At 66.0% G+C, this 56,292-nt stretch carries 51 protein-coding genes, 3 tRNA genes and 1 pseudogene (2 of these 55 only partly in view); 16 read left to right on the plus strand and 39 right to left on the minus strand.

Features of this window, described 5'->3' with window-relative positions; all coding sequences use genetic code 11:
• Positions 1-232, plus strand: partial view of an enoyl-ACP reductase FabI gene (fabI, locus tag PI990_RS21845; protein WP_043243326.1) — the 3' portion only. It extends 563 nt beyond the left edge of the window; only the last 232 of its 795 coding nucleotides appear in the window; the start codon falls outside the window, past its left edge; its stop codon occupies positions 230-232.
• A gap of 208 nt (positions 233-440) precedes the next feature.
• Here fabI and PI990_RS21850 read toward each other — a convergent pair whose 3' ends face one another.
• From PI990_RS21850 to tig, 6 genes are all read right to left on the minus strand, one after another.
• Positions 441-2,315, minus strand: a complete 1,875-nt coding sequence (locus PI990_RS21850; RefSeq protein WP_271658457.1) for a SurA N-terminal domain-containing protein — start codon at positions 2,313-2,315, stop codon at positions 441-443.
• A 214-nt stretch (positions 2,316-2,529) separates the two neighbouring features.
• Complete coding sequence (gene hupB / locus PI990_RS21855; RefSeq protein ID WP_003087931.1) at positions 2,530-2,802, minus strand: nucleoid-associated protein HU-beta; 273 nt, start codon at positions 2,800-2,802, stop codon at positions 2,530-2,532.
• A gap of 136 nt (positions 2,803-2,938) precedes the next feature.
• A complete protein-coding gene (gene lon / locus PI990_RS21860) occupies positions 2,939-5,335 on the minus strand; it encodes an endopeptidase La (protein WP_043243329.1) in 2,397 nt (798 codons plus the stop codon).
• 132 nt (positions 5,336-5,467) lie between these two features.
• On the minus strand, positions 5,468-6,748 hold the full coding sequence (gene clpX / locus PI990_RS21865) for an ATP-dependent Clp protease ATP-binding subunit ClpX (RefSeq protein WP_271658458.1): 1,281 nt from the start codon (positions 6,746-6,748) through the stop codon (positions 5,468-5,470).
• Between the two features lie 110 nt (positions 6,749-6,858).
• Positions 6,859-7,503 (minus strand): ATP-dependent Clp endopeptidase proteolytic subunit ClpP, encoded by a 645-nt coding sequence (gene clpP / locus PI990_RS21870; protein ID WP_031288134.1) that lies wholly within the window; start codon positions 7,501-7,503, stop codon positions 6,859-6,861.
• Between the two features lie 94 nt (positions 7,504-7,597).
• Positions 7,598-8,908 (minus strand): trigger factor, encoded by a 1,311-nt coding sequence (tig, locus tag PI990_RS21875; RefSeq protein WP_031288132.1) that lies wholly within the window; start codon positions 8,906-8,908, stop codon positions 7,598-7,600.
• Between the two features lie 271 nt (positions 8,909-9,179).
• Here tig and PI990_RS21880 point away from each other — a divergent pair, with 271 nt between their 5' ends.
• The 4 genes from PI990_RS21880 to PI990_RS21895 all read left to right on the plus strand — a co-directional run bounded on the left by PI990_RS21880 (position 9,180) and on the right by PI990_RS21895 (position 13,879).
• The gene (locus PI990_RS21880; RefSeq protein WP_021220501.1) at positions 9,180-9,887 is read left to right on the plus strand and encodes a response regulator; all 708 of its coding nucleotides are present in this window, start codon (positions 9,180-9,182) and stop codon (positions 9,885-9,887) included.
• A 3-nt stretch (positions 9,888-9,890) separates the two neighbouring features.
• Entirely contained in the window at positions 9,891-11,177 is a 1,287-nt protein-coding gene (locus tag PI990_RS21885) for an ATP-binding protein (protein WP_271658459.1), read from the plus strand.
• A 101-nt stretch (positions 11,178-11,278) separates the two neighbouring features.
• Positions 11,279-13,072 carry a serine hydrolase domain-containing protein gene (locus PI990_RS21890; protein WP_271658460.1) on the plus strand — a complete coding sequence of 598 codons (1,794 nt, stop codon included), beginning with the start codon at positions 11,279-11,281 and terminating at the stop codon, positions 13,070-13,072.
• Between the two features lie 24 nt (positions 13,073-13,096).
• Positions 13,097-13,879 (plus strand): MipA/OmpV family protein, encoded by a 783-nt coding sequence (locus PI990_RS21895; protein ID WP_271658461.1) that lies wholly within the window; start codon positions 13,097-13,099, stop codon positions 13,877-13,879.
• A gap of 285 nt (positions 13,880-14,164) precedes the next feature.
• Here PI990_RS21895 and PI990_RS21900 read toward each other — a convergent pair.
• From PI990_RS21900 to PI990_RS21910, 3 genes are all read right to left on the minus strand, one after another.
• Positions 14,165-14,249, minus strand: a tRNA-Leu gene (locus tag PI990_RS21900).
• 54 nt (positions 14,250-14,303) lie between these two features.
• Positions 14,304-14,379 (minus strand) — tRNA-His (locus PI990_RS21905).
• Positions 14,380-14,414: 35 nt separating this feature from the next.
• Positions 14,415-14,491: transfer RNA gene (locus PI990_RS21910), tRNA-Arg, on the minus strand.
• 270 nt (positions 14,492-14,761) lie between these two features.
• Between PI990_RS21910 and folD the strand changes: the two genes are divergently transcribed.
• Positions 14,762-15,616: a bifunctional methylenetetrahydrofolate dehydrogenase/methenyltetrahydrofolate cyclohydrolase FolD gene (gene folD, locus PI990_RS21915; RefSeq protein ID WP_021220497.1), complete on the plus strand. Its 855-nt coding sequence runs from the start codon at positions 14,762-14,764 to the stop codon at positions 15,614-15,616.
• Positions 15,617-15,705: 89 nt separating this feature from the next.
• Here folD and PI990_RS21920 read toward each other — a convergent pair whose 3' ends face one another.
• The 6 genes from PI990_RS21920 to PI990_RS21945 are packed head-to-tail and all read right to left on the minus strand — an operon-like array spanning position 15,706 to position 21,622.
• Positions 15,706-17,442 (minus strand): ABC transporter substrate-binding protein, encoded by a 1,737-nt coding sequence (locus PI990_RS21920; protein ID WP_271658462.1) that lies wholly within the window; start codon positions 17,440-17,442, stop codon positions 15,706-15,708.
• Positions 17,443-17,475: 33 nt separating this feature from the next.
• Complete coding sequence (locus PI990_RS21925) at positions 17,476-17,748, minus strand: DUF2160 domain-containing protein (protein WP_021220495.1); 273 nt, start codon at positions 17,746-17,748, stop codon at positions 17,476-17,478.
• 8 nt (positions 17,749-17,756) lie between these two features.
• The gene (locus PI990_RS21930) at positions 17,757-18,557 is read right to left on the minus strand and encodes a carbohydrate ABC transporter permease (RefSeq protein ID WP_043243335.1); all 801 of its coding nucleotides are present in this window, start codon (positions 18,555-18,557) and stop codon (positions 17,757-17,759) included.
• A gap of 8 nt (positions 18,558-18,565) precedes the next feature.
• Positions 18,566-19,435 (minus strand): carbohydrate ABC transporter permease, encoded by an 870-nt coding sequence (locus PI990_RS21935; RefSeq protein WP_021220493.1) that lies wholly within the window; start codon positions 19,433-19,435, stop codon positions 18,566-18,568.
• Positions 19,432-20,529 carry an ABC transporter ATP-binding protein gene (locus tag PI990_RS21940; protein ID WP_021220492.1) on the minus strand — a complete coding sequence of 366 codons (1,098 nt, stop codon included), beginning with the start codon at positions 20,527-20,529 and terminating at the stop codon, positions 19,432-19,434. Before PI990_RS21940 ends, PI990_RS21935 begins: the two co-directional genes overlap by 4 nt.
• A 10-nt stretch (positions 20,530-20,539) precedes the next feature.
• Positions 20,540-21,622, minus strand: coding sequence for an ABC transporter ATP-binding protein (locus tag PI990_RS21945; RefSeq protein WP_021220491.1), 1,083 nt, complete (start codon positions 21,620-21,622; stop codon positions 20,540-20,542).
• A 279-nt stretch (positions 21,623-21,901) separates the two neighbouring features.
• Between PI990_RS21945 and PI990_RS21950 the strand changes: the two genes are divergently transcribed.
• Positions 21,902-23,770, plus strand: a complete 1,869-nt coding sequence (locus PI990_RS21950; RefSeq protein WP_271658463.1) for a sigma-54-dependent Fis family transcriptional regulator — start codon at positions 21,902-21,904, stop codon at positions 23,768-23,770.
• Between the two features lie 24 nt (positions 23,771-23,794).
• Here PI990_RS21950 and PI990_RS21955 read toward each other — a convergent pair whose 3' ends face one another.
• From PI990_RS21955 to PI990_RS21975, 5 genes and pseudogenes are all read right to left on the minus strand, one after another.
• The gene (locus PI990_RS21955; protein ID WP_021220489.1) at positions 23,795-24,523 is read right to left on the minus strand and encodes an alanyl-tRNA editing protein; all 729 of its coding nucleotides are present in this window, start codon (positions 24,521-24,523) and stop codon (positions 23,795-23,797) included.
• Position 24,524: 1 nt separating this feature from the next.
• Positions 24,525-25,511 (minus strand): serine O-acetyltransferase, encoded by a 987-nt coding sequence (locus PI990_RS21960; RefSeq protein ID WP_184487997.1) that lies wholly within the window; start codon positions 25,509-25,511, stop codon positions 24,525-24,527.
• A 22-nt stretch (positions 25,512-25,533) separates the two neighbouring features.
• On the minus strand, positions 25,534-26,448 hold the full coding sequence (locus PI990_RS21965; protein ID WP_043246101.1) for a PLP-dependent cysteine synthase family protein: 915 nt from the start codon (positions 26,446-26,448) through the stop codon (positions 25,534-25,536).
• An 11-nt stretch (positions 26,449-26,459) separates the two neighbouring features.
• A pseudogene (gene moeB, locus PI990_RS21970) lies at positions 26,460-28,343 on the minus strand (molybdopterin-synthase adenylyltransferase MoeB).
• Between the two features lie 13 nt (positions 28,344-28,356).
• Positions 28,357-29,295 carry a DMT family transporter gene (locus PI990_RS21975; protein WP_021220484.1) on the minus strand — a complete coding sequence of 313 codons (939 nt, stop codon included), beginning with the start codon at positions 29,293-29,295 and terminating at the stop codon, positions 28,357-28,359.
• A 98-nt stretch (positions 29,296-29,393) separates the two neighbouring features.
• Here PI990_RS21975 and PI990_RS21980 point away from each other — a divergent pair, with 98 nt between their 5' ends.
• Positions 29,394-30,818 carry an aminotransferase-like domain-containing protein gene (locus tag PI990_RS21980; RefSeq protein ID WP_031288127.1) on the plus strand — a complete coding sequence of 475 codons (1,425 nt, stop codon included), beginning with the start codon at positions 29,394-29,396 and terminating at the stop codon, positions 30,816-30,818.
• A gap of 44 nt (positions 30,819-30,862) precedes the next feature.
• Here PI990_RS21980 and PI990_RS21985 read toward each other — a convergent pair whose 3' ends face one another.
• The 4 genes from PI990_RS21985 to PI990_RS22000 are packed head-to-tail and all read right to left on the minus strand — an operon-like array spanning position 30,863 to position 33,157.
• On the minus strand, positions 30,863-31,384 hold the full coding sequence (locus PI990_RS21985; RefSeq protein WP_271658464.1) for a DUF2937 family protein: 522 nt from the start codon (positions 31,382-31,384) through the stop codon (positions 30,863-30,865).
• Positions 31,385-31,403: 19 nt separating this feature from the next.
• On the minus strand, positions 31,404-32,177 hold the full coding sequence (locus PI990_RS21990; protein WP_021220481.1) for a class II glutamine amidotransferase: 774 nt from the start codon (positions 32,175-32,177) through the stop codon (positions 31,404-31,406).
• A gap of 3 nt (positions 32,178-32,180) precedes the next feature.
• Positions 32,181-32,627 (minus strand): HIT family protein, encoded by a 447-nt coding sequence (locus PI990_RS21995; protein ID WP_271658465.1) that lies wholly within the window; start codon positions 32,625-32,627, stop codon positions 32,181-32,183.
• A 38-nt stretch (positions 32,628-32,665) separates the two neighbouring features.
• On the minus strand, positions 32,666-33,157 hold the full coding sequence (locus tag PI990_RS22000; protein ID WP_184487993.1) for an MFS transporter: 492 nt from the start codon (positions 33,155-33,157) through the stop codon (positions 32,666-32,668).
• A 107-nt stretch (positions 33,158-33,264) separates the two neighbouring features.
• Between PI990_RS22000 and PI990_RS22005 the strand changes: the two genes are divergently transcribed.
• Positions 33,265-35,295: a S9 family peptidase gene (locus PI990_RS22005; RefSeq protein WP_271658466.1), complete on the plus strand. Its 2,031-nt coding sequence runs from the start codon at positions 33,265-33,267 to the stop codon at positions 35,293-35,295.
• Positions 35,296-35,300: 5 nt separating this feature from the next.
• Positions 35,301-35,624: a low molecular weight protein tyrosine phosphatase family protein gene (locus tag PI990_RS22010; RefSeq protein ID WP_271661337.1), complete on the plus strand. Its 324-nt coding sequence runs from the start codon at positions 35,301-35,303 to the stop codon at positions 35,622-35,624.
• On the opposite strand, the gene PI990_RS22015 is transcribed toward PI990_RS22010, so the two are convergent.
• Positions 35,621-35,941, minus strand: a complete 321-nt coding sequence (locus tag PI990_RS22015) for a hypothetical protein (protein WP_271658467.1) — start codon at positions 35,939-35,941, stop codon at positions 35,621-35,623. The genes PI990_RS22010 and PI990_RS22015 overlap by 4 nt on opposite strands.
• 82 nt (positions 35,942-36,023) lie before the next feature.
• Between PI990_RS22015 and PI990_RS22020 the strand changes: the two genes are divergently transcribed.
• Together PI990_RS22020 and PI990_RS22025 are read left to right on the plus strand one after the other, a co-directional pair.
• Positions 36,024-36,494 carry a DUF1456 family protein gene (locus tag PI990_RS22020; protein WP_021220475.1) on the plus strand — a complete coding sequence of 157 codons (471 nt, stop codon included), beginning with the start codon at positions 36,024-36,026 and terminating at the stop codon, positions 36,492-36,494.
• Positions 36,495-36,593: 99 nt separating this feature from the next.
• Positions 36,594-37,274, plus strand: a complete 681-nt coding sequence (locus PI990_RS22025; RefSeq protein WP_263400767.1) for a type 1 glutamine amidotransferase domain-containing protein — start codon at positions 36,594-36,596, stop codon at positions 37,272-37,274.
• 251 nt (positions 37,275-37,525) lie between these two features.
• Here the strand turns inward: PI990_RS22025 and PI990_RS22030 are convergent, their stop codons facing one another.
• The 12 genes from PI990_RS22030 to dapA all read right to left on the minus strand — a co-directional run bounded on the left by PI990_RS22030 (position 37,526) and on the right by dapA (position 50,577).
• Positions 37,526-40,012: a TonB-dependent receptor gene (locus tag PI990_RS22030; protein WP_271658468.1), complete on the minus strand. Its 2,487-nt coding sequence runs from the start codon at positions 40,010-40,012 to the stop codon at positions 37,526-37,528.
• Positions 40,013-40,163: 151 nt separating this feature from the next.
• A complete protein-coding gene (locus PI990_RS22035; protein WP_271658469.1) occupies positions 40,164-41,120 on the minus strand; it encodes a FecR family protein in 957 nt (318 codons plus the stop codon).
• A 14-nt stretch (positions 41,121-41,134) separates the two neighbouring features.
• Positions 41,135-41,668 carry a sigma-70 family RNA polymerase sigma factor gene (locus tag PI990_RS22040; protein WP_021220471.1) on the minus strand — a complete coding sequence of 178 codons (534 nt, stop codon included), beginning with the start codon at positions 41,666-41,668 and terminating at the stop codon, positions 41,135-41,137.
• Between the two features lie 187 nt (positions 41,669-41,855).
• Positions 41,856-42,950: an extracellular solute-binding protein gene (locus PI990_RS22045; RefSeq protein ID WP_442969289.1), complete on the minus strand. Its 1,095-nt coding sequence runs from the start codon at positions 42,948-42,950 to the stop codon at positions 41,856-41,858.
• 10 nt (positions 42,951-42,960) lie between these two features.
• Positions 42,961-44,073, minus strand: a complete 1,113-nt coding sequence (aguA, locus tag PI990_RS22050; protein WP_184487986.1) for an agmatine deiminase — start codon at positions 44,071-44,073, stop codon at positions 42,961-42,963.
• Between the two features lie 95 nt (positions 44,074-44,168).
• Positions 44,169-45,056: a LysR substrate-binding domain-containing protein gene (locus PI990_RS22055; RefSeq protein WP_271658470.1), complete on the minus strand. Its 888-nt coding sequence runs from the start codon at positions 45,054-45,056 to the stop codon at positions 44,169-44,171.
• Positions 45,057-45,154: 98 nt separating this feature from the next.
• Entirely contained in the window at positions 45,155-46,393 is a 1,239-nt protein-coding gene (locus PI990_RS22060; protein ID WP_271658471.1) for a hypothetical protein, read from the minus strand.
• Positions 46,394-46,449: 56 nt separating this feature from the next.
• A complete protein-coding gene (locus tag PI990_RS22065) occupies positions 46,450-46,899 on the minus strand; it encodes a YcgN family cysteine cluster protein (protein ID WP_271658472.1) in 450 nt (149 codons plus the stop codon).
• Positions 46,900-47,284: 385 nt separating this feature from the next.
• A complete protein-coding gene (locus tag PI990_RS22070) occupies positions 47,285-48,217 on the minus strand; it encodes a D-2-hydroxyacid dehydrogenase (protein ID WP_271658473.1) in 933 nt (310 codons plus the stop codon).
• Positions 48,217-48,510 carry a YcgL domain-containing protein gene (locus PI990_RS22075; RefSeq protein ID WP_043246215.1) on the minus strand — a complete coding sequence of 98 codons (294 nt, stop codon included), beginning with the start codon at positions 48,508-48,510 and terminating at the stop codon, positions 48,217-48,219. The genes PI990_RS22070 and PI990_RS22075 overlap by 1 nt, the downstream gene beginning before the upstream one ends.
• Complete coding sequence (gene rnd / locus PI990_RS22080) at positions 48,507-49,637, minus strand: ribonuclease D (RefSeq protein WP_271658474.1); 1,131 nt, start codon at positions 49,635-49,637, stop codon at positions 48,507-48,509. The genes PI990_RS22075 and rnd overlap by 4 nt, the downstream gene beginning before the upstream one ends.
• Positions 49,638-49,722: 85 nt before the next feature.
• Positions 49,723-50,577 (minus strand): 4-hydroxy-tetrahydrodipicolinate synthase, encoded by an 855-nt coding sequence (gene dapA / locus PI990_RS22085; RefSeq protein ID WP_271658475.1) that lies wholly within the window; start codon positions 50,575-50,577, stop codon positions 49,723-49,725.
• Positions 50,578-50,994: 417 nt separating this feature from the next.
• Here dapA and PI990_RS22090 point away from each other — a divergent pair, with 417 nt between their 5' ends.
• On the plus strand, positions 50,995-52,056 hold the full coding sequence (locus tag PI990_RS22090; RefSeq protein WP_271658476.1) for an SMP-30/gluconolactonase/LRE family protein: 1,062 nt from the start codon (positions 50,995-50,997) through the stop codon (positions 52,054-52,056).
• 84 nt (positions 52,057-52,140) lie between these two features.
• Here the strand turns inward: PI990_RS22090 and PI990_RS22095 are convergent, their stop codons facing one another.
• Complete coding sequence (locus PI990_RS22095) at positions 52,141-52,932, minus strand: lysophospholipid acyltransferase family protein (protein WP_271658477.1); 792 nt, start codon at positions 52,930-52,932, stop codon at positions 52,141-52,143.
• 85 nt (positions 52,933-53,017) lie between these two features.
• Between PI990_RS22095 and PI990_RS22100 the strand changes: the two genes are divergently transcribed.
• The 3 genes from PI990_RS22100 (at position 53,018) to PI990_RS22110 (ending at position 56,071) form a co-directional block, all read left to right on the plus strand.
• The gene (locus PI990_RS22100; RefSeq protein ID WP_271658478.1) at positions 53,018-53,872 is read left to right on the plus strand and encodes a sulfurtransferase; all 855 of its coding nucleotides are present in this window, start codon (positions 53,018-53,020) and stop codon (positions 53,870-53,872) included.
• Positions 53,873-54,124: 252 nt separating this feature from the next.
• Positions 54,125-54,604, plus strand: coding sequence for a hypothetical protein (locus tag PI990_RS22105; protein WP_021222718.1), 480 nt, complete (start codon positions 54,125-54,127; stop codon positions 54,602-54,604).
• 192 nt (positions 54,605-54,796) lie between these two features.
• Complete coding sequence (locus tag PI990_RS22110; RefSeq protein WP_021222717.1) at positions 54,797-56,071, plus strand: OmpP1/FadL family transporter; 1,275 nt, start codon at positions 54,797-54,799, stop codon at positions 56,069-56,071.
• Positions 56,072-56,247: 176 nt separating this feature from the next.
• Here the strand turns inward: PI990_RS22110 and PI990_RS22115 are convergent, their stop codons facing one another.
• On the minus strand, positions 56,248-56,292 hold the 3' portion of the coding sequence (locus tag PI990_RS22115) for a DUF2167 domain-containing protein (RefSeq protein WP_021222716.1). 1,014 nt of this gene lie beyond the right edge of the window; 45 of the gene's 1,059 nt are visible here — the last part of the coding sequence; the start codon falls outside the window, past its right edge — the gene reads right to left on this strand; the stop codon is at positions 56,248-56,250.

Genomic DNA, 56,292 nt, shown 5'->3' on the forward strand with positions numbered 1-56,292 from the left:
CGCCATCTCCGCCGGCCCAATCCGCACCCTGGCTGCCTCCGGCATCAAGAGCTTCCGCAAGATGCTCGCCGCCAACGAGAAGCAGACCCCGCTGCGCCGCAACGTCACCATCGAGGAAGTCGGCAACGCCGGCGCCTTCATCTGCTCCGACCTGGCGTCGGGCATCAGCGGTGAAATCCTCTACGTCGACGGTGGCTTCAACACCACCGCCATGGGCGCGATCGAAGACTGATCTCCCCGGACATGAAAAAGCCCGCCTGATGGCGGGCTTTTTCATGGGCGCTCGAAACGCACCGGTGCTCAACCTGTCGTCCGGACGTAGCCCGGGCTTTAGCCCAGGGGATCGAGACACAGAAGACACAGAAACTCCACCCTCCCCTTTTCTCCGGGCATGAAAAAGGCCGCTTCGCAGCGGCCTTCTCCAAATCACGCCAGGGCGATCAGAAACGCTCGACCTTGGCTTCGGCTTCCAGCTGGCGGCGGTAGGCAGCGAAATCCTGCTGACCGCTGCGCGAGGCGAGGAAACGGGCGTACATGGCCTTGTCCTGCTCGGACAGGGCGTCTTCAGGCTGGCTCACACCGTTCAGGCGGATCACCACGTAGTCGCCGTTGCTCAGCTTCAGGGAGGAGAAGGTCGGCTTGTCGGCCGACTCCGGCTTGCCCATGCGGAACAGCGTCTGCAGCAGGGCCGGGTCTACACCCTCCTGGCTGCGAGTGGCGGCTTCGACCACGTTCCAGGTCTGGCCTTGCGGCGCCTGGGTGGCCGGAGTCTTGCCTTCACGCAGGCTGGCGAGCAGCTCGTCGGCCTTGGCCTTGACGGCTTCGCTGGCCTTTTCCTGGGTCAGGTGCTGGCGGATGCTGTCGCTGACGGACGCCAGTTCCAACTGCTGTGGCTTGCGGTGTTCCTTGGCACGCAGGACGACCACGGTGTCCGGGTCCAGCTCGATGGCGCCGCTGTTACCGCCGTCTTCCAGCACTTCAGGGCTGAAGGCAGCCTGCAGCACCTGGCGGTTGGCGGCCAGGCCTTCGCCGCCTTCACGACCGAAGGGGGCGCTGGTCTGGACCTTGAGGTTCAGCTCCTGGGCGGGTTGGGCCAGGTCGGAAGCTTCGAACGCGGAGTCTTCCAGTTCCTTGGTGGCCTCGACGAAGCGCTGTTCGACCTGCTGGGTCTTCAGCTCGCGGACCATCTTCTCCTTGAGGCTGTCGAAGCTCGGCACTTCAGGTGCCTGGATCGCCAGCAGCTTGATCAGGTGCAGGCCATAGGGCGTGGTCACCGGAGCGGAGACTTCGTCCTTCTTCAGGGCGTAGAGCGCGTCCTCGAAGGCCGGTTCGTAAACACCACGACCGGCGAAGCCGAGGTCACCCCCATTGGCGGCGGAACCGGGGTCCTGGGACAGTTCCTTGGCCAAAGCGGCGAAGTCTTCGCCTTTGTCCAGGCGCTGCTTGATCTCGTCGATCTTCGCCTTGGCCTGCTCGGCGGTCTGCTGATCGTTCACTTCGATCAGGATGTGGGCCGCATCGCGCTGCTCGGAGAGGTTGCCGATCTCCTTGTCGTACTGGGCCTTGAGGTCGTCTTCGCTGACCTCGACCTGACCGAAGAAGGCTTCCTTCTTCAGCTCGACGTATTCGAGCACGACCTGCTCGGGGCTCATGAACTGGCCCTTGTGCTCGTCGTAGTAAGCCTGGATTTCTTCGTCGCTCACCTGGACGGCCTTGGGATCGGCCTTGAATGTCAGGGTGGCGAAATCACGGGTCTGCTTCTCCAGACGGGCAAAGGCGCGTACTTCTTCGTCGGTGACGAAGCCGCTACCAGCCAGGCCGGCGCGGAGCTGGCCGACGAGCATTTCCTGCTCGAGCATCTGGCGGAACTGCAGGCGGGTGTAGTTCATCTGGCGAATCACCTGATCGAAGCGATCAGAGTTGAATTTGCCATCGACCTGGAATTCGGGAGTTTGCAGGATCAGTTGATCCAGAGCGGGTTGCGAGAAGGCGAAGCCGGATGACTTGGCGCCTTGCAGCAGCAGCTTGCGCTCGATCAGGCCCTTGAGGGCGGCTTCACGCAGCAGCTTGTCGTCGAGCTGGGAGGCGTCGAAGTCCTTGCCCAGTTGCTGCATCAGCTGGCGGCGCTGCATGTCTGCGGCCTGGCTCAGTTGGTCGAGGGTGATTTCCTCGCCGTTGACCTTGGCAGCGTCCTGGCGGTTGCTGGTGGCATTGAAGATGGCATCGAAGCCCGTCAGCGCGAGCAACGCGATGATGACGCCGATAATGGTCTTGGCAATCCATCCCTGTGAATTGTCCCTGATGTTCTGCAGCATGCGTCCCCCAGAAACGGCTGTACCAAAAAACCAGCCGCGCAGCGCGGGTAGAGTCCATATATAAGAAAGGCGCATCCGAGGATGCGCCTTCTCTCTTAACTGGCGGAGCGGTCGGAAGCTAAGGCTTCCAGGACGCGAGGTATTCCTCGTGGTCTACCGCTCCGCTGCCAGCCGGGACAAAGCCCCTGCTGGAAGGGCAAAGCCCGAAAGACGCTTAGTTGACGGCGTCTTTCAGAGCTTTACCAGCTTTGAAGCCAGGGATCTTGGCAGCAGCGATCTTGATCGGCTTGCCAGTCTGCGGGTTACGGCCAGTGCGAGCAGCGCGCTCTTTCACAGCGAAAGTACCGAAACCTACCAGCACCACGGAATCACCAGCCTTCAGAGCGCCAGTGACGGATTCGATAACTGCGTCCAGCGCACGGCCAGCGACAGCTTTCGGGATATCAGCAGATGCGGCGATGGCATCGATCAGTTCCGACTTGTTCACTCTTAAGTCCCCTTATTTCTGTTGAGTTTGTTTCTTAGTTGTTTGGTGTAAGCAAAGCGGGTGCTGGATGGCCTGCTGACACACGAGAGCCGCTTTATAACAAGGGCTCGAAAAATGTGTCAAGAAAGCCCCCCGGCTAATGCGTGCTGATTCGCTCCTTGGAATCAGACTCGCGCTTGTCATCCTTTGCAACCATCTCGGGAGCCGCATCGGGCAAGGGCTCCGGGGCGTATTGCAGCGCAATTTGCAGGACCTCGTCAATCCATTTAACAGGTTTAATGGCCAGGTCTTGCTTGATATTTTCGGGAATCTCTTTCAGATCACGAACATTCTCTTCGGGAATGATCACGGTCTTGATCCCACCCCGGTGAGCAGCCAGCAATTTCTCTTTCAACCCACCGATTGCGAGTACCTGACCACGCAGGGTGATCTCACCGGTCATGGCCACATCGGCCCGCACGGGAATCTGCGTCATCGCCGAAACCAGCGCGGTGCACATGCCGATGCCGGCGCTCGGGCCGTCCTTCGGCGTCGCCCCTTCGGGCATGTGGATGTGAATGTCGCGCTTCTCGTGGAAGTCCGCAGGGATACCGAGGCTTTTCGCACGACTGCGCACAACCGTCAGCGCGGCAGTGATCGACTCCACCATCACGTCACCCAGGGAGCCGGTCTTGGTCAGCTGCCCCTTGCCCGGGACCACAGCGGCCTCGATGGTCAGCAGTTCGCCACCGACCTGGGTCCAGGCGAGCCCGGTGACTTGGCCGATCTGGTCCTGCAGCTCGGCAAGGCCGTAGCGGAACTTGCGAACGCCGAGGAAGTGCTCGAGGGACTCGGCGGTGACCAGCACCTTGAAGCGCTTCTCGCGGGCATGCTCCTTGACCGCCTTGCGGCAGACCTTGGCCAGTTGCCGCTCGAGGCTGCGCACCCCGGCCTCGCGGGTGTAGTAGCGGATGATGTCGCGGATGGCCGCTTCGTCGAACTCCAGCTCGCCCTTCTTCAGGCCGTTGGCCTGGGTCTGCTTGGGTGCGAGGTACTTGGTGGCGATGTTGACCTTCTCGTCCTCGGTGTAACCGGGCAGACGGATCACTTCCATGCGGTCCAGCAGCGGTGCCGGAATGTTCATGGAGTTGGCGGTGCACAAGAACATCACGTCGGAAAGGTCGTAGTCGACTTCCAGGTAATGGTCGTTGAAGTTGTGGTTCTGCTCGGGGTCGAGCACCTCCAGCAGCGCCGAGGCGGGGTCGCCGCGCATGTCGCTGCCCATCTTGTCGATTTCGTCCAGCAGGAACAGCGGGTTGCGCACCCCGACCTTGGTCATCTTCTGGATCAGGCGACCCGGCATGGAGCCGATGTAGGTACGACGGTGACCGCGAATTTCAGCTTCGTCACGCACGCCGCCCAGGGCCATGCGTATGAATTTGCGGTTGGTGGCACGGGCGATGGACTCGGCCAGCGAGGTCTTGCCTACGCCAGGCGGGCCGACCAGGCAGAGCACCGGGCCCTTGACCTTCTTCACGCGCTTCTGCACGGCGAGGTATTCGAGGATGCGGTCCTTGACCTCTTCGAGGCCGTAGTGGTCAGCGTCGAGAATGTCTTCGGCCTTGGCCAGATCGAGACGCACCTTGCTCTCGGCCTTCCACGGCACATTGACCAGCCAATCGATATAGGAGCGTACGACAGTGGCTTCAGCGGACATCGGCGACATCTGCTTCAGCTTGTTCAGCTCGGCATTGGCCTTGGTCAACGCCTCCTTGGTCAAGCCAGCGTTATCGATGCGCTTCTTCAGCTCCTCGATCTCGTTGTGCCCTTCGTCGATGTCGCCCAACTCCTTCTGAATGGCCTTCATCTGCTCATTCAGGTAGTACTCGCGTTGGCTGCGCTCCATCTGTTTCTTCACGCGACCCCGGATACGCTTCTCGACCTGCAGCAGGTCGATTTCGGCATCCAGCAGCGCCAGCACGTGCTCGACACGCTCGGGCAGCTCGGTGATTTCGAGGATTTCCTGCTTCTGCTCGATCTTCAGCGCCATATGGGCAGCCATGGTGTCGACCAGACGCCCGGGCTCATCGATGCTGTTCAGCGAAGAAAGGACTTCAGCGGGCACTTTCTTGCCCAGCTGTACATACTGCTCGAACTGGCTGAGCAGGCTGCGGGTGAAGACTTCGGACTCGCGCTCGCCGGCGTCGACTTCCTCGATGAGGGTCACCTCGGCACGGCAATGGCCGTCCACCTCGGTGAAACGCTCGATGGAGCCCCGCTGCTCACCCTCCACCAGCACCTTGACGGTGCCATCGGGCAGCTTCAGCAGTTGCAGGACGGTCGCGACGGTGCCAACACGGTACAGGGCATCTTCGCCCGGATCGTCATCGGCCGGATTCCTCTGCGCCAACAGAAGAATTTGCTTGTCCCCGGTCATCGCGGCTTCGAGGGCCTCGATGGATTTTTCACGGCCCACGAACAGTGGGATGACCATATGCGGATAGACCACGACATCACGCAATGGCAGGAGAGGCAATTCAACGGTTGTCTTCATGATTTCAGCTCTACAGCGGCCAATGGCCGGTAACAGATGGGATAACCCTGGGACCTAAGATGGGGGCAGGTCTGGGAAAAAACAAGCGCTGTAGTAGGAAATGCAAAGGGGCCCGGAGGCCCCTTTGTTTCATCAAGCGTCAGGCGCGGCCTTGGCCGGCTGCTCGCTGTTCTCGTAGATCAGCAAGGGCTTGGAAGTGCCTTCAATGACGCTCTCGTCGATCACCACCTTGCTCACCTCGGTTTGCGAGGGGATTTCATACATGGTGTCGAGAAGGATGCCTTCGAGGATAGAGCGGAGGCCACGGGCGCCGGTTTTGCGCTCCAGGGCACGGTGAGCAACGGCCTTCAGCGCATCGGGACGGAATTCGAGGTCAACCCCCTCCATCTCGAAGAGCTTGGCGTATTGCTTGGTCAGTGCGTTCTTTGGTTCGGTGAGGATCTGCATCAGCGCAGGCTCATCGAGCTCGTCCAGTGTGGCGATGACCGGCAGACGACCGACGAACTCGGGGATAAGCCCGAATTTCACCAGGTCTTCCGGCTCGGCATCCCGCAGCGCTTCACCGACTTTCTTGCCCAGGTCGACGCTACGGACTTCGGCATTGAAGCCGATGCCGCCACGAGCGGAACGGTTCTGGATGACTTTTTCCAGGCCGGCAAAGGCGCCACCGCAGATGAACAGGATGTTGCGCGTGTCCACTTGCAGGAACTCCTGCTGCGGGTGCTTACGGCCGCCCTGGGGAGGAACCGAAGCGACGGTGCCCTCGATGAGCTTCAGCAGCGCCTGCTGCACGCCCTCGCCCGAAACATCGCGGGTGATGGACGGGTTGTCGGACTTGCGCGAAATCTTGTCGATTTCGTCGATGTAGACGATGCCCATCTGGGCCTTCTCGACATCGTAATCGCACTTCTGCAGCAGCTTCTGGATGATGTTCTCGACGTCCTCACCCACGTAGCCCGCCTCGGTGAGGGTGGTGGCATCGGCGATGGTGAAGGGAACGTTGAGCAGACGGGCCAGGGTCTCGGCCAGCAGCGTCTTGCCCGAACCGGTCGGGCCGATCAGCAGGATGTTGCTCTTGCCGAGTTCGATATCGTCTTTCTTGTCACGCTGGTTCAGGCGCTTGTAGTGGTTGTAGACCGCTACGGCCAGCACCTTCTTGGCACGTTCCTGACCAATGACGTACTGATCGAGGATGGTGCGGATTTCCTTGGGCGCCGGCAGCTTGTGCGCGTTGTTCTCGGCCTGGGCTTCCTGCACCTCCTCGCGGATGATGTCATTGCACAGGTCCACGCACTCGTCGCAGATAAAGACCGAGGGGCCGGCAATCAATTTGCGTACTTCGTGCTGGCTTTTGCCGCAGAAGGAGCAATAGAGCAGCTTGCCGTTGTCCTCGCCATTGCGGGTGTCAGTCATTCGATCAATCCAATCGGGATAGGCATGAAACACAAGATGAAGGCAAATGCGGGCATTTTCAAGCCCGCGAGGCGGCCGGACATCTTCCGGCCGCGGTATTGCGGAACGGCTTAGCTCGCCAGTTGGCGCTTGCTATGGACCTGATCGATGAGGCCGTATTTGACCGCTTCTTCACCGCTCATGAAGTTGTCGCGGTCGGTGTCGCGGGCTATCACGTCGATCGGCTGACCGGTGTGGTCGGCGAGGATCTTGTTCAGGCGCTCACGGATGGTGAGAATCTCACGGGCGTGGATCTCGATATCCGAAGCCTGGCCCTGGAAGCCACCCAGCGGCTGGTGGATCATCATCCGCGAGTGCGGCAGGCAGTAACGCTTGCCAGCAGCGCCACCGGCGAGCAGGAGCGCGCCCATGCTGCAGGCCTGGCCGATGCAGGTGGTGGAGACGTTGGGCTTGATGAACTGCATGGTGTCGTAGATCGACATGCCAGCAGTCACCGAACCACCCGGGGAGTTGATGTAGAGGTGGATATCCTTGTCGGGGTTCTCCGCTTCGAGGAAGAGGAGCTGCGCCACGACCAGGTTGGCCATGTAGTCCTCGACCGGGCCGACCAGGAAGATCACCCGCTCCTTCAGGAGACGCGAGTAGATGTCGTAGGCACGTTCGCCACGGGCGGACTGCTCGATCACCATCGGCACGAGGCCACCGGCGGCCTGGATATCAGGGAACTGTTGCTGCATATAAGAATTGCGGGACATGTCCAGCGATCACTCCCTAAATAATGTCATGTCTCAAAGACGCATAAGCCAGCGCGAAGGCTGGCTTATGGTGTGCTCGAACGAGGCGAAACGATCAGTCGGCTTGCGGAGCTTCTACCGGCTTGACTGCATCTTCGTAGGAGACCGCTTTGTCGGTCACGTTGGCCTTCTGCAGGACAGTATCTACAACTTGTTCTTCCAGCACAACAGAACGCACTTCGTTCAGTTGCTGGTCGTTCTTGTAGTACCAGGCCACTACTTGCTCGGGCTCCTGATAAGCGGAAGCCATTTCCTCGATCAGCTCGCGAACGCGGGCGTCATCGGGCTTCAGCTCGAACTGCTTGACCACTTCGGCGACGATCAGGCCCAGCACGACGCGGCGCTTGGCTTGCTCTTCGAACAGCTCGGCCGGCAGTTGGTCGGGTTTGATGTTGCCACCGAACTGCTGGACGGCCTGCACGCGCAGACGGTTCACTTCGTTGCCGATCAGGGCCTTCGGCACTTCGATCGGGTTGGCAGCCAGCAGGCCGTCCATTACCTGGTTCTTGACCTTGGACTTGATGGCCTGGCGCAGTTCACGCTCCATGTTCTTGCGGACTTCGGCGCGGAAACCTTCCAGGCCGCCTTCCTTGATGCCGAACAGGGTGAAGAACTCGTCGTTCAGTTCCGGCAGCTGGGGAGCGGAAACGCTGTTCACGGTAACGGTGAACTCAGCGGTCTTGCCGGCCAGGTCGAGGTTCTGGTAGTCCTCGGGGAAGGTCGGGGTGATGACCCGCTCTTCACCAGCCTTGACGCCAACCAGGGCATCTTCGAAGCCCGGGATCATGCGGCCGGAGCCCAGCACCAGGGCAGTGCCCTTGGCGGAACCGCCAGCGAAGGCTTCGCCATCGATCTTGCCGACGAAATCGATGTTCAGCTGGTCGCCGTTCTCGGCAGCGCGATCAACCGCTTCGAAGCGGGTGTTCTGCTTGCGCAGGATTTCCAGCATGTTGTCGACATCGGCGTCAGCCACGTCGGCTTGCAGGCGCTCGATGGCGATGGAATCGAAACCGGCAACCTGGAACTCGGGGAAGACTTCGAAGGTGGCGATGAATTCCAGGTCCTTGCCCTTCTCGAACACTTTCGGCTCGACGGCAGGCTGGCCAGCCGGGTTGAGCTTCTGCTCGACGACGGCTTCATAGAAGGAGGACTGGATCAGGTCACCCAGGACTTCCTGACGAGCGGAATCTTCGTAGCGCTGACGGATCACGCTCATGGGCACCTTGCCCGGGCGGAAGCCAGCGACCTTGGCGCGACGAGCAGTCTGCTGAAGACGCTTGGTGACCTCGGTCTCGATCCGCTCAGCCGGAACGCCAACAGTCATACGGCGCTCGAGAGCGGAGGTGCTTTCAACAGAAACTTGCATGGATATTCCTCGTTGCAGACGTTAGCCGGCCGGACCGGCCCCATAATCAAGGGCATGCATTCTAGTGGAGCGAAAAGCAGAAGTCACCCCAGCGGCAACGGCAGATGCAACACCGCTTTTCATACCCTCTCGAACACCGCGCCGCGCCCCCGCCCAAGCACCGGAACAGAGGCCTTCAGGCCGACGGATACGCTGTGTTACGCACCACTGGAGTGCAACTCACGGAGGGTGCTTATAATGCGCCACGCCTCCCGCCGACCGACGAACAACCATGGATAGCCACGCCCTCAGCAAGGTAATGCTGGTCGAGGACGATCAGAAGCTCGCCCGCCTGATGTCCCTCTACCTCTCCGAACACGGCTTCGAGGTACGCCAGGTGCACCGGGGCGACACCGCCCTCGACGCCTTCGTCGAATTCCGCCCCCAGGCGGTGATGCTCGACCTCATGCTCCCCGGCCAGAGCGGCCTGCACGTGTGCCGCGAAATCCGCCGCATCGCCGATACGCCGATCCTCATGCTCACCGCCAAGGAAAGCGACCTCGACCACATCCTCGGCCTCGAATCCGGCGCCGACGACTACGTGATCAAGCCCATCGAGCCGCCCGTCCTGCTCGCCCGCCTGCGCGCCCTGCTGCGGCGCCATGCCCCCTTGGCCGGTGAGCGCGACAGCCTGGAGTTCGGCCGCCTGAACATCGACCGCCGCCGTCGCGGCGCCGAACTGGGCGGCCAGGACATCGAGCTCACCACCATGGAGTTCGAACTGCTCTGGCTGCTAGCCGGACAGGCGGGGGAGATTCTCTCCCGCGACGAAATCCTCAATCGCACCCGCGGCATCGGCTTCGACGGCCTCAACCGCAGCGTCGACGTCTGCATCAGCAAGCTGCGCGCCAAGCTGCTGGACAACCCACGCGAGCCCGTGCGGATCAAGACCGTCTGGGGCAAGGGCTACCTGTTCAACCCCCTGGGCTGGGAGAGCTGAACCATGCTGCGCCTGTTCCTGCGCCTCTATCTATTGCTCGCGGTGGGCTTCGGCGGCGCCATCTTCGTGGTCGACCACGTCATCTCCACCCTCTTCGCCCCCAGCCTCGAGGAATACAACCGCGAAGCGGTGCGCGGCCAGGCCTACGCCCTCACCGAACGCCTGCGCCAACTGGACGCTGCCGGCCGCGCGCGCCAGATGGATGACTGGCGCCCCCACTACGGCCTGCACCTGGAACTGAAGGACGCCAGCGACCTCGCCCTGGACGAGCGCGAGCGCAAGCTGATCCTCAACAACCTGCTGGTCACCCGCGAGAACTACACCCGCTATATAAGCCGCATCGACGATGGGCCGCAGCTGCTGGTGATCGACCTGCCCGCCGAACCGGCCGGCACCCTGCTCTTCACCATCGGCGCCTACCTGTTGCTGGGCTTCCTGGTGGGCCTGGTGCTGTTCCTCTGGGTCCGCCCGCACTGGCGCAACCTGGAAACCCTGCGCCTGGCCGCCCAGCGTTTCGGTGACGGCGACCTCGGCACCCGCACCCCGGTGTTCCGTGGCTCCGACTGCCGCAAGCTGGCGGAGCACTTCAACCAGATGGCCGATCGCATCGAAAGCCTGATCAGCAACCAGCGCGAGCTGACCAACGCCGTCTCCCATGAGCTACGCACTCCCATCGCCCGACTCAGCTTCGAACTGGAACAGATGGCGCGCCGCTCCGACCACCCGGACCACCAGGCCCTGGTGGACGACATGCGCGCCGACCTGGGCGAGCTGGAAGGCATGGTTTCCGAACTGCTCACCTATGCCCGCCTGGAACACAGCGCCGTCGGCTCGCACCGCGAGACCATCGACGCTGCCAGCTGGCTGGAAAGCGTGGTGGCCGACGTGGCGCTGGAGGCGGAAGCCGCCGGCGTGCGCTGCGAAATCCGCGCCTGCGAAGTGGACAGCCTGCGCATGGAGCCGCGCTTCATGGCCCGCGCGGTGATCAACCTGCTGCGCAACGCCATCCGCCATGCCGAACGGCGGGTGGGTATCGCCCTCCTCCAGATCGGCGACAACTACCAGATCCAGGTCGATGACGACGGCCCCGGCATCCCCGAGGAATCCCGCCAGCGGGTCTTCGAGCCCTTCTCGCGCCTGGATGAAAGCCGCGATCGTCGCACCGGCGGCTTCGGCCTGGGCCTGGCCATCGTCCACCGGGTCGCCCAATGGCACGGTGGCCACGCCGAAGTGCTGGACGCCCCCCAAGGCGGCGCCTCCTTCCGCCTCAGCTGGGGCCGCCAGGGCTGAAGCGGCGCTTCACAATCTTTCACAGACTGCAGACAAAGCCGGGCGGATTGTCCCGGCCCGCCGCCCTAGCATCGGCTCCCTGATCATCCAGGGAGAACCCCATGTTCCATGCGCTGCGCCTGCCCCTGCTCGGCTGCCTGCTGGGCGGCACCGGCTGCCAGGCCCTGCCGGCCACCCCCGCACCGGATATCCGCCAGGGCGACTACAGCGAGCTGATCGTCTACCTGCAGGAACACATCCGCCAGCAAATGCAGGCCCATGACATTCCCGGCCTCGCTCTGGCGCTAGTGGACGACCAGCAGGTGATCTGGGCCCGAGGCTTCGGCTACGCCGACCGCGAGCGGCGCATCGCCGCCAGCGAATACACCGCCTTCCGCATCGGTTCGTTGTCCAAGCCGATCACCGCCAGCCTCGCCATGCAACTGCGCGAACGCGGCGCCCTGGACCTGGACGCCCCGCTGCAATCCAGCCTGCGCGAGTTCTACGTGCGCTCACGCTTCCATACGGACCAGGCGGCAGCCGACCGCGCTATCACACTGCGCCGCCTGCTCAGCCACCAATCGGGCCTACCGACCGACCGCCTCGAAGGCCAGGTCGCCAAGCTTCCGCTGCCCCTGGGCGAGTTGCCCGCACTGGCCAGCGGCACCTGGCTGAGCCACCAGCCCGGCACGCAAACCGTCTACTCCAATCTCGGCTACGCCCTGGTCGGCGCCGCAATCGAACGCACCAGCGGCTGTGAATTCGAAGCCTGCGCACAGAAATCGCTGCTGCAGCCACTGGGCATGCGCCACGCGAGCTTCCTCGGCAACAGCGGCCAGCAACCCTATCGCGCTCGCGGCTATATGAAGGGCAAGCCCTCGGCGGACCTCAACATCCGGGACCTCTCCGCCGGCAGCCTCTGGGCCAGCCCGGTGGACCTCAGCCACTTCGTGCAAATGGTCTTCGCCGACGGCCGCTACCAAGGCCGGCAAGTGCTGCAACCGGCCTCGATCCAGGAAATGCTGCACCCGCAGAATGTCGGCAACGCCCTGGACCTGGACTGCTCGATCGGCCTCGGTTGGTTCCTCGGTACCTATGGCGACGAGCTGGCGACACCCGGCCTGCGCGTCGTCGAGCACAGCGGCTCGACCGGTGACTTCAACGCCCAGATGACCTTGCTGCCGGAGCAGCGCCTGGGCGTGGTCATCCTCGCCAACTCCGACAGCGCCGCAGCCGTTACCAGCCAGCTCGCCAGCCTGTCGCTGCGCTTGCTGCTGCAAGCTCGTGACGGCAAGCCGGCAAGCCCGCCGGGACCGCCCCGCCGCACCAACCGGCAACGCCCCAGCCCACAGGACCGCCAACGCCTGGACGGTCGCTACGCCACCGGCAGCGGCCTGATCCATATTCGTAGCCAGGGCGAGCAGCTGTATGCAGAACTTTCCGGCCTCCGCGTCGAACTGCTGCGCGACGACGAAGGCTGGCTCCGCGCACGCAAGAAACTGCTCGGGCTATGGCCACTGGACCTGGGCGAGCTGGGCCACCTGCAGCTGGACGTCGTGACGCTACAGGGGCGCCAGGTGTTGGTCGGCCGCCAACATGCCCAGACGCTGTTCATCGGCGAACGCGTGGACGCCGTGCCCATTTCCCAGGAATGGGCCGACATGGTCGGCGACTACCGCATCGCCGGTGGCAAGGACGACGCCCTGAGCCTGAGCCTGCGCCTTGAAGACGGTTTCCTCCTGGCACGCGGCCGCTCCGCTGGCGAGCCTATCGGCGACTACATCCTCCATCCCCAGGACAGCGCCCACGCAACCCTCGCCGGCAGCGGGCGCGGCCTCGGCGACACCCTCAGCCTGCGCCCGGACGGTTTCGAAGCCCTCGGCTACCGCTTCGTGCGCACCGACAAAAAGCCCTAATCCCCCTTAACAAGGACGATTTCCATGCTTCGCCTGCATCCCACCCTGCTCTGCAGCGGCCTGCTGCTGATCTCCGCCCCGCTTCGCGCCGAGGACTGGCAGTACCAGCTCAGCGCCGGCCTGGCCAACCTGCCGCGCTACAGCGGCAGCGGCGAACGGATCACCACGCCACTGCTCGACGCCCGCCTGGAGATTCCCCAAGGATTCTTCCTCGGTATAAAGGACGGCCTCGGCTGGCAATACGCGCAAGATGGCTTCGGTTTCAGCCTGCACCTCGGCAGCAGTGATCGACGCAAGGACAGCCGCTCCCACTTCCATGGCTCCGACCGACTGGAGGGCATGGGCTCGATCAAGCAGCGCGGCCAACTCAGCATCGCCGCCAGCTATGACATCGGCCCGGTCACCCTGGGTGCCAGCCTCGAACATGCCCTGAAGAAAGACAGCGACCGCGACACCGGCTCGGCCTACAACCTGCTGGAGCTGAGCCTGGGCGGCACCCTCGCCGAAGGCGCCTACGGGCGGCTGGACGCCAGCCTCAGCAGTCGCTTCGGCGACGATGACTACCTGCGCACCTGGTACGGCGTCAGCCGTGCGCAAGCGTCACGCAGCCGCTTCGCTGCCCATGACACCGACGCTGGCCTGGTTTCCAGCGGTGCCGCTCTGAGCTGGACCTACCCCCTCAGTGCGAACATGGACTTGGTCACCGCACTGGATGTGCAGCGCCTGATGGGCGACGCCGCCGACAGTCCCCTGACGGAACGCCGCACCCAGGCCGCCCTCGCCACGCAGATCAACTACCGGTTCTGAACCCGCAAGAGAGCCTCCCGCAGCGCACGCGCCCAGGAAAGCCTTCTATAAGGAATAGGAATGAACAGACCGCCCTACCCGACCAGCATCCCTGCCCGATGCCTGCGGCCGGGCGGGCGGCGAGATTCGAGTAGAGCACAGCCCTCGGAGAACGACACTGCGGCGGGTTGGCGCATGAAGCGTGCCCTGAAACGAAAAAAGGCAGCCCCGAAGGAGCTGCCTTTTCTTTGTCGCTTCCAGATTCCCGCGAGGCTTGCCCCACGCCACCTGGCTGCGCGTATTACATGGTGCGGACGGAGAGACTCGAACTCTCACACCTTGCGGCGCCAGAACCTAAATCTGGTGTGTCTACCAATTCCACCACGTCCGCTTGCAACGCTTGAAACGAAAACGCCAGGCACTAGGCCTGGCGCTTTCTCGAATATGGGGTGGACGATGGGAATCGAACCCACGACACCAGGAGCCACAATCCTGTGCTCTACCAACTGAGCTACGCCCACCATATTACGTTTTGCTTGAGCCAAACTTGCCAAATTGGCACGCCCGGCAGGACTCGAACCTGCGACCATCCGCTTAGAAGGCGGATGCTCTATCCAGCTGAGCTACGGGCGCTTATTCATCTGCTAAACAGATTACTAAAAGCTTCGGCTTCAGCAGAAGCCTGTAGACTTCTACGTTTGCCGTCTTACCCAGCTAGTTGCTGTGCTCGACAAGCGGGGCGCATGTTATAGAGGCACCCCTACCTCGTCAACAGGATTTTTAAAAAAATTTAGAAAGATAAAGGGGTTACGGGAAAATGCTGACCAGCCGCCTTTGCCCAAAAGCCACGCCATGCGAGAATATGCGCCCTTTTTCGCCCCTTCCGATGGTTAATCACGCGACATGACCGCACAACTGATCGACGGCAAAACGATCGCCGCCCGCCTCCGCCAACAGATAGCCAAGCGCGTCGACGAGCGTCGCCAGCAAGGCCTGCGCATTCCCGGCCTGGCCGTCATCCTGGTTGGCAGCGATCCGGCCTCTCAGGTCTATGTCGCGCACAAGCGCAAGGACTGCGAGGAAGTCGGCTTCATCTCCGAGGCCCACGACCTGCCGGCCAACACCCGCCAGGAAGACCTGCTGGCGCTGATCGACCGCCTCAATGTCGACCCGACCATCGACGGCATCCTCGTGCAACTGCCGCTGCCGGCGCACCTGGACGCGTCCCTGCTGCTGGAGCGCATCAGCCCCGACAAGGACGTAGACGGCTTCCACCCCTACAACATCGGCCGCCTGGCCCAGCGCATGCCGCTGCTGCGCCCCTGCACGCCGAAAGGGATCATGACCCTGCTGGAAAGCACCGGGGCCGATCTCTACGGCATGGACGCGGTCGTCGTCGGCGCCTCCAACATCGTCGGCCGCCCCATGGCCCTCGAGCTGCTGCTTGCCGGCTGCACCGTCACCGTCACCCACCGCTTCACCAAGGACCTCGCCGGCCATGTCGGCCGTGCCGACCTGGTGGTCGTGGCCGCCGGCAAGCCGGGCCTGGTCAAGGGTGAGTGGATCAAGGAAGGCGCCATCGTCATCGACGTCGGCATCAACCGCCAGGAAGACGGCAAGCTGGTGGGCGACGTGGAATACGAACCGGCCCTGCAGCGCGCCAGCTGGATCACCCCGGTCCCGGGCGGCGTCGGCCCCATGACCCGTGCCTGCCTGCTGGAGAACACCCTCCACGCGGCGGAGACCCTGCACGACTGAGCAGCGGCGACCCCATGAAAAACGGCACCCTCGGGTGCCGTTTTCGTTTCAGCGAACAGGCCCGGAAATCCGTGACCTGTCGTCCAGCGTCATTTCTTCTGCCAGGACTTCACCAGTTCCTCGTAGTTCACGGTCTCGCCCTTCGGCTTCTCGTTGGCCAGCTTCGGCTTCGGTGCGCCCGGCTGGTCGAACCAGTACTGGGCGTCCCGCTCCTCGTTGAGCTTCGGCCCGCACTCACCCTGCACGCCAGAGCGCTCGATGCGCGCCATCATGGTGTCCTGCGCCTTGGCCAGGCCATCCAGGGCTTCCTGCGGGGTCTTCTCGCCGCTGGCGGCCTCGGCGATGAACTGCCACCACAGCTGCGCCAGGCGCGGGTAGTCCGGGACGTTGGTGCCGGTGGGCGACCACTGCAGGCGCGCCGGGCTGCGGTAGAACTCAACCAGCCCGCCGAGTTTCGGTGCCGCCTCGGTCATCGCCTGGGAGTTGATGTCCGATTCGCGGATCGGCGTCAGCCCCACCAGGGTCTTCTTCAGCGATACCGTCTTGGCGGTGACGAACTGCGCGTAGAGCCAGGCCGCCAGGCGCTGCTTCTCGGGGGTAGACTTGAGGAAGGTCCAGGAACCGGTGTCCTGGTAGCCCAGCTTCATGCCCTCTTCCCAGTACGGGCCCTTGGGCGACGGCGCCATGCGCCACTTCGGCGTGCCATCGGTATTGACCACCGGCAGGCCGGGCTTGGTCATGTCGGCGGTGAAGGCGGTGTACCAGAAGATCTGCTGGGCGATATTGCCCTGCGCAGGCACCGGGCCGGCCTCGGAGAAGGTCATGCCCTGGGCTTCCGGCGGCGCGTACTGGTGCAGCCAGTCGACGTACTTCTGGGTCGCATAGACCGCTGCCGGGCCGTTGGTGTCGCCACCCCGGGTGACGCTGGAACCCACCGGGCGGCAGCCGTCGACGCGAATGCCCCACTCGTCCACCGGCAGGCCGTTGGGCAGGCCCTTGTCGCCGCCGCCGGCCATGGAGAACCAGGCGTCGGTGAAGCGCCAGCCAAGGGACGGGTCCTTCTTGCCGTAGTCCATGTGGCCATAGACGCGCTTGCCGTCGATTTCCTTCACGTGCTTGCTGAAGAACTCGGCGATGTCCTCGTAGGCGGACCAGTTCACCGGCACGCCCAGCTCATAGCCGTAGATTTCCTTGAACTTGGCCTTCAGCTCGGGCTTCTCGAACCAGTCGGCGCGGAACCAGTACAGGTTGGCGAACTGCTGGTCGGGCAGCTGGTAGATCTTCTTGTCCGGGCCCGTAGTGAAGGAAATGCCGATGAAGTCGTTGAGGTCCAGGGTCGGCGAGGTCACGTCCTTGCCTTCGTTGGCCATCATGTCGGTGATCGAAACCGCCTTGCCGTAGCGGAAGTGGGTGCCGATCAGGTCCGAGTCGTTGACCCAGCCGTCATAGATGTTCTTGCCCGACTGCATCTGCGTCTGCAGCTTCTCGACCACGTCGCCTTCCTGCATCAGGTCGTGCTTGAGCTTGATGCCGGTGATCTCGCTGAAGGCCTTGGCCAGCACCTTGGCCTCGTACTCGTGGGTGGCGATGGTTTCCGAAGCGACGTTGATTTCCATGCCACGGAACGGCTCGGCGGCCTTGATGAACCACTTCAGCTCGGCCAGCTGCTGCTCCTTGCTCAGGGTCGAGGGCTGGAACTCCGCGTCGATCCACTTCTTCGCCGCATCCTCGTAGGCATCGGCCCAGGCCGCGCCACTCAATCCGGACAACGCCAGCAGGGCCGCTATCGCCATGCTATGTCGGGTCTTGTAATTGTTTTCGAACATAGACACCTCCTTGGGGATTTTGAACGGTCGCAACTAGCCGAAGCGCATCACGACCAACAACCACACGACGGATAGCGCCGAGGCTACCCACAGGTTCCAACTGGTCGCGCCTATCACCAGCAGGTGCAGGTAGGCGCTCCCGAGAAGCCCGATGAACAACCGGTCGCCACGGGTGGTGACGATCGGCAAGAAGCCCTTGCGCTCGACGCAGGGCGAACGCAGTTCCCAGATGCCCATCAGCAGCAGCACCAGGCCGATGCTGCCGAAGAACACCGCGGTGGGCAGGGTCCAGGCCATCCATTCCATAAGTCACCTCATACCCGGCCAAGGGCAAAGCCCTTGGCCACGTGGTTGCGCACGAACCAGATCACCAGCACGCCCGGCAGGATGGTCAACACCCCCGCCGCCGCCAGCACGCCCCAGTCGATGCCCGAAGCGGACACGGTGCGGGTCATCACCGCCACGATCGGCTTGGCGTCCACCGAGGTCAGGGTGCGCGCCAACAGCAGCTCGACCCAGGAGAACATGAAGCAGAAGAACGCCGTCACGCCGATGCCCGAGCCGATCAGCGGGATGAAGATCTTGGCGAAGAAGCGCGGGAAGCTGTAACCGTCGATATAGGCCGTCTCGTCGATCTCCTTCGGCACCCCCGACATGAAGCCCTCGAGGATCCACACCGCCAGCGGCACGTTGAACAGGCAATGGGCCAGGGCCACGGCGATATGGGTATCGAACAGGCCGATGGACGAGTACAGCTGGAAGAACGGCAGCAGGAACACCGCCGGCGGCGCCATGCGGTTGGTCAGCAGCCAGAAGAACAGGTGCTTGTCCCCGAGGAAGCGGTAGCGCGAGAAGGCGTAGGCCGCCGGCAACGCTACCGCCAGGGAGATCACCGTGTTCAGGCACACGTAGTAGAGCGAGTTGAGGTAGCCCTCGTACCAGCTCGGGTCGGTGAAGATCACCTGGTAGTTGCGCAGGGTGAACTCGTGGGGCCAGAGCGTCAGGCCGCCGAGTATCTCGGTGTTGCTCTTGAACGACATGTTCAGCAGCCAGTAGATGGGCACCAGCAGGAACAGGATGTAGGCGAGCAGCACCAGGGTTTTGCGTGGTGTCATGGGCGGCCTCAGCTCTTCGAGTCGTTATGGGTCATGGCCGTGTAGAACAGCCAGGACACCAGCAGGATGATGAGGAAGTACACCAGCGAGAACGCCGCCGCCGGCCCCAGGTCGAACTGCCCCACCGCCATCTTGGTCAGCGTCTGGCTGAGGAAGGTGGTGGCGTTGCCCGGCCCGCCGCCGGTGAGCACGAAGGGCTCGGTGTAGATCATGAAGCTGTCCATGAAGCGCAGCATCACGGCGATCAGCAACACGCTCTTCATCTTCGGCAGCTGGATGTGGCGGAACACCGCCCAGCCCGAGGCGCGGTCGATGCGCGCCGCCTGGTAATAGGCATTGGGGATGGCGCGCAGGCCCGAGTAGCACAGCAGCGCCACCAGCGAGGTCCAGTGCCACACGTCCATCACCAGCACCGTCACCCAGGCGTCCATGGTGTTGGAGGCGTAGTTGTAGCTGATGCCCAGCTTGCTCAGGGTCCAGCCCAGCAGGCCGATATCGGCGCGGCCGAAGATCTGCCAGATGGTGCCGATCACGTTCCACGGGATCAGCAGCGGAATGGCCATGACGATCAGGCTGGCCGAGGCCCAGCGCCCTTTGGTCGGCATGCACAGGGCGATGCCGATGCCCAGCGGGATCTCGATCAGCAGCACGCAGGCGGAGAAGATGAACTGGCGCAGCAGCGAATCGTGCAGGCGCGGGTCCTGCAGCACCTGCTTGTACCAATCGACACCGACGAAGGTGCGGGTGGAGGCATCGAAGATGTCCTGCACCGAATAGTTCACCACCGTCATCATCGGCAGGATGGCGCTGAAGGCCACCAGCAGGAACACCGGCAGCACCAGCCACCAGGCCTTGTTATTGACCACCTTGTCAGTCATGGCGCCACCTCCACCAGCAGGTCATCGGCGTAGAGCATCAACCACTGCGAGGGGAAGCCGATCCACGCCGTGCCCCGAGGCACCGTCTCGTCTTCCTGCAAGCGTGCCTTGAGGCGTTGCCCGTCCAGGTTCAGGGTGAGGATCTTGTAGGTGCCCAGGTCCTCGACATGGGTCACCTCGCCGGCCAGGGCATCGACGAAGGGCTCGTCGCTGACGTGCACGAACTCCGGGCGGATGCCCAGCTTCAGGCTGCTCCAGCCGCCCTTGGCCAGGTGCGCCGCCATGGCCGGGGCCAGGGGCACGCGGGTGTTGCCGAACACCAGCGCATCTCCCTCCGGGCGCACCTCGATGAGGTTCATTCCCGGGCTGCCGATGAAGAAGCCGACGAAGGTGTGCAGCGGCCGCTCGAACAGCTCGCGCGGGGTGCCGAACTGGACGATGCGGCCTTCGTACATCACCGCGATCTTGTCGGCGAAGGTCGAGGCCTCCAGCTGGTCATGGGTCACGTAGATCATGGTGATGTTGAACTGCTCGTGGATCTGCTTGAGCTTGCGCCGCAGCTTCCACTTCAGGTGCGGGTCGATCACCGTCAGCGGCTCGTCGAAGAGGATCGCCGACACGTCGTCGCGCACCAGCCCGCGGCCCATGGAGACCTTCTGCTTCTCGTCCGCCGTCAGGTTGCGCGCCTTGCGCTTGAGCAGATGATGCAGGTCGAGCACCTCGGCGATCTCGCTGACCTTGCTCAGCACCCGCGACTCCGGCAGGCCCTGGTTGCGCAGGGGGAAGGCCAGGTTGTCGAACACCGTCATGGTGTCGTAGACCACCGGGAACTGGAAAACCTGGGCGATGTTGCGTTCCTCCGGCGGCAGCAGGTTGACCTCGCGGGTGTCGAACAGCACCTGCCCTTCGGACGGGCTGAGCAGCCCGGAAATGATGTTCAGCAAGGTCGACTTGCCGCAGCCCGAAGGCCCCAGCAGCGCATAGGCGCCGCCCTGCTCCCAGACGTGATCCATCGCCAGGATGGCGTAGTCTTCCGGGCCCTTCGGCTGGCTGGCGTAGCTGTGGGCCAGGCTCTGCAGGCGTATCTCGGCCATGGGCGGCTCCTCAGGTACGACGGCTCGGCGCCAGGACCAGGCGGTCCTGGGCGTCGAAGACGAAGAGTTTGTGGGTGGGGATGTAGATGCGGATCGGCGCATCCACGTCGTACTCGTGCACGCCCTGCAGGTGCAGCACCAGGGCGAAATGCTCGCTGCGCACATGGAGGAAGGTCTCGGAGCCGCTGATCTCGGCCAGCTCCACCTTCACCGCCAGCTCCAGGTCATCGTCGTTGGAGGGCACCAGGCCGATATGGCCGGGGCGCACGCCGAAGCGGTAGGCGCCCTCGCCCAGTTCGCGCAGCTCGGTGGTCAGCGGGAAGTGGACGAAATCACGGAAGCTCACCTCGCCTTCGCTGATGCGCCCGTCCACCAGGTTGATCGGCGGCTCGGAGAACAGCTCGGCGGCCAGCACCTGCTGCGGCCGCTGGTACACCTCGGTGGTCGGCCCGCTCTGGATCACCCGGCCCTCGTGGAGGATGGTCACCGTACCGCCCAGGGCCAGCGCCTCGTTGGGCTCGGTGGTGGCGTACACGGCGATGCTGCGGCGGGTGCGGAACAGCTCGCGCATCTCCTGGCGCAGCTCCTCGCGCAGCTTGTAGTCGAGGTTCACCAGGGGCTCGTCGAACAGCACCAGGTCGGCGTCCTTGACCATCGCCCGGGCCATGGCCGTGCGTTGCTGCTGGCCGCCGGAAAGCTCCAGCGGGTGGCGCTGCAGGAACTTCTCGATGCGCAGCATCTGCGCCGTCTCGCGCACCTTGCGCTCGATCTCCTCACGGCCGACGCCGTTCTGCCGCAGCGGCGAAGCGATGTTCTCGAACACCGTGAGGTTGGGGTAGTTGATGAACTGCTGGTAGACCATCGACACGTTGCGGCGGCGCACCGGCACCCCGGTCACGTCGACGCCGTTGAGCAGGATGCGCCCGCTGCTGGGCTTGTCCAGCCCGGCCATCAGGCGCATCAGTGAGGTCTTGCCGGCCAGGGTCCGGCCGACCAGCACGTTGAAGGAACCCGGCTCGAAGCTCAGGCAGGCATCGTCTATGTAGACCTGATGGTCGACGACGCGGCAGACATGCTCCAGCGTTAACGACATGGCGTGTCCTTGTGGTTGTTCTCAGCCATTCGCGGCTCTGGGCCGCGCTACCACAAGGCGACTTCCGTGCCAGGAGCGCCAAAAACCCTCTATCCCATTGATTAAGCTGGTTTTTAGTGAAATTCGGCGCCGCGCACGAATGTTCACTTGAACAGTATTGAACATTCGAATGTGAACAACTGAACACTTCGAACGTTGACTTTGAACAGCCATGAACAACACTGCTCGGATCGCCGCAGAGCGAATGCCCCATAACAACAAGAACGCTGCGAGGCTCACATGGCCACCCCTGCCCAGGCGCCCGTACCGGCGCCGAACCACGATGCGATCGTCCGCGACTCGTGGAACCGCTGCCGCGACTTCGGCCTCACCCACCAGAGCCGACCGAGCTTCGGCGACGTCGCTGCGGGCGACGTCTCGGCGCTGCTGGAGAGCCGGCACTTCCTCGTGCAGACCACCCACCAGGAAGTCCTGCCCTACTACGAGAACATCCTCGCCAACTCCAACTGCCTGATCATGCTCGCCGACAACCAGGGCCAGCTGCTGCAGTCCTGGGGCGACCGCCGCTTCGTCGAGCCTTCCCAGGCCGCCGGATTCGTCGCCGGCGCCCTGTGGCAGGAGCGCACCACCGGAACCAACGCCATCGGCACCGCGCTGGCCTGCGGCCAGGCCGTGCACATCCAGCGCGACGAGCATTTCCTCAAGGCCAACCGCTTCATGACCGGCTCCGCCTCGCCGATCTTCGACGCCACGCGGCAGATGATCGGCGTGCTCGACGTCTCCAGCGACAGCTACCTGCCGCCCTCGCACACCCTGGGCATGGTCAAGATGATGAGCCAGTCGGTGGAGAACCGGCTGATCCTCGGGCGCTTCAAGGACGACTACTTCCAGCTCAGCTTCAACACCAGCCTGGACAACCTCGACAGCCAGTGGGCCGGGCTGCTGGTGTTCGACGAGGCCGGCCAGGTCGTCTCGGCCAACCGCCGCGCCGACTCGCTGCTGGGCATCGGCCTGTCGTGGATGAACATCGAAAGCCTGTTCGACCTGAGCCTGCCGCAGCTGCTGGCGCAGCCCGACAACCTGCCCTTCCCGCTGCGGGCCGCCGGCCGCTACCGCTTCCACGGCCGCCTGCTGCGCCCGCGCAAGCCGCGCATCGAGGCCCGTGACTTCCGCCCCGCCCCCGCGACCCCGAGCGAAACACCGGCCGACGAGCTGACCCTCGGCACCATCAGCCTGGGCGATGCCCGTGTCGACCGCGTGGTGCAGCAGGCGCAACGGCTGCTGGAAAAGGACATCCCCATCCTCATCCAGGGCGAAACCGGCGTCGGCAAGGAGGTGTTCGTCAAGGCCCTGCACCAGGCCAGCTCCCGCGCCGGCAAGGCGCTGGTGGCGGTGAACTGCGCGGCCATTCCCGCCGAGCTGGTGGAGTCGGAACTGTTCGGTTACGAAAAAGGCGCCTTCACCGGCGCCAACCAGAAGGGCAGCGTCGGCCTGATCCGCAAGGCCGACAAGGGCACCCTGTTCCTCGACGAGATCGGCGACATGCCCCTAAACGTCCAGGCCCGGCTGCTGCGGGTGCTGCAGGAGCGCAGCGTGCAGCCCCTCGGCGGCGGCGAACCCTACCCGGTGGATATCCGCCTGGTCTCGGCCACCAACCGCCCGCTGCGCCAGGATGTGGACGCCGGGCTGTTCCGCCAGGACCTCTACTACCGCGTCAGCGGCCTCAACCTCGAACTGCCGCCCCTGCGCGAACGCAGCGACCGTGGCGAGCTCTTCCGCCGCCTCTGGGAACAACACCGCGAGCCGCGCCAATGGGCCGGCTTCAGCAACGATGTGCACGAACTCTTCATGGCCCACCCCTGGCCCGGCAACCTGCGCCAGGCCGGCAGCGTGATCCAGATCGCCCTGGCCATGGCCGAGGAGCAGCCGATCCGCCGCGAGCACCTGCCGGACGACTTCTTCGCCGACCTGGAAGAAACACCGCCGCCCAGCCATAGCGCCGCGCCAACCCAGCCGACGGATGCCAGCCTCGCCGCCCAGCTGCAGGCCTGCGGCGGCAACATCTCCGACCTCGCGCGCCGCCTCAACCTCAGCCGCAACACGCTGTACAAGCGCCTGCGCGAACAGGGCCTGTACCCCGGCAGCTAGCGCAAGCCGCCCAACCCTGCAGCCTCAGGCGAAGCGCAGGGTCACGCGGCGGTTGTGGCGGCTCTTCTTCTCGATCTTGTCGCACACTACCCGGCCGATCTCGCGGGTGTTACGCACATGGGTGCCGCCACAGGGCTGGATGTCCACCCCGGGGATGTCCACCACCCGCACCAGGCCCTGCAGCACCGGCGGCGCCACCGCCTGGGTGCGGGTCATCTCCAGCACCGTGTTGTATTCGCTGGCCGGCAGCATGTGGGTGCGCACATCCAGCGCCCCCTCGATCAGCTCGTTCAGCGCGTGGGTCAGGTGCTCCTTGTCCAGGGTCGATTCCGGCAGGTCGAAATCCAGGCGGCCCTTGTCGGCCGCGATGCTGCAACCGGTGACGGGGGCATCGATGATCGAGCACAGCAGGTGCAGGCAGGTGTGCATCTTCATGTGCTGGAAGCGCCGCTCCCAATCCAGGCAGCCTTGCAGTTCGAGGCCGGCGGTGACAGGCACGGCGCCCTCCTCCAACTGGTGCCAGATCATCGAGCGCAGCAGCGGGTCGCGCTGGGTGCCGACCACCGCCACCACCGAACCGTCCGGCAACAGCAGGTGGCCCTGGTCCCCCGGCTGGCCGCCGCCGGTGGGGTAGAACAGCGTCTGGTCCAGCGCCACGCCCTGGTCACTCACCGCGAGCACGCGGGCCGTGAAGGTGCGCTGGTAGGGGGCTTCGTCGAACAGGGCGCGGGTGTGCATGGCGAATACGGACATTTCAGCCTCCGATGCTCAGGAAATAGGGTTGCAGCTGCGAGCGCACGAGTGCGCTGAGGCCAGGCGGGTCGAGCAGGGTGATGTCGTGGTCGGGGCCGATGATCCGCAGGTGCAGCGGGTAACGGGGCGCCGGCAGGGCCAGGCCGATGCTGCGCAGCCGGTACTGGCGGTGGTTGCGCTCGTGCACCGTGCATTCCAGGGCCATGCAGCCGAAGCGCCGGTGCTCGGCGTCCAGCACCAGCACCTCGCCGCTTTCCGGCAGCTCGCCCACCAGGTGCACCCGCTCGTTGAGGGCGAAGGCCCCCAGGTAGCCGCAGTTGGATGACATCGACGCGCGCTGCATCTGCAGCTGGTTGACGATGCTGACCTTGGTGTTGGCCGGTACGTCGCGGGTGATCACGCAGGCCGGGCTGATGAATACGTTGTCGCCGATGCTGATGGGCCCGAGGATGCGCGCCCCCGCGCCCACTTCCACATGATTGCCCAGGCGCGGGTGGCGCTTGCCGCCCGGGTTGTCGGCGATGCCCGAGGCGCCGAGGGTGACGCCACTGAGCAGGTAGCAGTCGTCGCCGATCTCGCAGGTCTGGCCGATCACGGTGCCGAAGCCATGGTCGAGCACGAAGCGCTTGCCGATGCGCGCCGCCGGGTGGATCTCGGCGCCGGACAGCAACTTGCCGGTGCTGGCCAGCTTGTGCGCCATGGCCTCGCGCCCGTCCACCACACCGTGGGTCCAGACCTGGTGCGCCAGGCGATGGAACAGCACCGCCTTGAAGGAGGCATAGGAGCCGAGCACCAGGTCGATGCGCCCGGCCGTGGCGGGGTCGCGCTGGGCATAGGCCTGAAGGTCGTCTGCCACCTGCTGCACGGCCACGTCCATGATGCCGTCCAGGTGGGGCATGAGCTGGTCCAGCTCGTTCGGCTTGAGTGCATGCACCAGTTGATCGAGCAGCTCGTCATAGAGCCGCAACCTGTCGAGATATCCCCACATCCTGTCGCCCTCCCCAGGCTCGTTATTCGAAATGCGGCAGGTAGCCGTCCACACCGTCGTAGATCAGGGTCAGTACCCGGCTGCCGCGCGGCAGCTCGCCGGCCAGGCTGGCGATGGCCACCAGATTGGCGGCCGAGGACAGCCCCAGGCTCACCGCGTCGCTACGCATGGTGCGGCGCACACGCTCCAGGCAATCCGCCTTGGCTACCTTGAGCATGCCGTCGAGCACTCCGAGGTTGAGGATGCTCGGCACCAGGCCGATGGACAGGCCCTGGATCTCGTGCGGCGCATGGCGATCGGCGAGCAGGTCGCACTGCTCCGGCTCGACGCCGAACACCCGCAGCGAGGGCCAGCGGGCCTTGAGCATCTCGCCCAGGCCGGTGATGTGGCCGCCGGTGCCGATGCCCGCCACCAGGCAATCGAGGGGGCGGTCGGCGAAGTCGCGGAGGATCTCCTGCGCGGTGCTGCGCCGGTGGGTCTCGGGGTTGGCGGCATTGCGCTGCTGGTTGAGCATCACGAAACCGGGGTTCTCCAGCTGCAGCTCCATGGCTTTCTCGCCATGGGAGTTGTTGCCAAGGCGGCTGTCAGAGAGCACCACCTCGGCACCGTAGAGGCGCAGCACCTTCTGTTTCTCGGGGCTGTAGTTGTCGGGGATCACCAGGACCACGCGGTAGCCGAGGATGTTGCCGGCGATGGCCAGGCCGATGCCGGTGTTGCCACCGCTGGGTTCGATGATGGTCTGCCCGCTGCCGGGCACGAGGATGCCCCGGGCCTCGGCGTCGCGGACCATGCCCAGGGCGATGCGTGCCTTGTGGCTGCCACCGGGGTTGAGCGACTCCAGCTTGGCGTACACCTCCAGCCCGGTCTCGGCGCTGAAGGCAGCCAGGCGTACCACGGGCGTCTCGCCAATGGCCTGGAGCAGGGATTCGTGGATCATCGCGCGCCTCCTCAGTACAGCGGCATGTCGGTGTCGACATCCCGCGCCCAGGCCTTGATGCCGCCCTGCAGCACCTGGATCTGGGTGAAGCCCGCTGCCAGCAGCAGCAGCGCCGCGCGTTCGGCACGGGTGCCGCCGTAGCAGACGATGCACAGCGGGCGCTGGCGATCCAGCTCGTCGAGGCGAGCGTCCAGCTCGCCCAGCGGCAGGTTGAGGCTGCCGGGCAGGCGACACACCTCCAGCTCGTTGGTTTCGCGCACGTCCAGCAGTTGCAGATCGGTGCCACAGGCCAGAAGCTGCTGCAGCTCCACCGCGGTGATGCGGAAATCCGCCGGTAGCGTGCTGGCCGCCGGGATGCTGGAAGAACAGGCCGAAACCTCCTCTTCCAGCGGCTGCATGCAGGTGCGGCCGGGCGAGCAGGACGGGCAGTTGGCGCGGCGCTTGAAGCGCACTTCGTTGAACTTCATCGCCAGGGCGTCGAAGCGCATCAGCCGGCCCACCAGGGGCTCGCCGATGCCGAGGACCAGCTTCACCGCCTCGGTGGCCTGGAGCAGCCCGACCACGCCGGGCAGCACGCCGATCACCCCGCCGGCGCTGCAGTTGGGTGCCAGCTCCGCCGGCGGGCTCTTGGGAAACAGGCAGCGGTAGCAGGGGCCGTCCTGATGGTTGAACACGCTGATCTGCCCGTCGAAGCGGTGCAGCGCGCCGTAAACCAGCGGCCGGCCCAGCAGCACACAGGCATCGTTGACCAGGTAGCGGGTGGCGAAGTTGTCGGTACCGTCCACCACCAGGTCGTAGTCGCCCACCAGCTTCAGGGCGTTATCCGGAGTCAGGGCGCAGTCGTGGGCATCGATGTGGATGTCCGGGTTGAGGTCCAGCAGGCGACGGCGCGCCGACTCGACCTTGGGCAGGCCGAGGGTGCTGGTGCCATGCACCACCTGGCGCTGCAGGTTGCTGGCCTCGACGCGGTCGAAATCCACCAGGCCCAGGGTGCCGATGCCGGCGGCGGCGAGGTACAGGCTCACCGGAGACCCCAGGCCGCCGGTGCCGATGATCAGCACCCGCGCCTTCTTCAGGCGCAACTGGCCCTGGCGGCCGACGTCCGGCAGGGTGATGTGGCGCACGTAGCGGCGCACCTCGTCGTTGCTCAGCTCATCGCTGTCCAGGCCCCCGGAGGTGGCGAGCATGATGTCCAGCTCGGCGCCTGCCTCCAGGCTGCTGTCGCCGTCCACAAGCTCGCCGTTGGCGCTGAGCAGGAAGTGCTCCTTGAACTGGTCGTTTCCATAGAACAGGTGGTCACGCAGCCCCGCGTGGCGGCTGCAGATATCCTCGACCAGCTCGCGCACCGTGGTGCCCTGCCCTTGCAGGCGGGCCTCCGGCAATTTGGCGACACGTGCCAGTACATCCGGGAAGATCACCGTATTCATAGCCAACTCCTTTTATGCAGGTCGTTATGGGGTGCCGGGGTATTCCCGGCTGCAGACAAAGGATTCCCCGCTCCACTCGAACAGCTTCGCGCCGTGGGCCCGTCCGGCCCGCACATCCACCACCAGGTGGGCGACGGGGTGGATCGGCTCGCCCATGAACAGCGCCTTGTCCTCGTCTTCGCGGCTGAAGTAGGCGCCGACGTCGGGGTGCGAGTGGTAGATGACCCGCACCGGGTTGTCGCCGCGCAGGCTGCGGTTGAGCAGCAGGGTGTCCGCCACCGCGAAGGTGAAGCCGGTGCTGGCGTCACGCCGGAACACCTCGGGGCTGCGCTGGTTGAGCAGGTTCTGGATGTTGCTGCCCAGGTGCACCTCGCCATCGGCGAAGACGAAACCGCAGCACTCCTCGGGGTAGGTCTCGCAGGCGTGGCGGTAGATCGGCTGCAGGGTGTCGCGATCGATCACGTCCATGTGGTCCTCGTTGTCAGGGCTTGCGCGTCAGGAGTTTTTCCACGGGCAGCTTGGTGATGGCGAAACCGGCGAGCAGGATCGCCGAGTACAGCGCCAGGTCGCGGGAGATGGCCTGCCCCTCGTACCAGGAGCCGATGACCACGGCGAACACCGGGAAGATGATGAAGACGAAGGAGAGGATCACCGGGCTCAGGCGCTTGAGCAGGAAGAAGTAGACGATGAAGCCGCCCACCGACGCGCACAGGCCCAGGTAGGTGAGCGCCAGCCAGGAGCGCGAGGTGACCTGGCTGAAGTCCGGCTGTTCCACCACCAGGCCGGCGAGGAACAGCATCGCCCCGGCCAGGCCGATGGGCAGCGTGTTGTAGGTGATGACGCTGATGCCCTCGCCCTTCTGCTTGGTGATCACGTAGCACAGCGCATGCATCACTGCGGCGGCGAGGATCGCCAGCACGCCGAGGAATTCGGCGTGGTCCAGGCGCAGGCCCTGGCTGCGCAGGATCATGAACAGGCTGCCGAAGCCGATGCCGATGCCCACCACCTGGGACAGGTAGATGCGCTCGCGCAGGAACAGCGACGAGAAGATCAGGATGAACACCGGCATGCAGCTGAACAGCAGTGCGGTGAGCCCCGAGGAGACATGCATCTCGCCGTAATTGAGCAGGTAGTAGGGAATGCTGAAATAGCTGAGGGTGACGAAGGCGAAGAAGCCCAGGCGCTCGCGGGGGAACAGGATCGAGTCGCCACGGACCAGGGCGAAGCAGATGAACAGCGGGAAGGCGATGAGGAAGCGCAGGCCCGAGGAAGTCAGGGGCGGCACGCTCTCCACGGCGATCTTGATGCCCAGCCAGGTGGTGCCCCAGCTCAGGCACACCACGAGAAACAGCAGGCTGGTGATGAATCCGGCCAACCAGTGCTTTTGCGATTTTCCGGTGTTTTCAATTACGGCGGACATTGGCATGATGGCAATTCATCCTTGCTGCTAAATTGACCTCTAAAACCTGGGTATCAATCACTGATTGACACAGCTCAATCAGGCTATTAGGACGAAAAATGGCTGTCAAACCAATTATTGACACGGTGTCAATTCTGAAATCAGCACTGGATTCCGGCCAGGGCGCGAAGTACAAGCGCCTCGCCGGAGCCATGGAAATCAGGATCCTCGAGGGCACCCTGGAAGGCGGCGCCAAGCTGCCGCCGCACCGCAACCTGGCCGACCGCCTGGGGGTGACCATCGGCACCGTCAGCCGCGCCTACGCCGAGCTGGAACGCATGGGGCTGGTGATAGCCCGCGTCGGCGACGGCACCTTCGTCCGCCGCCGGGGGCTGGAGCGCAAGCGCGACGAGGGCTTCCGCAACTTCATCGAAGAGGCGCCGGAGCTCTACGACATGAGCCGCAACATGCACATCCCCGGGCATGAAACGGCCTTCCTGGCGCAGAGCCTGCTGGACCTGGCCAACGACCCGCAGACCCTGCAGGACCTGACCCGCTACACGCCGGACATCGGCCTGCCGCGCTACCGCCAGGTGGGCGCGAACTGGCTGGCCCACGGCGACTTCCAGCCCCAGGCGGACCAGGTGCTGTGCGTCAACGGCGGCCAGCACGGGCTGCTCTGCACCCTGATGGGCCTGTTGCGGGCGGGGGATATCCTGGTCACCGAGCAGCTCACCTACCCGGGGCTGATCACCCTGGCACGGATGCTCGGCATCAAGCTGCTCGGCGCGGACATGGACGAGGAAGGGCTGGTCCCCGCCTCCCTCGACGAGATCTGCCGCAACAACCGGGTCACCGCGCTCTACTGCACGCCGACCATCCAGAACCCCACCACCGGCGTGCTCTCGCACCAGCGCCGCGACGCCATCGCGCGCCTGTGCCGCGAGCACAACTTGCTGATCATCGAAGACGAGGCCCACGCGGTGCTGGTGGAGGACCGCCCGCCGCCCCTGAGCCTCTACGCCCCGGAGCGCACCATCCTCATCAGCAGCCTGAGCAAGGCGGTGGCCGCCGGCCTGCGGGTGGGTTACCTGCACGCGCCGACGGCACTGGTCAGCCGCATCGCTGCGGCCCTGCGCGCCACCTGCTGGATGGCCACGCCCCTGGCGCTGGAGCTGTCGACGCTATGGATCGAGAACGGTACAGCGGAGAAGTTGCTGAGCCAGCAGATCCACGAAATCGGCCGACGCAAGGCATTGGTGGAACGGCTGCTGGACGGGCTCAACTACCGCACCCATCCGCAGAGTCCGCACTTCTGGATCGAAGTACCGGAAGCCTGGCGCGCCTCGGACATCGAGGCCGACCTGAAGCTGAAGAACTACCTGATCACCGCCGCCGAAGCCTTCGCCGTGGGCCGCGCCACGGTGCCGCAGTTCGTCCGCGCCAGCGTCAGCAACGCCTCCAGCAACGACCAACTGCTCTACGACGGCTTCCTCACCCTGGCCAGCACCCTGCGCGAGGAGGCCGACCGCTTCGGGCTATGAGCCGCAGGGCGGATCTTGGTTATTACTCGACACCACCCACGGGCTCAGCGCCAATGGCGCTGTTGCACCCGCTTGCCGTTGCCACCAGCGAGCAGGGCGAGGCCGAGGAACAGGCTTTCCACCACCCAGGCCAGCAACAGCGCGCAGATGATGCCCCAGGCCATCGCCTCGGGCACCAGCAGCACCTGGTAGCTGTAGGCGTTGGCGGTTTCCAGCAACAGATCGTGGTCGGCGCCCGTGGCCACGTGCCAGGTGCGCGCGTACCAGGCGCCCTGCATGGCCTCCCACTCGCGCTGCAACAGGGCGTCGCGGTTGACCAGGGTGGCCACGCTGTCGGCGTCGCTGCGCATCACCGGGTCGTTGCTGGCGCGGTAATGGGCCACCAATGCTGCGAGGTCGCCATCGAAGAAGCGCTGGGCGGTCTCGCGGAAGCCCTTGAGCCCGGTCTCAGCCTCCAGGCGATGGGCCTCGACGCGCTTGGCGTAGTCATCGACGAACCCGGGCACCTGCACGCCGATGAGCAGGCCCAGGGCGAACAGCGCCAGTCGCAGGTAGCTTCGCAGCATCGATATTCCCTCTCGTTGTTCAGGTCTGCCCGGAGGCCAGGCACTCGCCCCGCCGCCACAGGCTCCAGGCGCCGGGCTGGTAGAGCGTCCAGGTTTCGTTGTCGGTCAGCGGCTCGGTGGCGATCACCGTTACCACGTCATTGGGCGTGGTCTCGGACTGGAAGTCCACGGTCAGGTCCGCGTCTTTCAGTCGCGCCGGGCCGAAGGGCGCACGCCGGGTGATCTGCGCCAGCTTGGTGGTGCAGAAGCAGAACAGCCAATCGCCGTCACTGAGCAGGCAATTGAACACGCCCCGGCTGCGGTACTCGGAGCAGGCCTGCACCAGCACCGGCAGCAGCACCTCCACCGGCACCGGCTCGGGGAAGCCCTGGCGGACGCGGTTGAGCAGGTCGCAGAAGGCCGCCTCGCTGTCGGTGTCGCCCACCGCCCGGTAGAAGCTCGCGGCAGGATGGAAGTCGGCGAGCTGGCCGTTGTGGGCGAAGCACCAGTTGCGGCCCCACAGCTCGCGGACGAAGGGATGGGTGTTGGCCAGGCTGACCTTGCCGACGTTGGCCTGGCGGATGTGGCCGATCACCGTTTCGCTCTTGATCGGGTAGCGCTGCACCAGGCGCGCCACCTCGGAGTCGACGCTGGCCGAGGGGTCCTGGAACAGGCGCAGGCCACGGCCCTCGTAGAAGCCGATGCCCCAGCCGTCACGGTGCGGGCCGGTGCCGCCGCCGCGCTGCATCAGGCCGGTGAAGCTGAAGACGATATCGGTGGGCACATTGGCGCTCATGCCGAGCAATTCGCACATGGTTCAGGGCTCTCGTTTCAATGCCTGTCGCAGTTGTTCGGCTTCCCGCTCCAGGCGCGCCTGGATGCGGGCACGGCCAAAGGGCAGGAAGCGGGTGAGGATACGCCACAGCAGCGCGGGCAGGTCACCCCGTTGCCGGGGAATCAGGTGCAAGTGCAGATGGGGCACGTGCTGGTTGGAGTCCGGGCCATCGTTGATCAGCAGGTTGATGCCCTGGCGACCGTAGCCCGCACCGCGCAAGGCCTCGCCCACGCGCAGGGCCTGCTCCACCAGGCGCTGGCGCGCCGGGGTGCCGAGGTCGGCGAGGAACGGCGCGTGCTCACGGGCCACCACCAGCACATGGGCCGGGCGCAGGGGGAAGATGTCCAGCAGCACCAGGAAGTGTTCGTCCTCGTGCAGCAGGTGGGCCGGCAACCTGCCGGCGGCGATGGCGCAGAACACACAATCCATGGGTATTCCTCGTAACCGGCGCGGCGCGCTGCCTGGTGTCAGAGACGCGGTTCGATGCGCAGGCGGCGGTCGCCACGGTCGTCGAGACGGGTGTCCACGCGGCCGGTGGATTCACGCTCCATCAGTTGGCGCAGGGTCGGCTCCTCTTCTTCCTCGTCCGCGACCGCCGGCCTCTCGCGCTCGGCGCGACGGGCGCGGATGGCGCGCTCGATGGGCCAGCGGATGGCGACGAAGATGAGGTAGAGCACCAGGCCGATCATGCCGTACATGGCCAGGTCGGAAACCGCCTTCCAGGCGTTGTTGCCCACCTTGAACACGATGTCCAGCGCGGTCACCGCCACGGCCGGCGCGTAGAGGTCGCGGCCGGGGTCCACCGGGGTCGGGGTCAGCAGCAGCACGGCGACTATCAGGCGCAGGGGTTCGCGCAGCCAGCGCCACATCCAGCCGGTGGCGCGGAAGCTCACCAGCAGGCAGCCCAAGGCCGCGACGCCATAGGCGCCCCAGGCGAGGAGATAGTCGTGTTCGTTCATGGGCTTCCATGGCAAGGCGGGCAAAGGGGCGCTTATGATAGCGACTTTTCCGAAGCCCGGCGTCCCCGCCGTCGCCCGGCCCGCAACGCCTTGCCGTGAGAACCGCCATGTCCGAAGCCCCCATCGCCCGCATCCAGGCCGGAGCCGATCCCTACCGCTGGCTGGAGGAACGCGACGCACCCGAGGTGCTCGACTACCTCAAGGCGGAGAACGCCTGGCTCGACCAGCACCTGGCCGCCGAAGCGCCGCTGCGCGAGGCGCTGTTCGAGGAAATCCGCGGGCGCATCCGCGAGACCGACCTGTCCCTCGCCACGCCCTGGGGCCCCTACCTCTATTACCAGCGCACCACCGCCGGCGACGAATACCCGCGCCATTACCGCTGCGCACGTCCAGCCGAAGGCTTCGAGGTGGACGAGGCGACCGAGCAACTGCTGCTCGACCCGAACGCCCTGGCCGAGGGCGGCTTCCTTTCCCTCGGCGCCTTCAGCGTCAGCCCCGACCACCGCCTGCTGGCTTACAGCCTGGACACCAGCGGCGACGAGATCTACCGCCTCTACGTCAAGAACCTGGTCGACGGCGCCATCAGCGCCCTGCCCTTCGACGACTGCGACGGCAGCATGACCTGGGCCAACGACAGCCGCACCCTGTTCTTCGGCGAGCTGGACGATACCCATCGCCCGCACCGCCTCTACCGCCACCGCCTGGGCGAGGCCGACGCCGAGCTGGTGTTCGAGGAGGCCGACGGCCGCTTCTTCCTCGGCTGCCACCGCGCCAGCTCCGAGCGCCAACTGGTGCTGATGCTGGGCAGCAAGACCACCAGCGAGAGCTGGGTGCTGGACGCCGACACCCCCGACGGCGACTTCCGCTGCCTGGCCCCGCGCGAGGAAGGCCACGAGTACTACGCCGACCACGGCCAGGTGGACGGCCAGTGGTGCTGGCTGATCCGCAGCAACCAGACCGGCATCAACTTCGCCCTCTACCAGGCCCCCGAGGCGACGCCCGAGCGCGCCCACTGGCACGAGCTGATCGGCCACAACCCCGACTGCATGCTCGAAGGCGTGGGCATGAACGCCGAAGCCTTTACCCTCAGCCTGCGCGAAGGCGGCCTGCCGATCATCCAGGTGCACCCCCGTGGCGCCGCGCCCTACCGTGTGCAACTGCCGGACGCCGCCTACAGCCTCTACGTGCAGGACAGCATGGAGTTCCACAGCCCGGCCATCCGCCTGCGCTACGAAGCCCTCTCCCGCCCGGCCCAGGTCCGCGAGCTGCGCCTGGCCGATGGCGAGCAGCGGGTACTCAAGCAAACCCCGGTGGAAGGCCCCTTCGACGCCGACGCCTACGTCAGCCAGCGCCTCTGGGCCACCGCCGCCGACGGCACCCGCGTGCCCATCAGCCTGGTCGCCCGCCGCGACGTGCTGGGCCAACCCGCGCCGCTCTACCTCTACGGCTACGGTGCCTACGGCGAAAGCCTCGACCCCTGGTTCTCCCACGCCCGCCTGAGCCTGCTGGAGCGCGGCTTCGTCTTCGCCATCGCCCACGTGCGCGGCGGCGGCGAGTTGGGCGAGGCCTGGTACCGCGCCGGCAAGCTGGAGCACAAGGCCAACAGCTTCAGCGACTTCATCGCCTGCGCCGAACACCTGATCGGCGAAGGCCTGACGAGCCGCGAGCAACTGGTGATCAGCGGCGGCAGCGCCGGCGGCCTGCTCATGGGCGCCGTGCTCAACCAGCGCCCCGACCTGTTCGCCGCCGCCATCGCCGAAGTGCCCTTCGTCGACGTGTTCAACACCATGCAGAACCCCGACCTGCCGCTGACCGTCACCGAGTACGACGAGTGGGGCGACCCGAACGAGCCCGAGGTGTTCGAGCGCATCCGCAGCTACGCGCCCTACGAAAACGTGCGCGCCCAGGCCTATCCGGCGCTGCTGGTGGTGGCCGGCTACAACGACTCGCGGGTGCAGTACTGGGAGGCCGCCAAGTGGGTGGCCAAGCTGCGCGCCACTCGCACCGACGACAACCTGCTGCTGCTCAAGACCGACCTCGGCGCCGGCCACGGCGGCATGAGCGGCCGCTACCAGGCGCTGCGCGACGTCGCCCTGGAATACGCCTTCCTGCTCAAGGTGCTGGGGCTCACTGGCTGATGAAGGTGCAGCGCCTGCTGTTCATCTGTGGGCAGAACCGCCTGCGCAGCCCCACCGCCGAGCAGCTGTTCGCCAGCTGGCCGGGGATCGAAACCAACTCGGCCGGCCTCAAGGCCGAGGCGGAAACCCCGGTGACGCCCGAAGCCCTGGCCTGGGCCGACCTGATCCTGGTGATGGAGGGCAGCCACCGGCGCAAACTCGCCGCACGCTTCCCCGCCGCCCTCAAGGGCAAGCGCGTGGTCAGCCTGGATATCCCCGACGACTACGCTTACATGGACCCGGCCTTGATTGATTTACTCCAGGCCCGCGTGCCACCACTGCTGCGCTAGGGCGCCGGCTTCTTCTCGCTGCCGCCCAATCCTTTGCTGTTGCGATCCAGCTGCTCCTGCAGGGCCGGGATGCGCTCGTCGCGCGGGTCCACCTGGCGTGTGGTCGGCGGGTTGACCAGCAGCGGCGGGCTGCCCGAACGCGGCGCGGCGGCCGGCAGGCTCGGTGGGCTGGCCTGGGGATAGGGTTGTGGCGTGGCCGTACCGGGCGAACCCGGTGCCGGCGTGCCGGGGGAACGCAGCAACGGCGGCTGTTGCGCCTGGATGCCACAACTGACCGCGACCAGCGCCGCGAATGCGAGCACAATGGCGCCCTTCATATGGACCTCCCGCCTTTCGGCGTCGACGTCCTCAGTCTAGTTGCCGGCACCCTGCCGGTCGCCACTCCCGACGGAACACCCCATGACCAACAACGATGTACTGCGCAGCCTGCGCTACCTGCTGGATATCAGCGACGCCCGGGTGGTGGAAATCATCGGCCTGGCCGACCAGGAAGTCAGCCGCCAGGAAGTGGCCTCCTGGCTGGTCCGTGACGACGAAGAGGGCTACCACTCCTGCAGCGACAAGCGCCTCGCCGGCTTCCTCGACGGCCTGGTGTACACCCTGCGCGGCAAGGACGAGAGCCGCCCGCCCCTGCCCATGGAACTGCCGATGAGCAACAACCAGATCCTGAAGAAACTGCGGGTGGCCTTCGAGCTGCGCGAGGACGACATCCTCGCCATCCTCCAGGAAGCCGACCTGCCCATGACCCGGGCGGAAATCGGCGCGCTGTTCCGCAAGAAGGACCACAAGAACTACCGCGCCTGCGGCGACCAGATCCTGCGCAACTTCCTCCGTGGGCTCACCGCGCGCAGGCGTCCGCCGCAGGACTGAGAACAGGTTCCAGGACACGTCTAGAATTCATCGGCCGGCGACCGGAACCTTGCCGGAGGAGCGCCAGTCACACCCCTCGATAACCTCAAGGAGTTGCCGATGAAAATCCTCATGGTGCTGACCTCGCACGACCGCTTGGGCGATACCGGCAAGCCGACCGGCTTCTGGCTCGAAGAGTTCGCCGCCCCCTACTTCGCCTTCCGCGATGCCGGCGCCGAGGTGATCCTGGCCTCCCCCCGGGGCGGCCAGCCACCGCTGGACCCGAAGAGCGACGAGCCCGACGCACAGACCGAAGCCACCCACCGCTTCCGCGCCGACGAGCAGGCCCGCCAGGCCCTGGCCAACACCCTGCCGCTGTCCGGGCTGGTATCGGCCGACTACGACGCGCTGTTCTACCCCGGCGGCCACGGCCCGCTCTGGGACCTGGTGGACGACCCCTTCTCCATCCGCCTGATCGAAGACCTGCACAACGCCGGCAAGCCGGTGGCCGCCGTCTGCCACGCCCCCGGCGTGCTGCGCAACGCCCGTGCCGCCGACGGCAGCCCGCTGGTGCAGGGCTGCGCGGTGACCGGCTTCTCCAACAGCGAGGAAGACGCCGTCGGCCTCACCGCCGTGGTGCCCTTCCTGGTGGAAGACGTGCTGCGCGAACAGGGCGGCCAGTACTCCAAGGTCGCCGACTGGCAACCCCATGTGGTCACCGACGGCAACCTCATCACCGGCCAGAACCCCGCCTCCTCCGAACCCACCGCCGCCGCGCTCTTGCAGCGGCTTGGCGGCTGAGCCGAAGCGCACATTCGCGGGTTTCACCCGCCCTACGGAACCGATGTGGCTGTAGGTCGGGTGCAACCCGACATTCCGCCTCAGCCCACCGCTCCCGTGCGAGGACCAGCGCTTCGCGAGCAGAGCTCGCTCCTACGGGGTGTGCATGCGAGGGGGCTGTGCAGTGATGGTGGGAGCGCAGGTCGGGGGCAACCCGAAGCTCCAAAGGGAGCGGGCATCCCCACGAACGCGGGGACGCCCTGGAAGGCACCTCAGAAGAATTGCGAGACGCTGAACTTGATGTTGCGGCCGACGCCGGAAACGGACTCGCCGAGGTAGGGGTAGTACTCGCGGTTGAACAGGTTATCCACCGCCAGCCGCGCCTCGAAGCCCTTGATGTACTTGGGCTGCCAGGTCGCGAATAGGCCGTGCAGGGCGTAACCCTGGGTTTCGGGAAGGCTCCAGCCAGACGCCAGAGGATCATCGTCAGTTGGGGAGCGGTCCTGCTTGCGCACGAAGTTGCCGGTCCAGCCCATGGCCATGTCGATCTCGGGGACCTTCACGCCCAGGGTCGCCACCGCCTTGCGCGGAGGGATGTCCGAGAGCCAAGTTTCCGGGCCCCAGGGGTTGCGCGGCGAGGCATCGCGCTTGCCACGAATGTAGGACACCGACAGGCTGCCGAAGATGCGCGAGCTGTCGTAGAAGGATTCGACCTCCACCCCCTCGATGGTGTAGCCGGGCAGGTTGCGGTTATTGGCCAACGGCCCCGGGCATGCACTGTTGCCGCCGGTCACGCTGGCGAGGCAATAGACGCCGGTGCGCTTGAAGATCTCGTCCTTGCCACGGTTGCGAAACAGCGTGGTGCGGATCTGCAGGTTGTCACTGTCCACCAGCAGCTTGTCGAAATTGAAGATGCTGCCCAGGCGCACCCCGGTGATGCGCTCCGGGTCCAGGTTGCGACTGGTGGCGGGCACACTGCTCGCCGCGCTCTGCACCTCGTACAGTTCGTCGATCAAAGGGGCGCGCCAGGTCTTGCTGTAGTCGGCGAAGAACGCCAGGTTGTCGGTGGCGGTCCAGAACAGCCCCAAGCGCGGCGACCAGCCACTGTAGGTGACGCTGCTGTAGTCGTGCCCTACGGCCGGATCGGGGCTGTTGTAGCGCGGCGCCAGGCTGGGCTCGCCACGGCTGTAGACATGGTCGTAACGCAGGGCCGGGGTGATGGTCACGGAGCCGATGGTGATGGCGTCCTGCAGATAGCCACTGCGGGTTTCCTGCTCGCCGGACGGCATGTAGTAGGGCTGGTAGAGGCCGTAGTTGTAGGTCCTGTCAGTCAGCTTGCTGAGGTCCTTCATCAGCGTGTCGCGCTCATGCCCGTGCCATTGCACACCCACTGTAGCGACATGGGATAACAACCCCGTATCGAAGCGGCTTTCGTTCTTCAGCTCCGCCAGCCGGTCGGTGTAGTTGACCCAGCTCTCGTTGCCCAGCGAAGACGCGAACCCCGCAGACGCGTTGGCCGGCCGCTTGTCATGCTGGTCGGTCTTGGAATAGGCATAGCTGGCGGTGACATTCACCAACGGGTTGTCCAGCGGCGTGTAGTTCCACTTCAACGAGTAGTTCTCGTCGTCCTGGTCCCGGTTCACCAGCTTGCGTTTCCAGGCACCGTCCAAGCCATAGCGGGCGATCTCCGCCGCAGTGGGGGCAGCCATTTCATCGCGCTTGGCGGCGAAGGGCTCCCAGGCCTCGCTGCCGGACTGCATGGCCGACAGGGTGAAGACATGCTCGTCGTTGGGGCGGAAGTTGCTCTTGAACAGGAAGGCGTCGAGGCTGTTTTCGGAGTAGACGAAGCGCGTGCCATCCGGACGCTTGATGTTGTCGCCGTCACGCCCAGTGAGGAACAGCAGGCCATCGAGCATCTTGTCGGTGGTCTGGCCATACACCGCGCCGCTGTAGATCTCCTGGCGGTCATTGGTGTGATAGCCGTACTTGAGGAAGGCGCCGACGTTCTCGCCGTCCTGCAGCAGGTCGGCCGGGTCCTTGGTATCCACCTTGATCACCCCACCAAAGCCGCCATTGCCGTACAGGGTGCTGTGGGGGCCCTTGTCCACTTCGACGTTCTTGATCAGTTCCGGCTCGATGAACACCGAGCCCTGGCGGTATTTCTCGAAGCCCTTGGGCGCGCCGTCGAGGATGACCTTGACGTCCTCCACATCGCCCATGCCCCAGATGTTCAGGGTCTGGCCACCGGGGCGGGGCGAGCCGCTGGAGCTCACGCCCGGCAAGGTGTCGAGCAGCTCGGCGATGTTGTCCGCCTGCTTGCGGTTGATGTCTTCCTGGGTCAGGACAGAACGCCCTACCGAGCTGGAGTCGATGGCGCTGCCCATGATGTTGGTGCTGCCTAGCTCCAGCACGTTGTCATCGGCGGCGGCATGGCCGGCACTGGCCACACGACGAATCACGAACCCATCCCCCGCCTCCACCAGCTCCAGCCCGGAGCCGGCCAACAGACGCTCAAGAGCAGTGCGGGCGCTGTAGCGGCCGGCCAGGGACGGGGCGCGCAGGTCACGCAGCTGCGACTCGTCGAAGAGGATCTGCAGCTGGCTCTGCTGGGCCAGGGCGGTCAGGGCGCTGGCCATGGATTGGGCCGGCAGATTGAAGTCGTGGTCCTGGGCCAGCGCGCTGCCGCTGAGCAGGAGGGTGGCCAGGGCGCCGCCGGCGACGAGGCGGCGCAGCGCGAAACGGGTGCTACGGGTGTTCATCCAAATCTCCCCAAGTACTGCAAAACCGCCCTTGCATGAGGCGGATATCAGGAAGACGCAGCGCTCGGCAAAACCCGCATATGCAAATGAAAAATATTTTCACTTGCATCGAAGTACCCGCGCGACGGGGCCCCGGAGCAGCTCCGGGTTGTCAGCGCGGGTGGATCAGGGCCGTTCCGTTGGCCAGGTATTCGACGCGCACCGGCAGCAGTTGCGGCAACGCGGCGAGGAAGGCATCCGGCTTGCCGATGTTCAGGCTGCCGGAAACACGGCGCTCGGCGAGGCTGGCATCGGCCAGGCCCACGGGCGCGTTTCGGTAGTGGGAAAGCTCGTCCACCAACTGGGCCAGCGGGCGATCACGGAAGATCAACTGGCCACGCCGCCAGCTGGCGATTTCCTCGGGGCTGCGGTGGCCGAGCTCCAGGTGACGGGTGCGGTAGTCGAAATCGGCGCTGTCGCCAGCGCCCAGTTCGGCGTGATGGCTACCGCCGGCCTCGGGGTCCACCGCGACCTTGCCGCTCTCCACCGCCACATCCAGGCGCTCACCGCCACGGCGGACGCTGAAGCGGGTGCCGAGCACACGCACGCTGCCCTCCCCGGCCATCACCACGAACGGGCGTTGCTCGTCACGGGCGACGGCGAAGAAGGCTTCGCCCTGAAGCAGTTCGACTTCGCGGTGATCGTCATAGAGGCGCACATGCAGGCGGGTGTCGACGTTGAGGTCGATGCGCGAGCCGTCGGCCAGTTCCACCTGGCGCTGTTCGCCCTGGGCGCTGCTCAGTTGCAGGTCGACGCTGGGCGCGCGGGCGAACCAGTTCTGCGAGGTGGCCAGGGCGGCGCAGAGCAGCACGAACGAAGCGGCCATGGCGCGCGGCAGGGTCCGTCGGCTGCGAGGCTTGAGCATGACCACCGGCGTGGCGAGCACGGGCCGTGGCACGCGGTCGAAGTCGGCCCAGATCAGTTGCATGTCGGCGAAGGCCCTGGCGTGCGCCGGGCTGGTGGCCAGCCAGGCCTGCAGCTCGGCCTCCTGCTCGGCGGTGAACTGCCCGCTGGTAAGGCGGGCGTACCAGGTGGCGGCCTGTTCGTCGATCGAGGGTCGGGAATCCATCCAGGTGCTCGTGTTCATTGTCCGTCCGCCTGGACGTCGCCCTGCACGCGTTGCTTGCAATGCAGCAGGGCACAGGCGATGTGCTTTTCCACCATGCTCAGGGAAATCCCCATGCGCGCGGCGACTTCCGCCTGGGACAGGCCATCGAACTTGTGCAGGACGAAGGCCTCGCGCCGGCGCGGCGACAGATCATCCAGTGCCGAGGCCAGGAGGCGCAAGCGCTGATGTTGCTCGACCTGTTCCAAGGGGCTCGCTCCCTGTTCATCGACCATGGTTTCCAGCGTCTGTTCGCCCTCGCCGTCGGCCGCACCGCGCACCTGCTGGCGGCGCCAGTGGTCACGCAGCAGGTTGCGGGCGATCTGGAAGAGGAAGGCGCGGGGCTGGCGGACCTGGTCGCGGTCGCGCCAGTCCAGCCACTGGGTGAAGGCATCCTGGGCGAGGTCGGCGGCGTCGGCGGAACTGCCCAGGCGCTTGCCGAGGAACTTCAGCAGCTCGGCATGAAAGGCGCGGTAGGCGCCGGAGACGGAGCCCCGGAACTGCTCATCCACGGGGCTGCCTCCCGTCTGCTCGACTCGCTACCTGCACGCACGCCCCCGACAACAGGTAACCGGGCGACGCTGCCGGATGCGGCGTGCCAGGGATACCAAATGAGAATGCATATCATTAGATAGCAAGCGCGACGGGGCGGTCAAGACGCCCGGTATCACGATGGTCGGATACCGGGCGGGAGATGGCTCAGAGGCCGGACTTGAGCTTGCTGAAAGCGCGGGTCAGGGCGCGGTTGAAGGCCTTGGTGTTGTCGTTCTTGGTGTAGAGCTTGGCGCGCACGTCCGCCGGCGGGTAGGTGCCCGGGTCGGCGAGGATGGCGGGGTCGACGCTGGCGGCGGCCGCCGGCACCGCATTGGCGTAGTGGATGTTGTTGGTGATGGCGCCGATGGTCTGGGGTGTCATCAGGTGGTCCATCAGCGCCAGGGCGGCTTCGGGGTGCGGCGCATCCTTGGGCACCACCATGGCGTCGAACCAGATCAGGGTGCCTTCCCGCGGGATGCGGTAGCGCAGCCTGAAGGGCTTCTGCGCCTGCTCGGCCTGGGCGGCGGCGATGGCCACGTTGCCGTTCCAGGACATCGCCAGGCAGGTGTTGCCGTTGGCCAGGTCGTTGATGTTGCGGTCGTTGTCGAAGTAGCGGATCGACGGGCGGATCTTCGCCAGGTGCGCCTCGGCGAGCTTGAGGTCGTCGAGGCTCTGGCGGTTGATGTCCAGCCCCAGGTAGCGGAAGGCGGCGGCGAACACCTCGTTGGGGTCGTTGAGGAAGCTCACCCCACAGTCGGCAAAGCGCGCGACCACCGCCGGGTCCATCAGCATCGCCCAGCTGTCGGCGGGAGCGTCGGCCATGCGCGTGCGAATGGCCTCCTCCTGGTAGCCGAAGCCGGTGGTGCCCCAGACATAGAGCCCGGCGTAGCGGTTGCCCGGGTCGAAGCTGGCCATGTGCGCGGTGAACTCCGGGTCCAGCCCCTGGAAGTGCGGCAGCCTGGCCTTGTCCAGCGGCTGCAATGCGCCGCTGGCGATGGCCCGCTGCAGGTGCTGGCCGGCGGTCAGCACCAGGTCGTAGCCGCTGCGACCGGTGAGCAGCTTGGTCTCCACCGTTTCCAGGGAGTCGAAGTGGTCGGCCACCACCTTGATGCCGGTCCTGGCCTCGAAGCGGGAGAGCGTATCCGGCGCCAGGTACTCGCTCCAGATGTACAGGTTGACCTTGGGCGGCTCGCTCGCCGCCTGGGCCATGCCGCTGCCGAGGGCCAGGCCCAGGGCGATCGCCAGTGTGCGCATGTGCATCGAAGGCTCCCTAGCCAGCCCGGCTGGCGGCGTATTGCGGCATGGTGATGCAGGCGACGTTGCCGCCCCCAAGGAGGATTTCCCGCGAGTTCTCGATGCCGATGATGCGGTGTTTGGGGAACAGCTCCGCGAGCACCGCGCCGGCCGCCTGGTCGTGGGCGTCGCCGAACAGCGGCAGGACGATGGCGGAGTTGCCGGCGTAGTAGTTGATGTAGGAGGCGCAGATGCGCGTGCCCTCCTCACGCAGGTGGGTACCGTCCACCTGGTCCAGGCCGGCGGCCTCCTCGGCCGTCCAGGTGAGCACGCGGGGCTGCGGCAGCTTGTGCACCTCCAGCGCGCGGCCACGGGCGTCACGGGTGCTGCGCAGGATGTCGTAGGCCTCCTGGTAGATCTCCCACTGCGGGTCGTCACGGTCGTCGGTCCACTGCATCACCACCACGCCGGGGCGGACGAAGCAGGCCAGGTCGTCGATGTGGCCGTCGGTTTCGTCGAATTTGCAGCCACGCGGCAGCCAGATCACCTGCTCGGCGCCGAGGTAGTCGGACAGCCGCCGGGTCACCTCCTCCTTGCCCAGGTGGGCATTGCGGTTGCGGTTGAGCAGGCACTGCTCGGTGGTCAGCAGGGTGCGCTGGCCGTCGGTCTGGATGCCGCCCATCTCGGCGATGAAGGGCGCGCGGTAGCGGTCGAAGTTCTCGATCTCGAGGATTTTCTGGGCGATCTGGTCGTCCTTGTCCCAGGGGTAGTAGAGGCCGCCATCGAGGCCACCGTAGGCGTTGAATTCGAAGTCCACGCCACGCACCTCGCCGCTCTGGTCGTTGACTAGGAAGGCCGGGCCGCTGTCGCGGAACCAGGTGTCGTTGCAGGTCATCTCCACCACCCGCACCTGGGCCGGCAGCATGCGTCGGGCATTGGCGTACTGGGTGGCGGAGGCGCAGACGGTGACCGGCTCGCTGCTGGCGATGGCGCTGACGATCTCCACCCAGACCTTCTGCGCGGGCTTGGCGCCGTTGCGCCAGACGTCGGTGCGCTCGGGCCAGCCGAGCCAACAGCCGGCCTTGGGCTCGAATTCGCCAGGCAGGCGGAAGCCGTCGGCCTTGGGAAGGGAAGTCAGGGAACGCGCCATGGGAAACCTCGGAGTGGGGTTGGAAGTGCCCTGACGTTAAGCGCGGCGGTGCCCCGGCGACCAATGATGAATATCGCGGAACCCTTGAATTGGATTCAGCTATCGGCCAGCTGATCGCTGAACCATTCGACGAACTGGGCCACCGCCGGCTTGTCCAGGCGCAGCCGTTCGCAGACCAGCGCGTACTGCCCCAGGGACGCCACGCTGGCGGCGAAGGGCCGTACCAGGCGGCCGCTGGCCAGGTCCTCGGCGCTGGTGAGGTTGTCGCCCATGGCCACGCCCTGCCCTTGCGCGGCGGCTTCCAGGGTCAGCCCGGCGTGGCCCAGGTAGAGGTGCCGCGCCGGCTGCAGATCGCCGGCATGGACGCTGAGCCAGGCGCTCCAGGTCTTGCCGTCCTGGTCGTCATGCAGCAGGCAGTGGCGGGCCAGGTCGCGCGGGTGCTTGAGCGGCAGCTGGTTGAACAGGCCGGGGCTGCACACCGGGAAGAACTGCAGGGCCGGCAGCGGCCGCACGAAGTAGGCGCTGGCATCCCCCGGGCCGGTGCCGTAGGTGATGGCGAGGTCGATCTCCTCGCCCGGCAGCGCCGACTCCAGCGGCTGGTCGTAGAGGTGCAGGGTGATGTGCGGATGGCGCTCGCCGAAATCCGCCAGCCGGCCCACCAGCCACTTCTGCGCCAGCTCCGCGGTCACGGCGATGCGCAGCTGCGCCTGGGAGCCGGGGTCGCGCAACTCGTCGCAGGCATCGAGGATCAGCTCGAAGGCCTGCTGCAGGCTGTGCAGCAGGCGCCGTGCCTGGGGCGTGGGCCGCACCTGGCGGCCGGTACGAACGAACAGCTCGGTGCCGAGCTGCTCCTCCAGCTGGCGGATCTGGTGGCTCACCGCGCTGTCGGTGACGCACAGCTCGGCGGCGGCACGGCCGAAATGCGCATGGCGGGCAGCCGATTCGAAGGTGCGCAGGGCGGTGAGGGACGGCAGGCGGCGCATGGGCGGGCTTCCGGGCAAAGCCGGCATCGTTGCGCAGGTGGGGCGATGGCGTCCAGCGGAGCGTAGCCCGGGCTTCAGCCCGGGACCCGCGCCGAAAGTCAGGACGCCTTGGGCAGCTTCAGCAGCGACGTGTCGAGCACGTCGGACTCACCACCTAGCACGTTCTCGGCGATCTCGACGAAGTCGCGGGTGCTGACCTTGTCCAGGCGCATCAGGCCACGGGTGACGTCGTCGAGGGAGCGCTCACCGTTGCTGGCCTTGCGGATCTCCTCGTCGAGGTCCTGCAGCAGCAGCACCGCGCGGGCGGTGACCGGGCCGGACGATTGCTCGCCACGCAGGTTCTCGACCTTGCGGCTCCAGCGCTGCAGCTTGGCGCGGACCTTGTGGTAGCGGTCCTCGCTGAGGCCGCCGGCGCGGCGCATCAGTTCGATGGCGTAGAACTCAGCGATGCCTTCGCTGATCCAGTCGCTCTGGTCGGTGTCCTTGATGCGGCTGAACACGTGCACCAGCTCGTGCACCAGGGAGCTGGTGCCGTTCTCGCTGACCAGGGGGCGGTCGGCGTGCATGAAGAAGGAATTGGGCGCGGACAGGCCGCCGCGCCACATCGGGTCGCCGGCACCGACGATCAACAGCTTGCCGGGGTCGCGGGGGAACACCGCCTGGGCATGGGGCCAGACGAAGGTCAGCAGGGTGAGGATGTCCATGCGGCGCATGCCCTCGCCCATGGGCGCGGCGACCGTGACGTCGGTGTTGCCGAGTTCGGCGCGGCGGCTGCCCAGCTTGCCGGCGATGATCCAGCCGGTGGGGCGGTCGAACAGGCGCTCGGGGTTGTCGATGCGGAAGCGGTTCTTGCCCACGCGGGACCAGCCGGTCTCCACCGTGCTCCAGCCCTTGGGCAGTTCGAACTGGATGCGCGACACCAGGTCGGTGCCGTCCACCAGGTCGATGCGCGCAGGCGGCACCAGGTCGTCGCCGCGCAGCAGCGTCCAGTCCGGCGTCATCCGCGCATCGAACTTGCCGTCGCCACGGGGGTGGGTGATGCGCACCTTGTAGCTGAGGGTCGCCTTGCCTTCCGCCGGGGTCCAGGTGCCGCGCCCGGCGCTGGCCTGCTGCCATTGGCCGTCGCCCTTGAAGTCGCTGTAGTAGCCCTTGTCGCCCAGGTCGAACGCGAGGCTGCGGACCTTCTCGCCGTTTTCCAGCACCAGGCGCACCTCGGCCTGGTCGCTGTCCGGCAGGAAGCGCACCAGGTAGTCGACATCGCTGCGCTTGGCGGCCAGCAGCGGCGCGCAGAACAGCAGGGTGGCGGTGGACAGCAGCAGGGTGGCGCGGTTGGACATGTCGGGCTTCCTCGGAGCGATTTCCCTATGACTCGGCACGCGGTGGTTCTATCCGTCTAGCCCGCACGAAAGATCATGTAATCCTCCCAGTCGTCCTCGGCCACCTGGGTCTCGCTGACCATGCGCCCGGACTGGGAGATACCGGCGTTGTGCACCGCCTCGGTGTCGCCGCAGACCAGCGGGTGCCAGGGCGGCAGGTCCTTGCCCTCGGCCACCAGGCGGTAGCCGCAGGTGGGCGGCAGCCAGCGGAACTCGTCGGCCTGGGCCGGGGTGAGCTGGATGCAGTCGGGCACGAAATCGCGACGCTTGGGGTAGTTGGTGCAGCGGCAGGTGTTCAGGTCCAGCAGCTTGCAGGCGATGCGCGTGTAGTACACGGCGCCGTCGTCCTCGTCTTCCAGCTTCTGCAGGCAGCACAGGCCGCAACCGTCGCAGAGGGATTCCCACTCCTCCTGATCGAGCTGTGCGAGGGTCTTGCGCTTCCAGAAGGGTTCGACTTTGGCGGCCATGGTGGTCTGACTGGGTAACGGGGCGCGGTAGTCTAGTCGCGTCGAAGGTGCCGGCCAAGCGCTGCCGACGACGGGACGACCGGTAGCGCCATGTAAGGAAAATCATTCGCAGGACGGCTACACCGTGGGCTCCCAGGCAACGGGCAGGCGTAGGGTGGATGACGCTCTTTTCATCCACCAACGATGTTGCCTGGAAGCACGAAAGGTGGACCGGTGAAGCGTGGTCCACCCTACGCAAGCCATCTGTGCCGGGATCGGTTCGGTGCCCCGCAAAAGCGGCCTGAGATGCCGCCGGGCGTAGGGTGGATGACGCTCTTTTCATCCACCAGCGGTGCTGCCGGAGAACACGAACGCCATCACCACGCAGAGGCCCACCGAGCTGGCATCAGTAGCCGCGCTGGAACTCCACCTCGCCGCGCAGCGGCTCACCAGCCTGGAAGCGCGCCAGGTTGTCGAGGAACAGCCCCACCAGCAGCTCCGGCAGGGTGGGTGCCGAGCTGTGGCCGGTGAGCAGCAGCCGCGGTGCGGTCCAGAACGGGTGCGCGGGGGGCAGCGGCTCTTCGCGGCAGACGTCGATCACCGCACCGGCCAGGTGCCCGGCCTGCAGGCTGGCGACCAGGTCGGCATCCACCACCGCCACGCCGCGCCCGGCATTGATGAACAGCGCCTCCGGCTGCAGGCGCGCGAACAGTGCGGCGTCATACACGTCACGGGTGGCCGGGGTGTCGGGCAGCAGGTTGATCAGGTAATCGGCCCAGGCCGCCTGCTCCGCCAGGGCGTCCATCCCCAGCACCTGGCTGAACGGCTCCAGGGCACGGGGCTCGCGGGCGATGCCGCGCAGCTCGACCCCGAACGGCGCCAGGAAGCGCGCAACGCTCTGGCCGATATCACCGGCACCGACGACCAGCACCCGCCGCCCGGCCAGGCTGCTGGGCATGCGTGCATCCCACTGGCACTCCACCTGGCTGGCCAGGCGCGAGAGCAGCTGGCGCTCGTGGGCGAGGATGTAGGTCAGCATGTACTCGGCCATCACCTGGCCGAAGATGCCCACGGCGCGGGTCAGACGGTAGTTGCGCGGCAGGCCCGCCGCCAGCAACGGGGTGATGCCGGCCCAGCTGGACTGCACCCAGTGCGGGGCGAACCCGGCCTGCAGCAGTTCCACCACCCGCTCCGGGCTGCCCAGCCAGATGGGCCGGTCCGCCGCCAGGGCGCGCAGCTCGTCCGGGTCGTCGCTGCCGGCCACATCCAGCGAGGGGATGGCGGCGAGCAGCAGTTCGGCGTGGCGGAGGTGTTTCTCGTCAGCGAGGAGGACTTTCATCAGATGGGGTCGTTCATCCGCAGCAGTTCTTCGGGCAGGTGCTCGATGTATTCCTCTTCACCCGGCGGCATCTGCAGGTGGTAACCCTGCTTTTCGAGGTTCTCCAGCACCTTGCCGATGTCCTCGCGGGCCAGCTGGCGCTCGGGGCTGAGCACCAGGTCGAAGGCATGCTGCGGCGTGCCGAAGGCCGCCAGCAGTGCCTCAGGTACACGGGCCAGGGCATCGCGCTTCTCGACGTAGAGGTACATCTCGTTCTTGCGCGGGCTCTTGTAGATGGAGCAGATGCGTTTCATGGGGCGTTGTCTCCGGCCAGGGCATCGAGCAATGCCTGGCCCATCAGTTCACGGCGCCAGCCCTTGAAGCCCTCGGGCAGGCTGTAGGGGCCGTCGGGATAGCCCGTCTTGAGCAGGGCCTCCAGGTGCTTCTTGCGCAGCATGAGCTCGGGCGCCATGCCCAGGCGCTCGGCTTCGGCCTGGCCGATCGCGCGCAGCTTCTTCAGCAGCGCGGTGGCTTCCGACGGCAGCGGCTCGGGCAGCGGCTCCGGCCACTCGGCGGGGGGCAACTCGGCCGCCTCGCGGATCATCTTCAGCAGGGTGTTGCCGTCCTGGCGCACGGTGCGCGGGTGCATGTCCTCGACTCGGGCCAGGGCGACGAGGTTGTCCGGCTGGAACTTGGCCAGCGGCCACAGGGCGTGCTCGCGAACGATGCGGTTGCGCGGCTGGTCGCGGCGGCGCGCCTCGAGGTCGCGCCAGGCGTAGAGGTCACGCAGCACGGCCAGCTGCTGGCGGGACAGCTTCCAGCCCAGCTTGGCGTCGCGGTAGAGCTCGTACGGGTCCACTTCACGGCGCAGGTTGGCCACCAGTTCGGCGCCGTCCTCCAGCACCCAGGCGCGCTTGGTGGCGTCCAGGCGTTCGTCGATGATGCGGTAGATCTCGGCCAGGTGGATGGCATCCTCGGCGGCGTAGCGCTCCTGCATCTCGGTGAGCGGGCGCTGCAGCCAGTCGGAGCGGGTCTCATCCTTGGGCAGGTCGATGCCGAGCACCGCCTGCACCAGGCGCGAATAGCCCATGGAGTAGCCGATGCCCAGGTAGCCGGCGGCCAGCTGGGTGTCCAGCAGCGGCAGCGGCAGGCTGCCGGTGAGGCGCAGGAAGACTTCGAGGTCCTCGCTGCAGGCGTGCAGCACCTTGGTCACCGCCGGGTCTTCGAGCAGCTCGGCGAAGGGGCGCCAGTCCTTGATCAGCAGGGGGTCGATGAGCCAGGCGCTCTCGCCGTCGCCCACCTGCACCAGGCCGGCCTTCGGGTAGAAGGTGTCGACCCGCATGAACTCGGTGTCCAGGGCCACGAAGCTGAGGTTGCGCCAGCGGGCGCAATGGGAGGCCAGTTCGGCGTCGTCGCGAATCCAGTGAAAGTCGATGGCCACAAGGCTCTCCTCGGTTCAGAGGCGCGAAGTATATATCGCAACCCCATCCCCGCCCCACCCGTCATTCCGCGTGGGGCGGCACAGGTCAGCCCAGCTCGCTTCGCAGGCGTTGCACCAGGGCCGGGGAGCTGGCCTGCATGGGCGCGCGCAGCTCGTCGCGGATCAGCCCGCGCAGTGCCAGCAGAGTCTTCACCGGCGCCGGGTTGGGCTCGACGAAGGCCAGGCGGATCAGCGGCTGCAGCTCGCGGAAGATCGCCCGTGCGCCCACCAGGTCGGCCGCTGCCACGCACTCGGCCATGGCCACGAAGCGTTCGGGGTGGATGTGCGCCGAGGCGGCGATGGCGCCCGTGCCGCCATGGCAGAGGGTGGCGAAGATCTGTGCGTCTTCCCCCGCCAACACGTCGAGCTGGCCGTCGGCGATCAGCGCCTGGGTCTTGTCGATCTCGCCGCCGCAATCCTTGATCGCCACGATGCTCGGGTGCCGGGCCAGCTCGCGCAGGGTCTCCAGCTCCAGGCGCGAGCCGGTACGGTAGGGGATGTCGTAGAGGATCACCGGCACCGCGGCGGCATCGGCAATGGCGCCGAACCAGGCCAGCAGCCCCGACTGCGACGGGCGGATGTAATAAGGCGCGGGCACCAGCAGGCCGGCCACCGGGCGCTTCTGCACCTCGTGCTGCATGGCCAGAACATCCGCCAGGTTGTTGCCGGCCAGGCCCATCACCAGGCGCTCGCCGGGCACGGTTTCGAGCAGGGCGTCGAGCACCGCGAGCTGCTCGCGCTTGCTCAGCGCCGCCGCCTCGCCGGTGCTGCCACACACCACCAGCCCGGCGACGCCGGCCTCCAACAGGTACGCGGACAGGCGACGCAGGGCAGGGAAATCGATGGCGCCATCGGCGAAGGGGGTTACCAGGGCGACCCAGATTCCGGAAAACACAGGCATAGCGAAAACTCCTTCAGGCTGACCGTAAAAGTCACCGTCGGAGGCTGGCGGGGAGTGTTCGTGCAAGAGAGGTTTCGACCTTCGCGTCCACTGTCCTGTCAGCCCATCTGACGGGACAGCACGCCCCGGTCAAATGAGCGACTGTTTCTTCGATTTACCCGCGGCAACGCCACGCACCAGCGCCGGCAGGGCCGGAACGGAAGCGATGGAGGCGAAGATGGCGGGCATGGAGTAGCTCGGTGCAGGAATGCGAGACGAGGATACTGCGAAAATCCCTACAAGCCTGTCAACTGCGGCGACGTCGCACCCCAGCCATTCAGCCGGGCCCGGTGTCTGGCGTTGGCCGGCCATGGCTGCTAAAAAGCCCTTCCAACAATAACCAGGCCCATGACGGGCCCACCGCCAGGGAATTCGGACATGAAGAAGCTTCTGGGCCTGCTGGTCCTGCTCATCGCCGCTGCGGGCATCTACCTCGCCATCACCAAGAGCCCCATCGACCCCGTCGCCTGGGACGCCCCCAAGGCGCCGCCCATGACCGGCGTGATGGAGCCCAACGACACCCTGATGAAGGCCGAGCTGCTGGCCAAGGGGCAGATCCACGGCCCCGAGGACACCGCGGTGGACGCCCAGGGCCGCGTCTACGCCGGCCTGCACGACGGCCGCGTGGTGCGCATCACCGCCGACGGCAAGGTCGAGACCTTCGCCACCACCGGCGGCCGCCCGCTGGGCATGGACTTCGACGCCCAGGGCAACCTGATCGTCGGCGACGCCTACAAGGGCCTGCTGAGCATCGACCCGCAAGGCCAGACCAAGGTCCTCGCCACCGAGGCCGAAGGCGGCCCCTTCCGCTTCACCGACGACCTGGACATCGCCAGCGACGGGCGCATCTACTTCACCGACGCCTCCGCCAAGTTCGAGCAGCCGGACTACCTGCTGGACCTGCTCGAAGCCCGCCCCCACGGCCGCCTGATGCGCTATGACCCGGCCACCGGCAAGGTCGAGGTGCTGCTCAAGGACCTTTACTTCGGCAACGGCGTGGCGCTCTCGGCCAAGGAAGACTTCGTGCTGGTCAACGAAACCTACCGCTACCGCATCACCCGTTATTGGCTGAGCGGCGACAAGGCCGGCACCCACGACGTGTTCATCGACAACCTGCCGGGCCTGCCGGACAACCTGCAAGGCGACCGCAAGGGCACCTTCTGGGTCGCCCTGCCCTCCCCGCGCAAGGCCGACGCCGACTTCCTCCACACCCAGCCCTGGCTCAAGGCGCAGATCGCCAAGCTGCCCCGCGCCCTGTGGCCCAAGGCGGAGAAATACGGCCTGGTGATCGCCCTCGACGAGAACGGCCAGATCATCCGCAGCCTGCACGACACCAGCGGCACCCACCTGCGCATGATCACCTCGGTGAAACCGGTGGGCGACTACCTCTACTTCGGCAGCCTGGACAACGACCGCATCGGCAAGCTGAAGATCCACTGAGAACCGCAGCGCGCCCCGCTGCCGGATACGAAAAGCCCGCCAATCGGCGGGCTTCCTCATTTCAGGGGGCGGTAATGCCGGCACTCAGGCCGGCACCGTCTCGCGCACGCCCTGAACCACCCGCGCCGGCTGCGGGTGCAGCAGCGCCTGCATCTGCCCATGGGTCCGTGCCATCAGCTCGTCCAGGCGCTCCACATCGAACTGCGCGGCATCGATGGGTTCGCCCACGTGCAGCGACACCGGCAGGCCGAGGTTGAACCGCCAGGTACGCGCCGGCAGCACCTGATGGATGCCCCGGATGGCCACCGGGACGATCACCGCATCGGTATCCAGCGCCAGGTGGAAACAGCCCTTCTTGAAGCGCTGCAACTGGCCATCCTTCGAGCGCGTGCCTTCCGGCGCCGCCCACAGCACGATGCCGCTCTCCATCATCTGCCGCGCCTTGTGCAGGTCGGCCAGGGCCCGCTCGCGGTTGTGCCGGTCGATGAAGGGGAACTCACCGGCCTTCATCGCCGCACCGAGAAACGGCAGGCGCGACAGCTCCTGCTTGGCCAGCATGCGGATCGAGCCCGGCAGGGCGACGAAGCTGGCGGGAATGTCGTAGTGACTGGAATGGTTGCAAAGGATCAGGTAGCGGCGGCCGTCGTTGAAATCCGGCAGGCTGCCGTGCACCGACAGGCGCACCCGCACCAGGCGCAGCAGACCCCGGGACCAGGCACGGGTGTAGGCGTCGACCCGCGCGCGGTCGAGGCGCCCGCAGGCCCCCCGCCCGAGTATCAATAGGCAATAGAACAGGGTCAGCGACAGTGACCCGAGCACCACGCCGATACGGCGGGCGAGGTTGGCGCTCTCGGCGAAGGATTGCAGGCTGGGCATGGACGGCTCCCCATCGATCAGCGCGACGCGGCGCGCGGCTGTCCTTATGATGCCCACTGTCATCGATTGGACACAGGACACCGCCATGCCCCTCGCGCAACTCATCAGCCCCCGGCAACTGGAAGCCCGCCTGAACGAACCGGGCGTGATCGTGCTGGATTGCCGCTTCGCCCTCGACGACCCCGCCTACGGCCAGCGCAGCTACGCCGAAGGGCATATCCCCGGCGCCCGCTTCGCCGACCTGGAGCACGACCTTTCCGGCCGGGTGCAGAAGGGCGTCACCGGCCGCCACCCACTGCCCGCCCCCGAGCGCCTGGTGGAACGCCTGCGCGGTTGGGGCATCGACAACGGCAGCACCCTGGTGCTCCATGACGACGGCCCCGGCGCCTTTGCCGCCCGCGCCTGGTGGCTGCTGGCCTGGCTGGGCAAGCGCGAAGACGTCTACCTGCTGGACGGCGGCCTCAAGGCCTGGCGCGATCAAGGCCTGCCCCTGGAAGTCGCGGTGCCCGAAGTGCCCCGGGGCCACTTCAGCGGCCAGGCCGACCCGACCCTGCTGCGCAGCGCCGACGAACTGCAGGACCGCCTGGGCAACGCTGACCTGACCCTGCTCGACGCCCGCGCCCTGCCCCGCTTCAAGGGCGAGGTGGAGCCCATCGACCCGGTGGCCGGCCATATCCCCGGCGCGCAGTGCGCAGTGTTCACCGACAACCTCGGCGCCGACGGTCGCTTCCTCCCCGCCGAAACCCTGCGCCAGCGGTTCGCCGCCTTCCTCGGCGAGCGCCCGGTGGACGGCCTGGTGGCCTACTGCGGCTCCGGCGTCACCGCCTGCCACAACCTGTTCGCCCTGAGCCTGGCCGGCTACCCGCTGGCGCCGCTCTACGCCGGCTCCTGGAGCGAATGGATCAATGACCCGGCACGCCCGTTGGCCAAGGGCGACTGAAGCCGGGCGCGCCCCACCGGCCCAGCGCCAGCCGGGCACTGGGCCGGTTGCCAGCGATCATTTTTTAATCACCCTGGGATATATGCCGCCGCCATCACGGCCTCAAACAGTTTAAAAACAGGCCTTTACAGCGGTTTCATCGCACTACACTTCAAATCGAGCGGCTAACCCCGCTTCCGGCGGGGCCCTTTCCGAGAACGAGAAGCTGCCAGATGCCCCCGGTCCCGCCGGCACCTTTCTCGCGAGGGCACCATGGGAATAGCCGCCAGCGACCTCTGTGAACACGTCATCCGCCCCACCCTGCTCTACCTGCAGCGACCATCGCCGATGGCGGAGTCCCTGCTGCTGGGCGCCGCCGCCTGCCAGTCGGCACTCGGCTCAGCGTTGGGTGACAAGGCGGGCTACGGCCTCTACCACATCAGCGAAGAGCACCACCGCTGCCTCTGGGATCTGCACCTGGCACGCGACCCGGAACTCGCCAGCCTGGTGCGCGGCCTGGCCAGCCAGCACGCCTTCCTCGCCGCACCTCACATGGAGCTGACGGTGAACTTGCGCTACGCCACCGCCATCGCCTGGCTGCTGATCGAAACCGAAGTGCTGGTGATGCCCGCCGCCGACGACTGGGCGGGCATGGCCGCCATCTGGCGCCAGGTGTTCAACCCACAGGGCACACCCGGTGACTACCTGGATGCCTGGCAACGCTGGGTAGGCCCCTCGGCGAAGGTCGCGTAGGACAAAACCGTTCACTGACCGACCAGTCAGGAACGAGCGTCCAATGCAATATGCCCGATCGGCGAAATTGCAGGCATTTTGATGCCATAAAGCCAGAGAAAACGCTCTATTCCGGGAACTCCCGGAAGCTGGCAGGGGTCTGGAAATCCTGATAGTTTCCGCCACCTGCCTCAAAGTCCCCAGGAGTCACCCGTGATCAAAAGAGTCTTCAAGACCAGCCTCGCAATCGCCATCAGCGCTGCATCCAGCTACAGCCTCGCCGGCGGCTTCGCCATCAACGAACAGAGCGTCAGTGGCATGGGCACCGCCTTCGCCGGTCGCTCCTCGTCCGCTGATGACGCCACCACCGTGTTCGGCAACCCGGCCGGCATGTCGCGCCTCAAGCGCGAACAGGTCAGTGGTGGCCTTGCCCTGCTGGACGCCAAGACCGATATCGACGACCACAGCAGCACCTTCGGCGGCAGCAACGACGGCGACATGGTCCCCTTCATGGGCGTGCCCATGGGCTACTACGTCAAGCCGATCGATGACAAATGGACCTTCGGCCTCGGCATGTACGTGCCCTTCGGCCTGATTACCGACTACGAGTCCGGCTTCGAAGGCCGCTACTACGGCGATCGCAGCGAAGTCCGCGTGATCACCCTGCAGCCGACCATCAGCTACAAAATCAACGACCAGCTCTCCGTCGGCTTCGGCCCGACCATCAACCGCATCGACGGTGAACTGACCTCCGCCACCCTCAACGCGGCCACCCCCGGCCGCAACGATGGCAAGGTCAAGGTCAAGGGCGACGACACCGCGCTGGGCTACAACGTCGGCGTACTGTTCGAAGCCACCCAGAGCACCCGCTTCGGCCTGACCTACCACTCCATGGTCAACTACAAGCTGAAAGGCGATACCCAGGTTTCCGGCACCGGCTTCGGCCCCTTCTCCGGCAACGAGTACGACGCCTCGCTGAAACTGAAGACGCCCGAATCCGTCGACTTCTCGGTCACCCACGACCTGAACGCCGACTGGACCCTCTACGCCGGTAGCACCTGGACCCGCTGGAGCCGCCTGAAGGACATCACCGTCAACAACAAGGGCGTTCCGGCACTGCTGGGCGGCTCGGCCGGCCCCATCGGCACCATCTCCGAAGAGCAGGACTGGCGCGACACCTGGTCCTACGCCGTGGGCGCCTCCTACAAGCTGAACCCGCAGTGGACCCTGCGCGCCGGCCTGGCCTACGACCAGACCCCGACCCGCAACGAGCACCGCTCGCCGCGCATCCCCACCGACGACCGCAAGATCCTCAGCCTGGGCGCCGCCTGGAGCCCGAGCGACGACTGGACCGTCGATGTCGCCTACTCCTACCTGAAGGAAGACGATGCCGAAGTGAACCAGACCAGCGCCACCAAGGGCCGCTACAGCTCCACCTACAAGAACAGTGCCCATGGCCTGGGCGCGCAGGTGACCTACCGCTTCTGATCCCTTGTTGCGGCAAGCGAAAAGCCCGGACCTGTTCCGGGCTTTTTCATATCCGCAACCCACAGTTGTAGCCCGGGCTTCAGCCCGGGAAAGCCGCCATGCAAGCGTCCCCCCCGAAAGCCACCCAATAAAAAGCCCGGACAGGTCCGGGCTTTTTTTCATTCACTCAAGGTCATTCACTCGACGATCTTGGGCTTGTCGTCCTTGTTCATGTCCATCAC

The sequence above is a fragment of the Pseudomonas sp. TUM22785 genome (assembly GCF_028198105.1).
Taxonomy (GTDB): domain Bacteria; phylum Pseudomonadota; class Gammaproteobacteria; order Pseudomonadales; family Pseudomonadaceae; genus Metapseudomonas; species Metapseudomonas solani.

Bases quoted from the DNA above. Each gene is read 5' to 3' on its own strand.
- PI990_RS22020 (WP_021220475.1), top strand. From the start codon at position 36,024: ATGACCAACAACGATGTACTGCGCAGCCTGCGCTACCTGCTGGATATC.
- clpX (WP_271658458.1), bottom strand. From the start codon at position 6,748: ATGACTGACACCCGCAATGGCGAGGACAACGGCAAGCTGCTCTATTGC.
- PI990_RS21960 (WP_184487997.1), bottom strand. From the start codon at position 25,511: ATGTGGGGATATCTCGACAGGTTGCGGCTCTATGACGAGCTGCTCGAT.
- PI990_RS22100 (WP_271658478.1), top strand. From the start codon at position 53,018: ATGCCCCTCGCGCAACTCATCAGCCCCCGGCAACTGGAAGCCCGCCTG.
- PI990_RS21985 (WP_271658464.1), bottom strand. From the start codon at position 31,384: ATGCTGCGAAGCTACCTGCGACTGGCGCTGTTCGCCCTGGGCCTGCTC.
- PI990_RS22025 (WP_263400767.1), top strand. From the start codon at position 36,594: ATGAAAATCCTCATGGTGCTGACCTCGCACGACCGCTTGGGCGATACC.
- aguA (WP_184487986.1), bottom strand. From the start codon at position 44,073: ATGGCGCGTTCCCTGACTTCCCTTCCCAAGGCCGACGGCTTCCGCCTG.
- PI990_RS21895 (WP_271658461.1), top strand. From the start codon at position 13,097: ATGCTTCGCCTGCATCCCACCCTGCTCTGCAGCGGCCTGCTGCTGATC.
- PI990_RS22005 (WP_271658466.1), top strand. From the start codon at position 33,265: ATGTCCGAAGCCCCCATCGCCCGCATCCAGGCCGGAGCCGATCCCTAC.
- PI990_RS21850 (WP_271658457.1), bottom strand. From the start codon at position 2,315: ATGCTGCAGAACATCAGGGACAATTCACAGGGATGGATTGCCAAGACC.
- PI990_RS22060 (WP_271658471.1), bottom strand. From the start codon at position 46,393: ATGTCCAACCGCGCCACCCTGCTGCTGTCCACCGCCACCCTGCTGTTC.
- PI990_RS21885 (WP_271658459.1), top strand. From the start codon at position 9,891: ATGCTGCGCCTGTTCCTGCGCCTCTATCTATTGCTCGCGGTGGGCTTC.
- PI990_RS21980 (WP_031288127.1), top strand. From the start codon at position 29,394: ATGGCTGTCAAACCAATTATTGACACGGTGTCAATTCTGAAATCAGCA.
- PI990_RS22090 (WP_271658476.1), top strand. From the start codon at position 50,995: ATGAAGAAGCTTCTGGGCCTGCTGGTCCTGCTCATCGCCGCTGCGGGC.
- PI990_RS21920 (WP_271658462.1), bottom strand. From the start codon at position 17,442: ATGTTCGAAAACAATTACAAGACCCGACATAGCATGGCGATAGCGGCC.
- PI990_RS21955 (WP_021220489.1), bottom strand. From the start codon at position 24,523: ATGTCCGTATTCGCCATGCACACCCGCGCCCTGTTCGACGAAGCCCCC.
- PI990_RS21930 (WP_043243335.1), bottom strand. From the start codon at position 18,557: ATGACACCACGCAAAACCCTGGTGCTGCTCGCCTACATCCTGTTCCTG.
- PI990_RS21990 (WP_021220481.1), bottom strand. From the start codon at position 32,177: ATGTGCGAATTGCTCGGCATGAGCGCCAATGTGCCCACCGATATCGTC.
- PI990_RS21945 (WP_021220491.1), bottom strand. From the start codon at position 21,622: ATGTCGTTAACGCTGGAGCATGTCTGCCGCGTCGTCGACCATCAGGTC.
- lon (WP_043243329.1), bottom strand. From the start codon at position 5,335: ATGAAGACAACCGTTGAATTGCCTCTCCTGCCATTGCGTGATGTCGTG.
- PI990_RS21935 (WP_021220493.1), bottom strand. From the start codon at position 19,435: ATGACTGACAAGGTGGTCAATAACAAGGCCTGGTGGCTGGTGCTGCCG.
- PI990_RS22095 (WP_271658477.1), bottom strand. From the start codon at position 52,932: ATGCCCAGCCTGCAATCCTTCGCCGAGAGCGCCAACCTCGCCCGCCGT.
- clpP (WP_031288134.1), bottom strand. From the start codon at position 7,503: ATGTCCCGCAATTCTTATATGCAGCAACAGTTCCCTGATATCCAGGCC.
- PI990_RS22065 (WP_271658472.1), bottom strand. From the start codon at position 46,899: ATGGCCGCCAAAGTCGAACCCTTCTGGAAGCGCAAGACCCTCGCACAG.
- PI990_RS22055 (WP_271658470.1), bottom strand. From the start codon at position 45,056: ATGCGCCGCCTGCCGTCCCTCACCGCCCTGCGCACCTTCGAATCGGCT.
- PI990_RS21925 (WP_021220495.1), bottom strand. From the start codon at position 17,748: ATGGAATGGATGGCCTGGACCCTGCCCACCGCGGTGTTCTTCGGCAGC.
- PI990_RS21975 (WP_021220484.1), bottom strand. From the start codon at position 29,295: ATGTCCGCCGTAATTGAAAACACCGGAAAATCGCAAAAGCACTGGTTG.
- PI990_RS22030 (WP_271658468.1), bottom strand. From the start codon at position 40,012: ATGAACACCCGTAGCACCCGTTTCGCGCTGCGCCGCCTCGTCGCCGGC.
- PI990_RS21995 (WP_271658465.1), bottom strand. From the start codon at position 32,627: ATGGATTGTGTGTTCTGCGCCATCGCCGCCGGCAGGTTGCCGGCCCAC.
- PI990_RS21940 (WP_021220492.1), bottom strand. From the start codon at position 20,529: ATGGCCGAGATACGCCTGCAGAGCCTGGCCCACAGCTACGCCAGCCAG.
- PI990_RS21880 (WP_021220501.1), top strand. From the start codon at position 9,180: ATGGATAGCCACGCCCTCAGCAAGGTAATGCTGGTCGAGGACGATCAG.
- dapA (WP_271658475.1), bottom strand. From the start codon at position 50,577: ATGCCTGTGTTTTCCGGAATCTGGGTCGCCCTGGTAACCCCCTTCGCC.
- PI990_RS21965 (WP_043246101.1), bottom strand. From the start codon at position 26,448: ATGATCCACGAATCCCTGCTCCAGGCCATTGGCGAGACGCCCGTGGTA.
- PI990_RS22105 (WP_021222718.1), top strand. From the start codon at position 54,125: ATGGGAATAGCCGCCAGCGACCTCTGTGAACACGTCATCCGCCCCACC.
- folD (WP_021220497.1), top strand. From the start codon at position 14,762: ATGACCGCACAACTGATCGACGGCAAAACGATCGCCGCCCGCCTCCGC.
- PI990_RS22000 (WP_184487993.1), bottom strand. From the start codon at position 33,157: ATGAACGAACACGACTATCTCCTCGCCTGGGGCGCCTATGGCGTCGCG.
- tig (WP_031288132.1), bottom strand. From the start codon at position 8,908: ATGCAAGTTTCTGTTGAAAGCACCTCCGCTCTCGAGCGCCGTATGACT.
- PI990_RS22035 (WP_271658469.1), bottom strand. From the start codon at position 41,120: ATGGATTCCCGACCCTCGATCGACGAACAGGCCGCCACCTGGTACGCC.
- PI990_RS22015 (WP_271658467.1), bottom strand. From the start codon at position 35,941: ATGAAGGGCGCCATTGTGCTCGCATTCGCGGCGCTGGTCGCGGTCAGT.
- PI990_RS21950 (WP_271658463.1), top strand. From the start codon at position 21,902: ATGGCCACCCCTGCCCAGGCGCCCGTACCGGCGCCGAACCACGATGCG.
- PI990_RS22045 (WP_442969289.1), bottom strand. From the start codon at position 42,950: ATGCACATGCGCACACTGGCGATCGCCCTGGGCCTGGCCCTCGGCAGC.
- PI990_RS22070 (WP_271658473.1), bottom strand. From the start codon at position 48,217: ATGAAAGTCCTCCTCGCTGACGAGAAACACCTCCGCCACGCCGAACTG.
- PI990_RS22075 (WP_043246215.1), bottom strand. From the start codon at position 48,510: ATGAAACGCATCTGCTCCATCTACAAGAGCCCGCGCAAGAACGAGATG.
- PI990_RS21890 (WP_271658460.1), top strand. From the start codon at position 11,279: ATGTTCCATGCGCTGCGCCTGCCCCTGCTCGGCTGCCTGCTGGGCGGC.